We start from the raw sequence: 49,640 nt of genomic DNA on the forward strand, positions 1-49,640 counted from the left end.
TGGTACTGCACTCGACAGGGTGTGGGAGAGTAGGACACCGCCGAACACCCGTTCCGAAAGGGGACCCACTCGTTTGGGTCCCCTTTCGTGTTTTCATGAGAGGATTTTTCTGTGTCCGACGGCAACGGTGAACGTCGGTCCTTCAGGAGTGGAGGATCCACTCCGTGGTCGGGCCGCAAGAACGAGCGCGAGGAACGCGCCGACGACAGCCGCGGCGAGCGCGCACCCCGCGACCGCGACGAGCGTGGACGCGGCGACGACCGCCGGCAGGGTGGCTACGGATCCGCCGGACGTTCGTCCGGACGCGACGACCGTCCGCAGCGCGGTGACGATCGGCGCCCGCACCGGAGCGACGATCGACGCCCCCAGCGCAGCGACGACCGGCGACCCCAACGCAGTGACGACCAGCGCTCCCAGCGTGGCGACGACCGCCGTTCCTTCCAGGGCGGAGACCGCCGGGATCGCGGCCGCGACGACGCTCGTTCCGGTCGCAGCGACCGTCCCTACCGCGAACGTTCCGGAGGCGACGACCGCCCCCGCCGCAGCGATGATCGACCCCGCCACAGCGACGACCGTTCGAGCCGCGGCGACGATCGCGGGCGGCAGTACGGCGACCGTCCCCGTCAGGGTTCGGACCGTCCCCGCGGTGAGCGCAGCTACGGCAACCGCGACGACCGTCGTGGTGGCGACCAGCGCGGCAGTGACCAGCGCGGCAGTGACCAGCGAGGTGGCGGCGACCGGCGAGGCTATTCCGGCGACCGCCGTGGCCCCCAGTCCGGCGACCGTCGTGGCGAGGGAGCACCCCGCCGTCGTGGCGGTGAAGGCGGATTCGGTCCGGGTCGCGGGCGCGAAGGCATCGCACCGCAGCGTCGCGACGCACGTCCGGACGAGCCTGACATCCCCGACGACGTCGAGGCGTCCGAGCTCGACCCGACGATCCGCCGCGATCTGCTGAGCCTGGACAAGTCGAACGCGAACTCCGTCGCCCGGCATCTGGTGATGGCCGGTCGTCTGCTCGACGACGATCCTCGCGCCGCGCTCACCCATGCTCGCGCCGCCCGTCAGCGCGCCGGCCGCATCGCGGTCGTCCGCGAGGCCGCCGGCATCACCGCCTACCACGCCGGGGAGTGGGCGGAGGCGCTGTCCGAACTCCGCGCAGCACGTCGCATGTCCGGTGGTACCGGACTGCTCGCCGTCATGGCCGACTGCGAACGCGGTCTCGGTCGCCCCGAGAAGGCGCTCGAACTGGGCCGGAGCGAGGAAGCTCGCAAGCTGACCGGCGACGAGGCGACAGAGCTGCGGATCGTCCTCGCCGGTGCCCGCATGGATCTCGGTCAGTACGACCAGGCCGTCGTCACCCTGCAGACGCCCGATCTCGACCCCGAGCGGACCGGTACACCGGCTGCCCGTCTCTTCTACGCCTACGCCGACGCTCTCGTCGCCGCCGGGCGGACCGAAGAAGGCCTGCAATGGTTCCTGCACTCCGCAGGCGCCGACATCGAAGGCGTCACCGACGCCGAGGAGCGGGTGGAGGAGCTCACCGGAGAGACGCCGTGACCGACGGCACCGACCTTTCCGGCAGTACGGCTTCCAGCGACAGTCTGCGTCGGATCTACGACGTCCTGCTGCTCGACCTCGACGGCACGGTCTACCGGGGCGCCGAACCCGTCCCGGGTGCCCGCGAGGCGCTGGCCGCCGGTGACGACACCGTTCTGTACGTCACGAACAACGCCAGCCGCCGGCCGTCGGAGGTCGCGCTGCACCTGCGAGAACTCGGCTTCCCGGCCAACGACTCGTCGGTGGTGACGAGCTCGCAGTCCGCTGCGCGTCTGCTGGCCGAGCGGTTCCCGGCCGGTGTGCCGGTGCTCGTCGTCGGCACCGAGGCCCTGGCCGAGGAGGTGGCCGGTGTCGGCCTCACCCCGGTTCGGTCCGCGGACGCGCATCCGGTGGCGGTGGTGCAGGGGCATTCCCCGGACACCGGATGGGCGATCCTGGCGGAGGCGACGCTCGCCGTTCGCGCAGGCGCTCTGTGGGTGGCCACCAACGTCGACTCGACCCTGCCGACCGAGCGCGGACTCGTCCTCGGCAACGGGTCGATGGTCGCGGCGGTGCACAACGCCACCGGCGCGACCCCGATCGTGGCGGGCAAACCCGCAGCTCCATTGCTCGAGGACGCGATCCGTCGCGGCGGTGCCCGTCGTCCCCTCGTCATCGGTGACCGGTTGGACACCGACATCGAAGGCGCCAACGCCGTCGGTGCGGATTCCCTGCTCGTGCTGACCGGGGTCAGCACCGTCGACGATCTGCTGCGGGCTCCGGCCGAGCAGCGCCCGACCTACGTCGCGGCCTCGCTCGCGAGTCTCGATCAGCCGGCCGACCGGCTCCGTGTCGCACCGCACGACTCGTGGGACGTCACTGTCGACGGAGGTGATCTTCACCTCGCCGCCGCGCAGTCGGCGGCCGATCCGATGGAGGCGTTGCGGGGTCTGCTCGACATCGCTTGGGCCAACCCCGGATTCGGGCAGGTCCGTCCGGTGGACGAGCGTGCGCGGTCCGTCGTGGACGCGTGGGCGGCGACGGTCTGATCCGCACCGGAGGGTGTGGCCCGGTCGCATCCATCGACTAGCGTGGACGGCGATGAGCACGCCGATTCCACGTCCGGGCGAACACCTTCCCGGCGCACGCCCCACCGTCGATCCCGCACACGTCCGCGAGGAGGTCGACGCGTTGCTGACGCGTGTCCGTGAGGGCGCATCCGCTCCCGGTGCCGAGAGCACCGATCAGTCCGTGCTGCTCGAGCAGGCCGACCTGCTCGAACGTGCCCACGAGGTCCTCGTGCAGGCCTTGTCGACCGTGGACAAGATCTGACGTGGCACGCCGGGCACGCGTCGACGCGGAACTGGTACGGCGGGGTCTGGCGCGCTCACGCGAGCACGCCAGCGAACTGATCGCCGCAGGTCGGGTGCTGATCGCCGGCACCGTGGCCTCCAAACCGGCGACCGCCGTCGAACCGAACACGCCACTGATCGTCACCGAGGTGAGCGACGAGGTCTCCTGGGCGTCCCGCGGTGCCCACAAACTCCTCGGCGCCCTCGAGGCGTTCACGCCGCAGGGGTTGCAGGTGTCGGGGCGTCGCTGCCTCGACGCCGGCGCGTCGACCGGCGGTTTCACCGATGTCCTGCTGCACGAGGGTGCCGCGGAGGTCGTCGCAGTGGACGTCGGCTACGGCCAACTGATCTGGCGCCTGCAGTCCGACGAGCGTGTCCACGTGATCGATCGAACAAATGTGCGTAGCATCGACGCGGAGACGATCGACGGGCGCGTCGACCTGGTGGTTGCGGACCTGTCGTTCATCTCGCTGAAGTTGGTGTTGCCGGCGTTCGTCGCCTGCGTCGCCCCCGGCGGCGACCTGCTGCCGATGGTCAAACCGCAGTTCGAGGTGGGCAAGGACCGGGTCGGCAGCGGTGGCGTGGTGCGCGATCCGGCGCTGCGCACCGAGGCGGTGCTCGACGTCGCGCGCGAAGCGCAACGCCAGGGTCTGCGCACCCTCGGAGCGGTGGCGAGTCCGCTGCCCGGACCGTCCGGGAACGTCGAGTACTTCCTGTGGCTGCGGGCCGGAGAGCCGGGGCCGGAGGAACTCGACCCTGCGGTGATCGAACTGATCGAGCGTGCGGTGCAGGAAGGACCACAGTGAGCGAAGAGACCGCCGCGGAGGGCGCGGTGCGATCGGGCCGGGAGATCCTGCTGGTCTCCCATTCGGGGCGCGACGAGATCGCCGGCACCGCGCTGCGGGTCGCCAAGATCCTCGGTGAGGCCGGTATCGGTCTGCGCACCCTCGACGACGAGGCGGTGAGCAACGGACTCGGCGTCCTCGCCCTGCCGGGCAGTTTCATCAGCGTCGTCGAACCGGGGCCGGAGGCGGCCGCCGGCTGCGAGATGGTGATCGTCCTCGGCGGCGACGGCAGCTTCCTGCGGGCCGCCGAACTCGCGCAGTACTCGGCGGTGCCCGTCCTCGGGATCAACCTCGGCCGCATCGGTTTCCTCGCCGAGTCCGAGGCCGAACACCTCGAGGAAGCGCTCATGCAGGTGGTGCGCCGCGAGTACCGCGTCGAACAACGCATGACGCTCGACGTGACGGTGCGCATGGACGACGAGGTCCTCGACCGCGGGTGGGCGCTCAACGAGGCGAGTCTCGAGAACAAGTCGCGGCTCGGGGTCCTCGAGGTGGTGCTCGAGGTCGACGGTCGTCCGGTCTCGTCGTTCGGCTGCGACGGTGTCCTCGTCGCCACCCCGACGGGATCGACGGCCTACGCCTTCTCGGCCGGCGGACCGATCGTCTGGCCCGAACTCGAAGCGCTGCTGGTGATCCCGAGCAACGCACACGCTCTGTTCGCGCGCCCGCTGGTGACCAGCCCCGAGTCGATCATCGCCGTCGAGACCCTCGCCGGCGGCCACGACGGGGTGGTCTTCTGCGACGGCCGCCGCATCATCGACGTCCCGGCCGGGGCCCGGCTCGAGGTGGTGCGAGGATGTGATCCGGTCCGCTGGGTGCGGCTCGATTCGGCACCGTTCGCGGATCGGATGGTGCGCAAGTTCGAACTTCCGGTGAAGGGCTGGCGGGGAAGGAAACTCTGAGATGCTCGCAGAGATCCGGATCGACAACCTGGGTGTGATCTCCGAGGCGTACGCGCGCTTCCACGGGGGACTGACGGTGCTCACCGGCGAGACCGGTGCCGGCAAGACGATGGTCGTCACGAGCCTGCATCTGCTCTCCGGGGTGCGCGCCGACCCCTCCCGGGTACGGGTCGGCGCCAACCGCGCCGTGGTCGAAGGACGCTTCGAGATCGAACCGGCGCCCAGCCACATCGAACAGCAGATCGCCGAACTGCTCGAGGCCACCGGCGCCCAGCGCGACGAGGACGGCAGCATCATCGCCGTGCGCACAGTCGGCAGCGACGGCCGCTCCCGCGCCCATCTCGGCGGACGCAGCGTGCCGGTGGGGGTGCTGTCGGAGTTCACCGGGCCGCTGCTGACCGTGCACGGCCAGAACGACCAGTTGCGGCTGCTGCGTCCCGACGAGCAGCGCGCCGCGCTCGACCGGTTCGGGGGCAAGACCGTCGCCGGTCTGCTCGACCGCTACCGCACCCGGCGACGCCGCTGGCTCGAGGTCCGCGCCGAACTGCAGGAACGCACCGAACGGTCGCGCGAGCTCGCGCAGGAGGCCGATCGCCTGCACTTCGGTCTCGACGAGATCGACCGCGTCGCACCCGAACCGGGGGAGGACACCCGCATCGTCGACGAAGTGCGGCGCCTGTCCGACCTAGACTCGCTGCGCGAGGCGGCCACCGTCGCGCACAACGCCCTCGCCGGCGACGACAGCGGCGACGCCGACGCGTACTCGGCGGCACTCGACCTGCTCGGCGAGGCCCGCGCCCGCCTCGAGGGCTGCGACGATCCCGCCCTGCGCGAGCTCGGGCCCCGCCTCGGGGAGGCGATCGCGGTGGTCACCGACGTCACCGGCGACATCTCCGGTTATCTGTCCGACCTGCCGTCCGACCCGAGCGCCCTCGAGACGCTGCTCAACCGGCAGGCGGAACTGAAGAACCTCACCCGCAAGTACGCCGCCGACATCGACGGCGTCCTCGAGTGGGCGCGCGAGGCCCGCGAACGCCTGTCCGGACTGGACGTCTCCGCGGAGGCGATCGACAAACTCGCCGCCGAGGTCGATGCGGAGGCCGCCGCGACCGCGGAGACCGCCACTGCGCTGTCGGCGGCGCGGCACAAGGTCGCCGGCAAACTCGCGAAGGCCGTGAGCAAGGAACTGTCCGGCCTCGCGATGGGACGCGCCGTGCTCGACGTGCACATCGCCGACCGCGCGGCGACCGCGAGCGACACCGCGCCGCTGTCGGTCGGCGATCGGCTCCTTCACGCCGGCGAATCCGGGATCGACGAGGTGGAGTTCCGGCTCGCCCCGCACAGCGACGCCCCGGCCCGCCCGCTCGCCCGCAGCGCGTCCGGCGGCGAGCTCTCCCGCGTCATGCTCGCCCTCGAAGTGGTGCTCGCCGGTTCCGAGCGCGGCGCGACGATGGTCTTCGACGAGGTCGACGCCGGGGTCGGCGGCCGCGCCGCCGTCGAGATCGGCCGGCGACTCGCGCGCCTGTCGCGCACCCACCAGGTCATCGTGGTCACGCACCTGCCGCAGGTCGCGGCGTTCGCCGACACCCATCTCGTCGTCGACAAGGTCGACNCGACGACCGGGCCGGGGTGATCAGCAGCGGGGTGCGCACCCTCAGCGAGGAGGAGAGGGTCACCGAACTGGCCCGCATGCTCGCCGGTCTCGACGACACCGAGACCGGGCGTGCGCACGCCGAGGAACTGCTGGCCGTCGCCCACGCCGAGCGCACCGGCTGACCCGCCGGGGCGCCGGGGTGATGTTCACACGACTACCGGCGCGCCTCCACAACCTCACTCGTATACCGGCGCATCATCTCTTGCATGAAGATGCCGGCGCTGCTGTCCCGTAACAACGAAACGTTGCCCGGAGTGAGTGGCATTGCCCGGGTCGACAGGAACACCGCGAAGCTGCTGCGCCGGATCGGTCCCGGCGACGTGGTCGTCCTCGACACCATCGACCTCGATCGTGTCACCGCCGACGCGCTCGTCGAGGCGGGCGTCACCGCGGTGATCAACGCGTCCCCGTCGATCTCGGGCCGGTACCCGAATCTCGGTCCCGAAGTGATCGTCGCGCACGACATCGTGCTCGTCGACAACGTCGGCACCGAGGTCTTCAAGAAGATCAAGGACGGCGCGAAGGTCCGAGTGCACGAGGGTGGCGTGTACGCGGGGGAGAAGCTGCTCATCGAGGGCGACGAGCAGACCGACATCGAGATCTCCGACCGCATGATCGAGGCGCGGACCGGGCTCGTCGACCACCTCGAGGCGTTCTCGGGCAACACCATCGAGTTCATCCGCTCGGAGAGCCCGCTGCTCATCGACGGCGTCGGCATCCCCGACATCGACCTGGACCTGCGCGACCGGCACGTCGTCGTCGTCTCCGACGGCCCCGGGCACGTGCAGGACCTCAAGGATCTCAAGCCGTTCATCAAGGAGTACTCACCGATCCTGGTGGGCGTCGGCCCCGGCGCGGACGCCCTCTCCAAGGCGGGCTATCGCCCCGACCTCATCGTCGGCGACCCCGACGAGATCGGCACCTCCACCCTCAAATCGGGCGCCGAAGTGGTGCTGCCCGCCGACCCGGACGGCCACGCCCCGGGTCTCGAGCGGATCCAGGATCTCGGCATCGGCGCGATGACCTTCCCCGCCGTCGGCACCCCCACCGACCTGGCGCTGCTGCTCGTCGAGCATCACGGTGCGGCGCTGGTGGTGACCGTCGGCAGCACTGTCTCGCTCGACGAGTTCTTCGACCACGGCCGTCGCGACACCAATCCGTCGGCGGTGATGACCCGTCTGAAGGTCGGGCCGAAACTCGTCGATGCGAAGGCGGTGGCCACCCTCTACCGCAGCCGCGTCTCGGGCGGCGTGATCGCCCTGCTCGTCTTCGCGGCCCTCATCGCCGTGATCGCCGCACTCGCCGTGTCCAATCTCGGTGGCGACGTCGTCGAACTCGCCCGGCAGTGGTGGGACTCCGCCGTCGAGTGGATTCGGGGTCTGCGCGCGTGATCTCGATGCGCCATCACGTCGTCTCCCTGGTGGCGGTATTCCTCGGCCTGGCGGTCGGGATCGTGCTCGGCTCCGGATTGCTGGCCGACAGCGTCGTCTCCGGCCTGCGCGACGACAAGGCCGAGCTGCGCCGCGAGATCCAGGAGGCCGAGGACCACGGCAGCCGGCTCGAGGCACAACTGCTCGCCGCCGACGGGTTCGACTCGACCATCGGCCCGCGGATCGTGCGCGACGAACTCCTCGACCGCACCGTCCTTCTCGTGACCACCCCGGACGCCGCACCCGAGGACGTCGACGCCGTCGTGCGGTCCGTCGGTGATGCCGGCGGCCGGGTCACCGCCCGGATCGCGCTGACCGATTCGTTCGTCGACGCCTCCGGCACCGACCAGCTCCGCACAACCGTCACCAACGTCGTGCCCGCCGGCGTGGAACTGCAGACCGGCGCCGTCGACCCGGGCAGCCTCGCCGGGGATCTGCTCGGCGCGGTGCTGCTCGTCGACCCGGGCACCGGACAACCGCGCAGCACCCCCGAGGAACGCGCCCTCGCCCTGACCACGCTGCGCAGCGGCGGTTTCATCACCTACGAGGACGGTCAGGTCGAACCGGCCCAGAGCGCCCTCGTCGTCACCGGCGACCACAGCGGCAACGCCGAACGCGCCGGCAATCGCGGGTCGCTCATCGCGCGCTTCGCCGGGGTCGTCGACGGCCGCGGCGCCGGCGCGGTGCTCGCCGGCCGCACGGGGGCAGCGGAGGGCAACGGACCGATCGCCGTCGTGCGGGCCGACGCCGCGCTCGCCGCGGGCCTGTCCACGGTCGACAATCTCGACCGCGAATCGGGGCGCCTGACGACGGTTCTGGCGTTGCGCGAGCAGTACGACGGGGGCACCGGCCGGTACGGGACGGGGCCGAGCGCCACCGCCGTCACCGTCGGCTCCCCGGCCCGCTGAGCATCGCCGCCTGTGACGTCGATTGCACCGGGGGTCCGCAATCGCGAGTCGGGTACGCGCCCGCCCACGGAGGTGTTACCGTGAAGTTCCGTGGGTCGGCAGGCCCCAGCTGTATCGCATCAGTCCAAAAGTCCTGCACCTGACGTCACGGGAGCTTCTTTGCCACAGTCACGCCACTCGCGTACCCCTACCAAGCACATCTTCGTCAGCGGGGGCGTCGCGTCCTCGCTCGGCAAGGGGCTCACAGCGTCGAGCCTGGGCACTCTGCTCACCGCACGCGGCATGCGCGTGACGATGCAGAAGCTCGACCCGTACCTCAATGTCGACCCCGGCACGATGAATCCGTTCCAGCACGGTGAGGTCTTCGTCACCGAGGACGGCGCCGAGACCGACCTCGACGTGGGCCACTACGAGCGCTTCCTCGACCGCGACCTGTCCGCCGACGCGAACGTCACCACCGGGCAGGTGTACTCCACGGTCATCGCCAAGGAACGCCGCGGCGAATATCTCGGCGACACCGTGCAGGTCATCCCGCACATCACCGACGAGATCAAGCGCCGCATCCTCGCGATGGCCGCACCCGACTCCGAGGGCCAGACCCCGGACGTGGTGATCACCGAGATCGGCGGCACCGTCGGCGACATCGAGTCCCAGCCCTTCCTCGAGGCCGCCCGCCAGGTGCGCCACGAGGTCGGCCGCGACAACTGCTTCTTCCTGCACGTCTCGCTCGTGCCCTATCTCGGGCCGTCCGGTGAGCTGAAGACCAAGCCGACCCAGCACTCGGTGGCCGCGCTGCGCAACATCGGTATCCAGCCCGACGCGCTCGTGCTGCGCTGCGACCGCGACGTGCCGGCCTCGCTCAAGGCGAAGATCTCGCTGATGTGCGACGTCGACGTCGCCGGCTGCATCTCCTGCCCCGACGCGCCGAGCATCTACGACATCCCGAAGGTGCTGCACAGCGAGGGACTCGACGCCTACGTCGTGCGCCAGCTCGGCCTGCCCTTCCGGGACGTCGACTGGACGGTGTGGGGCAACCTGCTCGAGCGGGTCCACAACCCCCGCGAGACCGTCGAGGTCGCGCTCGTCGGCAAGTACATCGACCTGCCCGACGCCTACCTGTCGGTCACCGAGGCGCTGCGCGCCGGCGGTTTCGCGCACCGCGCGAAGGTCAAGATCCGCTGGGTCGCCTCCGACGAGTGCGAGACCGAGGCCGGTGCCGAGAAGCACCTCGGCGACGTCGACGCCGTCCTGATCCCCGGCGGCTTCGGCATCCGCGGCATCGAGGGCAAGCTCGGCGCCATCCGGTTCGCCCGTACCCGCCGGATCCCGCTGCTCGGCCTGTGCCTGGGCCTGCAGTGCGTCGTCATCGAGGCCGCCCGGTCGGTCGGCATCGAGGACGCCTCGTCCACCGAGTTCGATCCCGACACCACCGCCCCGGTCATCTCCACGATGGCGGACCAGGAACAGGCGGTCGCCGGTGAGGCTGATCTCGGCGGCACCATGCGTCTCGGTGCCTACCCGGCCGCGCTGAAGAAGGGCTCGGTCGTGGCCAGGGCCTACGGCAGCGAGCAGGTCTCCGAACGGCACCGGCACCGCTACGAGGTCAACAACGCCTACCGCGACAAGATCGCCAAGTCCGGTCTGGTGTTCTCCGGCACCTCCCCGGACGGGCGACTCGTCGAGTTCGTCGAGTACCCGGCCGAGCAGCATCCGTTCTTCGTCGCCACCCAGGCGCACCCGGAACTCAAGAGCCGGCCCACCCGCCCGCACCCGCTGTTCTCCGGCCTCGTTGCCGCGGCACTGCAGTACAAGGCGGCCGAGCGACTCCCGGTCGACATCCACGGCGAGAACAACACCTCCGAGGAATCGGTCGGCTCGACCGCGTCGACGTCCACCGCCGGCGACGCCGAGTAGTCGACATGGCGCAGCGACACGACTTCCGCACCCTGGACAGCCGGCGGATCTACACGGGCGCCATCGTGTCGCTGCGCGTCGACGACGTGGCGATGCCCGACGGGCACACCGCCGAACGCGAAGTGGTCGAACACCACGGTGCGGTCGCAGTGGTGGCCGTCGACGAGCAGGACCGGGTGGTGCTCGTGCACCAGTACCGGCACCCGCTCGGCCGGCGACTGTGGGAACTGCCCGCCGGGCTGCTCGACGCACTCGGCGAGGACCCCCTCGACACCGCCCGCCGCGAACTCGCCGAGGAGACCGGCCTGGCCGCCGCCGACTGGGAACTCCTCGTCGACATCGCGCTCTCACCCGGATTCACCGACGAAGCCGTGCGCGTCTTCGCCGCCCGCGGCCTGAGCGAGGTCGACCGGCCCGAACCCGAGCACGAGGAGGCCGATCTCGAGGTCCGCCGCGTCCCGGTCGACGAGGCCGTGGCGATGGTGCTGCGCGGGGAGATCGTCAACGCCACCGCGGTGTCCGGTCTCCTCGCGTTCGCGACCGCCCGCGCGACGGGCACCGCGACCCGCGCACCGGACGCGCCGTGGCCGGACCGGCCCACCACCTTCGCCCGCACGCGCGCGGAGGGGTGAGCAGTGCTGCCCGGTGAGGAGCGTCCCGCCACGCAGGTCGCTCCGCAGCCGTCCCCGACACTCACCGGGCAACTCGACGCCTATCTCGCGCACCTGACCGTCGAACGGGGGGTCGCGGCGAACACCCTCGCCTCCTACCGCCGCGACCTGCTGCGTTACGTCGAACACCTCACCGACATCCACATCGGCGACCTCGCCGACGTGCACGAACACCACATCAGCGACTTCGCCGCGAGCCTGCGCCGCGGAGACCCGGAACGCAACCGCCCGGCGCTGGCAGCGAGCTCGGCCGCCCGCGCCCTGATCGCCGTGCGCGGCCTGCACCGCTTCGCCGCCGCCGAAGGACAGACCCCGGTCGACGTCGCCCGCACCGTCAAACCCCCGGCGCCCGGGCGTCGCCTGCCCAAGGCGCTGACCGTCGACCAGGTCACCGCGATCCTCGACGCCGCCGGCCCCGACGCCGACGGACCCCGCAGCATGCGCGACCGCGCCCTGCTCGAACTGCTGTACTCCACCGGCGCCCGCATCTCCGAGGCCGTCGGGCTCGACGTCGACGACATCGACACCGAATCACGCACCGTGCTGCTGCGCGGCAAGGGCGGCAAACAGCGACTCGTCCCGGTCGGACGCCCGGCGCTCGGCGCGCTCGACGCCTATCTCGTGCGGGGACGACCCGCTCTGGCAACCGGCCGCACCGCCGCGGTCTTCCTCAACGCGCGTGGCGGCCGCCTGTCGCGGCAGAGCGCGTGGAAGGTGCTGCAGACCGCCGCCGAACGCGCCGGAGTCGACGTCGGGGTGTCGCCGCACACGCTGCGGCACTCCTTCGCGACGCACCTGCTCGACGGTGGCGCCGACGTACGCGTGGTACAGGAGTTACTGGGGCATGCTTCTGTGACGACCACGCAGATATACACCCTGGTCACTGCCGGTGCCCTCCGCGAGGTATGGGCGCAGGCGCATCCGCGGGCACGATGACCGACTCCGCGGGGGACGCGTGTCCGTGCGGTGATCCTGCCGACGAAGCGGTAGCGTTCTGGGGACGAGCCGCCGGGTCACCCGACGGGTCGACGAGAAGACATCTGGGTCGCAAGACAGGGGGAGTACCGAACGTGGGCACACCTCGGCCACCCGCCACGTACATGGAGCCGGAGCACCTCCGGTCGAACACCGTCCCGGTCGACGCACACGGCCGCGAGGACACCGACAGAACGTCCACCACCGAGCCGACCACCACCTCCGGAACCGCCGCCGAGCCCGATCTCGGACCGACCGGCCGGCCACGCCGTCCCGTCCCGGAACCGGTGCCGTTGTCCACCCACGGACCGGCCCGCATCATCGCGATGTGCAACCAGAAGGGCGGGGTCGGCAAGACCACCTCGACCATCAACCTCGGGGCGTCCCTCGCCGAGTACGGGCGCCGCGTCCTGCTCGTCGACCTCGATCCGCAGGGCGCACTGTCCGCCGGACTCGGTGTCGCCCACCACGATCTCGATCTCACCGTGCACAACCTGCTCGTCGAACCGCGGGTGTCCACCGACGACGTGCTCGTGCGCACCCACGTGGAGGGCCTCGACCTGCTGCCGAGCAACATCGACCTGTCGGCGGCCGAGATCCAGCTCGTCTCCGAGGTCGGCCGCGAACAGGCCCTGGGCCGCGCCCTGTACCCGATGCTCGACCGCTACGACTACATCCTCGTCGACTGCCAGCCGTCGCTGGGGTTGCTCACCGTCAACGCGCTCGCCTGCGCCGACTCGGTGCTCATCCCCATGGAATGCGAGTTCTTCAGCCTGCGCGGCCTGGCGCTGCTCAACGACACCGTCGCCAAGGTCCGCGACCGGCTCAACCCGAAGCTGACCGTCGCCGGCATCCTCGTCACCATGTTCGACCAGCGCACCCTGCACGGTCGTGAGGTGATGTCGCGGGTCGTGGAGGTCTTCGGCGATCTCGTCTACGACGCCGTCATCAACCGCACCGTCAAGTTCCCCGAGACCAGCGTCGCCGGCGAACCCATCACCCGCTGGGCGCCCACCTCTGCCGGCGCCGAGTCGTACCGCGCCCTCGCGCGGGAAGTGATCCACCGGAGCGGTCGCTGAGCCCCGTGCACGCTCCCGTCCAGGACTCTGCGGACACCGGCACGGCACCCGATGTGGAGGTCGACGCGGTGGTCCTCGAGGAACCCACCGAACCGGACCGGCCGGAGGTCGAGGAGATCACCTCGGGCTTCCATGTGCGCCTGCGCAACTTCGAGGGCCCGTTCGACCTGCTGCTCACCCTCATCTCGCAGCGTCGCCTCGACGTCACCGAGGTGGCTCTCCACGAGGTCACCGACGACTTCATCGCCTACACCCGCAAACTCGGTCCCGAACTCGGCCTCGATCAGACCACCGAGTTCCTGGTCGTCGCCGCGACCCTGCTCGACCTCAAAGCCGCCCGGCTGCTGCCCGCCGGCGAGGTCGACGACCCCGAGGACCTCGCCCTGCTCGAGGCCCGCGACCTGCTGTTCGCGCGTCTGCTGCAGTACCGGGCCTACAAGCAGATCGCCGAACAGTTCGCCGCCCTCGAGGCCGCCGCCCTGCGCCGCTATCCGCGCGCGGTGTCGCTCGAGGAGTGCTACGAGAATCTCGTACCGGAGGTCGTGCTCGGTGTCGACGCGCACCGCTTCGCCGAGATCGCGGCCGCGGCATTCCGGCCGAAACCACCACCGACCGTCGGCCTCGACCACCTGCACACCCCGAAGGTGTCGGTTCCCGAACAGGCCGCCCACATCCTCGGTCTGCTGCGCGCCCGCGGCGCCGGCGTCTGGGTCGGATTCGACGAACTCGTCGCCGACTGCGATCTCGGACTGCTCGTCGTCGCCCGGTTCCTCGCGCTGCTCGAGCTCTACCGCGAACGTGCCGTCACCTTCGAACAACCCGACCCGCTCGGACATCTGCAGGTCGCGTGGACGGGGGAGACCGACGGGGAGGCCATCGATTTCGAGGAGGACTACGGGTGAGCGACGACACCGTCGCGCGGGAGCACGCGGACGACGCTGCGCCCGAGAGTGACGCTGCGCCGGGGAGCACGGACGACACCGCGCGGGAACGTGACGAAGACACTGCTGCGCCGGAACGCGCGTGGGACGGTGAACTTCTCGAGATCGCCGCCGGCGAACTCACTGCGGCACTCGAGGCACTGTTGCTCGTCGTCGACACCCCCGCGCCGACCGAGCAGCTCGCGACCGCCATCGGGGTCACCGCCGACCGCGCCGAGGCCGCGCTGCGGCGTCTCGCACAGGACCTCACCGCGCGCGGATCCGGCATCGACCTGCGGTTCGCCGGCGACGGCTGGCGCTTCTACACGCGCCGCGATTTCGCGCCCTACGTCGAGAAGCTGCTGCAGGGTGGCGCGCGCACCAAGCTCACCCGCGCCGCACTCGAGACGCTCGCCGTGATCGCCTACCGGCAACCGGTCACGCGCAGCCGTGTCCGTGCCGTGCGTGGCGTCAACGTCGACGGGGTGATGCGCACCCTGCTCGCGCGGGATCTGATCGCCGAGGCGGGCACGGATCCGGAGACCGGCGGCACGCTCTACGTCACCACGGAGCTGTTCCTCGAACGCCTCGGCCTGGCATCTCTGCAGGATCTGCCGCCCGTTGCGCCGCTTCTGCCCGATGTCGATGTGATCGACGACATCGCCGACAGTCTCGAGTCGGACCCACGATTTGAGAGAATGGGTAGGAACGCGCGTCCCGAGACTCTCTCGCCCGCGGAGTTCGATCCAGAGAACTGACAGGAACCAAGTGAATACACCCGCTCGCCGTGATGGCACACCGGACCGTAGAAGAAACAATCCCCGTAGCGCGAACACGCGCAACTCCGGGGGATCCCGCTCGGGACGCGCGGAAGCACCGCGTTCCGGAGGACGCACCGAAGCTCCCCGCTCGGGGCGCGCAGGGGCTCCCCGTTCGGGGGAGCGCACCGACTCACCCCGCTCCGATCGCCGGGCCACTCCCGGCCAGTCGGCCGCAGGCCGCAATCCCGCCCAGTCGGCCGGAGGCCGCAATCCCGCCCAGTCGGCCGGAGGCCGCAATCCGGCACAGCCGGCCGCCGGTCGCAAACCGCACCGCAAGGGCACCTCGACCGGTAAGCCCTCCAAGCCTGCCGCCAAGCGCGCCGCGCAGCGCGTCGTTCCGACCGTGAGCAACGCCCGCCCCGCGCGTCACCAGCACCGCGAAGCCGGCCCCGCCCAGCTGCCTGCCGGTGAAGGCGTGCGGCTGCAGAAGGTGCTCGCCCAGGCCGGCGTCGCCTCGCGCCGCGCCGCCGAGGAACTCATCGCCGCGGGTCGCGTCGAGGTCGACGGCAACATCGTCGTCGAGCAGGGCCTGCGCGTGGACCCGGAGAACGCCGTGATCCGGGTCGACGGCGTCCGCGTCGTCATCAACAAGGATCTCGTGCACCTCGTGCTGAACAAGCCCCGCGGCTGGCAGTCCACGATGTCCGACGATCTCGGCCGTCCGTGCGTCGGCGACATCGTCTCCGAACGCGTCGCCGCCGGGCAGCGCCTGTTCCACGTCGGTCGTCTCGACGCCGACACCGAAGGGCTGCTGCTGCTCACCAACGACGGCGAACTGGCCCACCGGCTGATGCACCCGTCCTTCGAGGTGCCCAAGACCTACCTGGCGACCGTCAAGGGTGTGCTCGCCCGCGGTGTCGGCAAGCAGCTCAAGGCAGGCATCGAACTCGAGGACGGACCCGCCTCCGTCGACGAGTTCTCGCTGCTCGAGGTCCACGAGGGCCAGTCGCTCGTGCGGCTCGTGCTGCACGAGGGGCGCAAGCACATCGTGCGACGTCTGCTCGATGCGGTCGGGTTCCCCGTGATCCGGCTCGTGCGCACCAACATCGGTCCCGTGGCGCTCGGCGACCAGCGTCCCGGCACCCTCCGTGTCCTCGGTCGCAACGAGGTCGGGGGCCTGTACCAGGCGGTGAAGCTGTGACCGGCGCTCCGGGCGACGCGTTGGTCGTCGCGATGGACGGGCCGTCCGGCACGGGCAAGTCCACCGTCTCCAAGCGTCTCGCGCAGCATCTCGGTGCCGCCTATCTCGACACCGGCGCGATGTACCGGATCGCGACGCTGCACGCCCTGCGGCGCGGCACCGATCTGACCGATCCGGCCGCGATCGCCGCGGTCACCGCCGGCCTGCCGTGGTCGATCGGCACCGACCCCACCGTCGAGGACATCCGCCTCGACGGGGACGACGTGCGCGAGATCATCCGCGGCGCCGAGGTCACGGCCGCGGTCTCCGCGGTCTCCGCCGTGCCCGAGGTGCGCACCCTGCTCGTCGAGGCCCAGCAGCGGCTCGGCCGCGCCGAGCACCGCGTCGTGATCGAAGGACGCGACATCGGCACCGTCGTCTTCCCCGACGCGGACGTGAAGATCTTCCTCACCGCTTCCGCGGAGGCCCGCGCGCACCGGCGCAACAACCAGAACATCGCCGAGGGTCGCGGCGACGACTACGAGGCGGTCCTCGCCGCGGTGCAGCGCCGCGACCACCTCGACTCCACCCGCGCGGTGTCCCCGCTGCGCGCGGCGGACGACGCGGTCGTCGTGGACACCAGCGACATGAACATCGACGAGGTGATCGCCGCGCTGCTCGCGGTGGTCGCCGAGCAGACTGGAGCGAAGCTGTGAGCGACGACCTGAGCACCGACTACACCGGGTTCGACGGCGACGGCACGTGGTCGGAAGAAGGCGACTGGGACATCGAGTTCGCCGAGGGCGGCGATCTCGAGGAGTTCGTCCCGGTCCCGACCGTCGCCGTGGTCGGCCGACCGAACGTCGGCAAGTCCACCCTGGTCAACCGCATCATCGGCCGACGTGAAGCCGTCGTCGAGGACGTCCCGGGCGTCACCCGCGACCGCGTCTCGTACGAGGCGTCGTGGAACGGCCGCCGGTTCATGGTGCAGGACACCGGCGGATGGGAACCAGACGCGAAGGGCATGCAGCAGTCCGTGGCCCGCCAGGCGGAGGTCGCGATGCGCACCGCCGACGCGATCCTCGTCGTCGTCGACGCCACCGTGGGCGCCACCAGCGTCGACGAGGCCGTCGCGAAGGTGCTGCGCCGGTCCAAGACTCCGGTGCTGCTCGTGGCGAACAAGGTAGACGACGACCGTGTCGAATCCGAAGCCGCGACACTGTGGTCCCTCGGACTCGGCCAGCCCTATTCGGTGTCGGCCACCCACGGCCGCGGCACCGGCGATCTGCTCGACGAGCTGCTCGCCAAGCTGCCGGCCACCCCCCGCGAGGGCACCGGTGGGGAAGGGCCTCGCCGCGTCGCGCTGGTGGGCAAGCCGAACGTCGGCAAGTCGAGCCTGCTCAACAAGCTCGCCGGCGACGAACGGTCGGTGGTGCACGACATCGCCGGCACCACCGTCGACCCGGTGGACTCGATCGTCGAGCTCGGCGGCAAGCCGTGGCGGTTCGTCGACACCGCCGGTCTGCGCAAGCGCGTCAACAGTGCGTCCGGCGCCGAGTTCTACGCCTCCCTGCGCACGCGGGGTGCGATCGACGCGGCCGAGGTGGCGGTGTTGCTCATCGACGCCTCGCAGCCCATCACCGAGCAGGACCAGCGGGTCATCACGATGGTCGTCGAGTCCGGGCGCGCCCTGGTGATCGCCTTCAACAAGTGGGATCTCGTCGACGAGGATCGCCGCTACGAACTCGGCCGCGAGATCGACCGCGACCTGTTGCGGGTGCCGTGGGCGTCGCGGGTGAACATCTCCGCCAAGACCGGTCGCGCCGTGCAGAAGCTCGTCCCGGCCATGGAGACCGCCCTCGAGTCGTGGGACAAGCGCATCTCGACCGGACGCCTGAACTCGTGGCTCAAGGAGGTCGTGGCCGCGACTCCGCCGCCGATGCGCGGCGGTCGCCTGCCCCGGGTGCTGTTCGCCACCCAGGCGGCCACGCGGCCGCCGACCTTCGTGCTGTTCACCACGGGCTTCCTCGAGGCCGGCTACCGCCGCTTCCTCGAGCGTCGCCTGCGGGAGGAGTTCAACTTCGACGGCAGTCCCGTGCGGATCTCGGTGCGCGTGCGGGAGAAGCGCGACCGCCGCAAGTGAGCTCCCGACGCCCGGTCGTGAAAACGCGCTGACCAGCCGATTAGTGTTTCGGTCCGTTCCTGTTGTAATCTCTGAGAGCGCTCGGAGAGAGCGCGGACGGGCTGTGGCGCAGCTTGGTAGCGCACTTGACTGGGGGTCAAGTGGTCGCAGGTTCAAATCCTGTCAGCCCGACAGTGAAAACCCCTTTCGACTTCGGTCGGAAGGGGTTTTCTCGTGTGCGGGGACATGTCGGGTGCTGGTTCCCGTCCGTAGAGGCGCCCACCCCGTCCGTGACGGCGATGACGGAATCGGATCTGGTTCGCCTTCGTCGGATCCTCTAGGTTCGTCCGCGTGTCGGATGGTCCGGCACGTCGTCGAAGGGGGATGAACAGGATGACAAAGCTGGTGAAGACCGCGTTCGTGGCGGCTGCGGCAACAGGACTGGTGCTCGGCGGATCTTCCACCGCCGCAGCGGACGCCGGTTCCGCCGGATACTTCGGCAATCCGCACTGCCTGCTTCGGTCGCTTCTGACCTACGGGACGATCAGTGCGGGCGATGCCGCATTCTTCCTGCCGGGGTGCGCACCCTTCTGAACCCTGAACCCGGCACCACCGACACGACACCCCGGACACCTCACCGGGGTGTCGTCGCATTCGGAACGGTTCGGCGCACCGACCCCGGCGTCATCCCCGTCACCCTCTTGAACGCCCGCGCGAACGCCGCCTCCGATTCGTAACCGGATCGCGCCGCCAGTTCCGCCACCGAGGCGCCCTCACGCAGTGCCGTCAGCGCGGACTCCATCCGCCACCGCGTCACGTACTGCATCGCGGGTTCACCCACGAGATCCGTGAAGTGCGCCGCGAACGCCGACCGGGACATCGCGGCCTCCCGCGCCAGCGACGCTACCGTCCAGGGATGCTCCGGAGCGCGGTGCACCGCCGCCAGCGCGCGACCGATGTGCGGGTCGCGCAGCGCGAGAAGCCAACCGCTGCGATCCACCGCCCCGGAATCCATCCATTCCCGGATCGCGAGGATCACCAGCACATCCGCCAGTCGCGTCAGAACCGCCTCACCGCCGGGTCGCATCCGCGCGGCCTCCTCGGCCATCAGATCGAGCAGGAACCGCACAGCGCCCCCGCGGGAGGCACCGGCGGTGCCGGTACGCAACACCGGCGGCAGCGACCGCATCAGACGGCGGGCCGTCGGATGCCCGAACTCCACGACCCCGCACACCAACACGGTGCGGTCACCGCCACCCCCGTACCGCAGCACCGAGCAGTGCTCGCCGATCATCTCCTGCGGCAGCAGATCCACCCGCCCCGCATGCAGCGGCGCCGGTTCGCTGCGGATCACATGCCCGGCCCCGTGCGGCACCACCGCGAGATCACCGGGCGCGAGGCGCATCGGATTCTCGTCGGCGGGCGGCACGTCGAGCACCGCCTCGCCGGAGACCACCACGTGGAAACTCGCGCAGTCCTCGAAGGCCGGCATCTCCAGCGCCCACGGAGCACTCATCTCCGACCGGCAGTAGAACACGCCGCGCATGCGCAGCAGATGGAGAACCTCCGCGAGCGGCTCTCCAGGCGTCCACGGATAGGTCGTTCCGCGATCCTGGTCGGTCACGCTCCCACGATCGCGCCCACCCGCCCGTACGTCCAGAGGGGCGGGACGAACGGGCAGGAAACCGGGACGGACGGGCATGGAACGTCCACCACGGGGTTCATAGCGTGGACTCGTCAACGAAATCCGCTGCACCACACAGATTGTGAGGACACCATGAAGGTCCTGGTCATCGGGGCGACCGGAGGTTCGGGACGCGCCGCGGTCTCCGCCCTGCTCGAACGCGGACACGACGTCACCGCACTCGTCCGCAACCCCGCCACCGCCGAGTCGTTCGGCGATCGCGTCACGGTCGTGACCGGCGACGCCGTCCGCGACTTCGACGTCGAACGCGCCGTGCACGGGCAGGAGGCCGTCGTGGTCACGCTCGGCATCCACGAGAACCCGGTTCGGGTACGCCTGCGCGGGCCCGCCCGCACACCCCTCGACGTGCGCTCCCGCGGCACCCGCACCGTCGTCGACGCCATGCGACGCCACGGCGCGCGGCGCCTGATCGTCCAGACGTCCTACGGCACGGGCCCGACCCGCGACCGGCTGCCCGCTCGCTACCGCCTGATGTTCCGGGCGCTGCTCGGCCCGCAGATCACCGACACCGAACGTCAGGACGCCCTCGTGCGCTCCACCGACCTCGAGTGGACCATCGTGCAGCCGGTGAACCTCACCGACGGTGACGACGACGAGGCAACGGTTTCCGACGGCGACGTCTCGTCGTGGGCGGTCCCGCGACGTGCGGTCGGGCGCGTGCTGGCCGACCTGATCGACCGACCCGAGTACGCCGGCGCCACAGTGGCGGTCTCCTGACACGGATCGCGCCGAACGCTCCCGGATCCGGTGCGCACCGTCCACGATGAGAAATGCGTCGGCGGACGGTCACTCTCCGTGCGGCACCATCCGTGCCCTGCGGCACCCGCGAAAGGACCACGATGACCACACGATTCAATCCCTATCTCGCATTCCGCGATTCCGCGCGAGAGGCCATGGAGTTCTACAGGTCGGTGTTCGGCGGCGAACTGACGGTGAGCAGATTCGCGGACATGAACGCCTCGCAGGATCCGAGCGAGGACGACAAGGTGATGCACTCGATGCTCACCACCGACCGCGGCTTCGTGCTCATGGCCTCGGACACCCCGAACGGCATGGACTACACGCCCGGCACGAACTTCTCGCTGTCGCTCAGCGGGGACGACGAGAGCGTGCTCCGGGGTTGGTGGGACGCGCTGAGCGAGAGCGGTCGCGTCGACATGCCGCTCGAACGTGCCCCCTGGGGCGACCTGTTCGGCATGTGCACCGACCGCTTCGGCGTGTCGTGGATGGTCAGCATCGGCGACCAGCAGGGCTGAACCCGCGCCGCTCGGCGCCCGTCAGCCGAGGCGGGCGTCGAGCTCGCGCACCAGTTTCGGTGGCGCGGTCTGCCGATAGGACATGTCGAGCAGTTCGGCGACCTCGTCCCAGTCCACCTCCGGACGGGCGAGGTCGTACCCGACCCACCCGGACGGCCCGAAGTACATCGGCACATAGGTGTGGGGTTCCTCGAGCAGCGCGCGGCGCTCCTCCTCGTCGGGCTTGACGATGAGGGAGCGGGGAAACGGTGCGCGGGTGCCCTTCTCGCCGCCTCCGTAGACCGCGAAGGCCGTCCGGGTGGAGAAGAACGGACGGCCGTGCGAGATCTTCTCGGAAGCGCCGGGCAGGGCCAGCGCGAGCGAGCGCACACGAGCGAGCAGGGGATCCGCCTCGTCGAACATCACCGGATGCGGCATGAGCGGAGCGTACCGACCGACTACGACAACGGTCGCGCGATCAACTCTTCCGATTCTTCAGCGCAGCGATACCGGCGTGCAACAGCGGCTCGACACCGCGGCCGAGTTCCTCGAACCCGTCGCCGACCGTCTTGCCCTGACGGAACCGGAAGTAGATGCCCTCGAGGATCACCGCGAGCTTGTAGTAGGCCAGGGCGAGGTGGAACGCCATGTCCGACAGGTCGCGTCCACCGGCGGCCTCGTACCGGGCAAGCAGTTCGTCGTCGCCGAGGAAGCCCGGAGCGCGGGACACCGTCGACACGGGGAACTCCGTGTTCTCCCGCGCCAGCCGCTGGTACACCAGCAGCAACGCCACATCGGTGAGGGGATCGCCGAGCGTGGCCATCTCCCAGTCCAGCACCGCGACAACCTTGTCGTCGTCGTCGACGAGAACGTTGTCGAGCCGGTAGTCGCCGTGCACGATGCCCACCTCGCCGTCGCCCGGCAGATTGTCGACGAGCAGCCGGTGCAGCTCGTCGGCGTCGTCGAGGTCCCGGCTGTGCGAGTTCTCGAGCTGGGTGGTCCAGCGCCGCACCTGCCGCTCGAGGAAGCCCTGGGGGCGGCCGAAGTCCTCGAGTCCCACGGCGGCCGGGTCCACCGCGTGCAGGGCGGCCAGGGTGTCGACCATCCGCTCGGAGATCACGCGTGTGCGCTCGGCGCCGAGCGGTTCGAGTTCCTCCGCGGTGCGATAGGGCGTCCCCACGACCAGATCCATGAGATAGAAGGGCGCGCCGAGCACCGAATCCTCCTCGCACAGCAGATACGAGCGGGGGACCGGTACCGCGGTGCCGGCGAGCGCGGAGATGACGCGGTACTCGCGAGCCATGTCGTGTGCGGTCGCGAGGACGTGTCCGAGTGGGGGACGGCGCAACACCAGCCGCCGGTCGCCGTCGGTCACCTCGTAGGTGAGATTCGAGCGCCCGCCGCTGATCAGGCGCGCGCGGAGGGGACCGGAGAACAGGTCGGGGGCGGAGGTCTGCAGATAGGCATCGAGCGCATCGAGGTCGAGGCCGGCGGGCACGTCGTTCATCGAGCTCCTTTCCGTCGGCTCCCACTATGACCGCGGGTGGGGATCCGTGTCCGGAGAACTCCCACCCCACGCAGATAATCCGGACGGCACGGAAACCATAAATATACAGAATTCCCCTCCTCAGGACCGACGCCACCGACACCGGCCAGGACATGCGCCTACCCGCCGGTGCAGTCGTGACGAACTACTGTCGACCCATGCCCGCTGCTCATCCTCTCGACCGAGACAACGTCCGCGACGCGCTGGACGCGTTCGATTCGCGCCGACTGCCGCTCGACGGCCGCCGGCACGCAGCCGTCGTCGTGGCGGTGCTCGACGACGGGAACGGCAACCCCGTCATGCCCCTCACACGGCGACCGACACGTCTGCGGGCACATCCCGGCCAGTTCGCGTTGCCGGGCGGACGTCTGGACGAGGGGGAGCAGCCCGAGGAGGCCGCCCTGCGCGAGCTGCACGAGGAACTCGGACTCGACCTCGGCCCCGAGGCCGTCCTCGGCCGGCTCGACGACTACATCACCCGCTCCGGTTACGTCATGTCGCCGTTCGTCGTGTGGTCGGACACCGCCGTGAGCGATCTGAAGCCCAGCCCCGACGAGGTCGACGTGCTCTTCGCCGTCACCACCGACGAACTCGACGTCGACCCGCGCTTCGTCACCATCCCCGAATCCGACAAGCCGGTGATCCAGTGGCCCTTCCGCGGTCACCTCGTGCACGCACCGACCGCCGCGGTGGTCTACCAGTTCCGTGAGGTCGTGCTGCGCCGGCGGGCCACCCGCATCGACGGTCTCGAGCAGCCGGTCTTCGCCTGGCGCTGACACCCCGGAATCTCCGGTCGCGCGGCTGTGGAAGGCTGGACTCCGCGCCCGAACGGAACTCCGGCGGGGCATCACGAGAACGACCTCACGAGAACACGGAGCGGCCCCACCATGACCGATGCGACCGGAACCGCCGACGCGCGCGGATCGGACCGCATCCTCACCGTGCCGAACGTCCTCAGCTTCGTCCGGCTGCTGGGTGTACCCGTCTTCCTCTATCTCGTCCTCGTCGCCCACGCCGACGTCTGGGCGCTGATCCTGCTGGCCGCGAGCAGCATCACCGACTGGGCCGACGGCAAACTCGCCAGGCTGCTCGACCAGACCTCCCGCCTCGGAGCCCTTCTCGATCCCGCCGTCGACCGCCTCTACATCGTGGCCACCCTCGTCGCCCTCGTGGCGCGCGACATCGTGCCCTGGTGGATCGCGGTGATCCTCGTCGGCCGCGAACTCGTCCTGGCTCCGACCCTGGCCGTCTACCGGCGCCGGGAACTGTCCCCGCCGGACGTGCTCTACCTCGGCAAGGGCGCCACCTTCCTGCTCATGTGCGCGCTGCCGCTGATGCTCGGGGCCGTCGCCGTGCCCGCCTCGGAGCCGATCACCGGCCCGCTCGGCTGGGCCGCCCTGATCTGGGGGACCGTACTGTACGTGTGGACCGGCCTGCTGTACCTCGGGCAGGCCGTCGTGACGGCACGGATCGTGCCGGCCGGGCGGTGATCCGATGAGCCGCGCGTGGGAACGCATCCGGCGCAATCCGGTGCCCTCGCTCCTGAAGTCGCTCCTCGAGGATCATCTCGACCCCGGCTACGCCGCGTCCGCCGCGGACCGGGCTGCGGGGCGCTCGAGCACCTCTCCGCGCGCGTCGCGTGCGTGGCTCGGCGCCGGAGTTCTCCTCGCCGGCCTCGTGATCGGCATCGCGTACGCGCAGAACGCCGACGTGCAGGCCGGCACCGACAGCACCCGCGCCGAGATCCTCGACTCCCTCCGGGCAGGGGACGAACGCATCGCCGCGCTCACTGCACAGCGGGACGAACTCGGTGCCGCGGTCGACGAACGACGCACCGCCCTGTTCTCCGACGGAGGCGACGGCGCGACCATCCTCGACCGACTCCGCGACGCCGAGACCGCAGCCGCGGCAACACCGGTGCGCGGTCCGGGGATTACGGTCACCCTCACCGAACCCGCCGCGCGACCGAACCTGTCGGATGCGGCGCGACTCGAGGACCGACCCACCGCGCTCGTCCTCGACCGCGACCTGCAGTCGGTCGTCAACGCGCTGTGGGCGGCCGGTGCGGAGGCCGTCGAGGTCGGGGGCGTGCGGGTGGGTCCCGGGGTGACCATCCGGCAGGCCGGGGGAGCGATGCTCGTCGACAACCGGCCCGTATTCTCCCCGTACACGGTCTCGGCGGTGGGATCTCCCTCCCGGCTGCAGACGTCCTTCGTCGTCAGCGACGCCTACCTGCGCATCGCGGGGATACAGCAGCTCTACGGGGTGGGATTCACCCTCGCGGAGGAGGACGATCTCGAGTTTCCGGCCGCCACGGTCCGGAAACTCGGCAGCAGTGGAGAAACGGGGTACAGGTGAAGCGACTCGAACACGGTCACGCGCTCTACGCGGTGCTCGCACTGGCGATCGGGATCGGCGCCGGAATCGTGTTCAGCCCACAGGTACCCGATGTCGTGCAGCCCTACCTGCCCATCGCGGTGGTCGCCGCGCTCGACACGGTCTTCGGCGGTCTGCGCGCCTATCTCGACGACATCTTCGACGCGAAGGTGTTCGTGGTGTCGTTCGTCTTCAACGTCCTCGTCGCCGCACTGATCGTGTGGCTCGGCGACCAGCTCGGCGTGGGCACCCAGTTGTCGACTGCGGTCATCGTCGTCCTCGGCATCCGCATCTTCGGAAACGCTGCCGCCCTACGTCGTCGCCTGTTCGGGGCCTGACCGTGACCGAACCGCAACAACCCGGCCCCGCACCCGACACCGGCACAACGCCCGAAACCGGCACTGCGCGCGCCACCCGATCGCAACGCGTCTTCCTCGTCCTCGCGGCAATTCTCGTCGTCCTGCTCGGCGCCGGCATCGCCACCCAGGTGCGCACGACCGACACCGGCGACGACCTCGACTCGGCGCGCCCTGCGGACCTGCTCGTGCTGCTCGACAACCTCAATCGCCGCGAAGCCGCTCTCCGCCAGGAGATCACCGAACTCGAGCGCACCCTCTCGAGTCTCGAACAGGAAGGCTCGGAAGCGGCACTCGAGGAAGCCCGCACGCGCCTGTACACGCTGTCGGTGCAACTCGGCACCGAACCCGCCACCGGGCCCGGAGTGGTTCTCACCGTCGACGATCCGCGCGAGGGCGTCGGATCGGAGGTGCTGCTCGACATGATCCAGGAGCTGCGCGCGGCGGGTGCCGACACGATGCAGATCGCCGGGGCGAACGGCGAGACCGTGCGCATCGGGGTCGATTCGTGGGTCACCGGACCGGGCGGCGACATCGTCGTCGACGACCGCCGACTCGATGCTCCGTACACCGTCACCGCCATCGGCGACGGACCGACTCTCGCCGCCGCGTTGAACATTCCCGGCGGAGTGGTCGACACGGTCGCCCGTGCGGGCGGATCATTGTCCGTGGAACAGTCTCCGCAGGTGGAGGTGTCCGCCTTGCGGGAGATCGAGCCACGCCAATACTCTCAGCCCGGTAACTGAATCCGACGTTCCGGTCGAACGTCGTCTCCGAAAGGACCAGTCTTGACCGATTTCGCGACACCCGAGGATCTGCGGTACACCCCCGAGCACGAGTGGGTGCGCAGGACGGGCGCGACGACTGTGCGCATCGGGATCACCGACTACGCACAGTCCCAACTCGGCGACGTGGTCTTCGTGCAGCTGCCCGAGGCGGGCGCCGAGATCGCCGCCGGCGAGTCCTTCGGAGAGGTCGAGTCCACCAAGAGCGTGTCGGACGTGTTCGCGCCGCTGACCGCGAAGGTGACCGCCGTCAACACGGAACTCGACGCGAATCCCGAACTGGTGAACAGCAGCCCGTACGAGGACGGCTGGCTCGTCGACGTGGAGATCGGCAGCGAGAGCGACCTCGCCGAGGCGCTCGCGGAGACGCTCGACGCGGAAGGTTACCGCGGGATCACGGAAGGCTGACGGACCCGACAGGTAACGTGACCGCGACTGTCTGCGTCAGTACCCCCGAGCGGGGTACGGTCGGATATGGCGTGTGCCGTGTCGGACCTGAACGGGGCGAACGAATCAGCGACCGTCCGGGATCACCCGGGTGGTCGAACGGATAAGGAGAAACGGTGAGCGAGAACGGCAACGCGGGCTACGAGGAGACTCCTGCAGAGACCACTTCGGTATTTCGCGCCGACTTCCTGAACGAAGTGGAGGGCGCGGGTTCGGCCACCACCGAAGCGCCCGTCTCGGGTGTCGAGGGCCTGCCCGCCGGATCGGCGCTGCTGGTGGTCAAGCGGGGGCCCAATGCAGGATCGCGCTTCCTGCTCGACCAGCCCACCACCTCGGCGGGTCGGCATCCCGACAGCGACATCTTCCTCGACGACGTGACCGTCAGCCGTCGGCACGCCGAGTTCCGCCAGGACGAGGGCGAATTCCAGGTCGTCGACGTGGGAAGCCTCAACGGCACCTACGTCAACCGCGAGCCGGTCGACTCCGCCGTTCTCGCGAACGGCGACGAGGTGCAGATCGGCAAGTTCCGGCTGGTGTTCCTGACCGGTCCGCGAGGTAACCAGGGCGCAGGTAGCTGATGACCGCGGCCCGCCAGCCGGCGCCGGCCGGAATGTCGATCGGGTCGGTGCTCGACCGCCTGCGTCCGGAATTCCCGGACGTGACGATCTCGAAGATCCGATTCCTCGAGGCAGAGGGACTGATCAGCCCGGAACGCACACCCTCGGGCTACCGCCGCTTCTCGATCGCCGACTGCGAGCGTCTGCGGTACGTGCTCACCGCGCAGCGCGATCAGTACCTTCCGCTCAAGGTGATCAAGGAGCAGCTCGAGGCGATCGACCGCGGCGCCGCCACGGTGGGATCGGTCGAGACCCGGATCACCCGGCCGCGTCCGCTGGCGGTGGCCCGCGGCGAGGTCTCGCCGGAGGATCTGCGCACCGACCGCGAGATCCGGGTGAGCCGCGAGGATCTGTGCACCCGTGCCGGGATCGACGCGGCCTTCCTCACCGAGCTGGTGGGGGCGGGCCTGGTCAAGCCGGGCCCGGCCGGTTTCTTCGACGAGGACGCGGTGCTGCTCGCCCGCACGGCGAAGGCGATGGCGGAGTTCGGCCTCGAGGTTCGGCACCTGCGGGCGTTCAAGCTCGCCGCCGACCGCGAGGCCGCGCTCGTCGCGCAGATCGCCGGTCCGATCGCGAAGGGCCGCGACGCCGGGGCACGGCAGCGCGCCGAGGAGATGGTGCGCGAACTGGCCGCACTGTCGTTGACATTGCACACCTGCCTGGTGAAAGCGGCGGTGCAAGGGGCCCTCGACCGTTAGGCGACGAATTCGTCGCCGAGTGCGACCACGGCCCTACGTCGGGTGGTGACCTACGGCACCTGACGGATGCGCTGGAGGACACTAGAATTCCAGGCAGTACCTGTCGGGTGGTCCCACCACCGACGAGCAGCAGGACGGAGGCATCGCGATGAGCGAGATGCGGATAGTAGGGATTCGTATCGAACAGCCGCAGAACCAGCCTGTCCTCCTGCTGCGGGAGGTCGACGGCGATCGGTATCTGCCGATCTGGATCGGGCAGAACGAAGCGACCGCCATCGCCCTCGAACAGCAGGGGGTCGAACCGGCGCGGCCGCTGACCCACGACCTGATCAAGAACCTCCTCGAGGCGTTCGGTCACAACCTCCGCGAGGTGCGCATCGTCGACCTGCGCGAAGGGACGTTCTACGCGGATCTGGTCTTCGACGGAGGGATGCGCGTGTCCTGCCGGCCCTCCGACGGGGTCGCGGTGGCCTTGCGCATCGGCGCGCCGGTCCACGTCGAGGAACCGGTGCTCACCGAGGCAGGACTGGTCATGCCCGACGAACGGGAGGACGAGGTCGAGAAGTTCAAGGAGTTCCTCGACTCCGTCTCGCCCGACGATTTCAAGGCGACGGACGGCTGAGCGCCGTCCGTCCGCACGGCGACGAGCGTTGGCGCGCGCGTCGGCCGTGACGGTAGTAATGTCGAACGTTGCCTTCCGGTCGGCGTGTTGCAGCCCGACGCCCAACACCGGAGCGTACGCTGAGTTGATCCGCCAGGGATGACTCGGTGAGCCTGGGAGCGCTCGATGATCGGATGTGGTCGGGGGGATCCGCCAATCGATCGTTGCGAGGCAGAACTGGGCGCGCGAGAGGGAGTCAGTAGTGCGAGATCGGACGAAGGGACAGCCACTCGGCGTCGATTCCGGCGATCGCTCGAATCCGGCGCCGCGGACGAACGAGACCGACGAGATCCAACCGGGCCTGTTTCCGGACAACTCGGCGCCCGACGAGCTCGTCGGCTACCGCGTGCCCATCGCCTGCCAGATCGCGGGAATCAGCTACCGCCAGCTCGACTACTGGGCCCGCACGAATCTGGTCGTACCGTCCATCCGCGGAGCCGCCGGCTCCGGTAGCCAACGGCTGTACTCGTTCAAGGACATCCTCGTCCTGAAGATCGTCAAGCGCCTGCTCGACACCGGCGTCTCGCTGCAGAACATCCGCGTCGCCGTCGACCATCTCCGCAGCCGCGGGGTGGGCGACCTCGCGAAGATCACCCTGTTCTCCGACGGCACCACCGTCTACGAGTGCACGTCACCCGAAGAGGTCGTCGACCTGCTGCAGGGCGGACAGGGTGTCTTCGGGATCGCGGTGAGCGGCGCGATGCGCGAGCTCACCGGCAGCATCGCCGATTTCCCCGCCGAACGCGCCGACGGCGGTGGCGTCGAGGAACGCCCCGAGGACGAACTGGCGTCGCGTCGCCGCGAACGCATCAACCGCCGCATCGGCTGACCCCACCACTGATGTCGCATCGGCCGACCACATGACCGCTCCACTCCACCGCCTGCGGCACTTTCCGCACCTGCGGTATTTCGACCCCCGCGACGTGAACTAGACTCGAAGACGCGTCGCCATCACGCGGGAGAGACCCGGACACCGAGCCGGGCGCCGAAGGAGCAGCACCTCCCCGTCAATCTCTCAGGCAACCGGGACCGCGTGAGCTCCGACGTCTCTGGAAAGCGGCGGGAGCACCCGCCCGCCCACGGGGAAAGGCTCTGGCCGGCCGAATCTCTCAGGCGCTCGCTCCGCGAGCTCACGACAGAGGGGGAGGAACCACCTCGCGCGACCGCGCGCATGTGGACCTCGCCGACCAGCCCGGGAGCTGCGATGACAGATGCCGTCACCTCGAACTTCGCCGATCGCCACATCGGCCCCGACACCGCCGGCCTGAACCGGATCCTCGACGTCGTCGGAGTCGATTCCCTCGACGCCCTCGCCACCGCCGCGGTGCCGGCCGCCATCCTCGACGACCGTGCAGACAACGTGCCGACCGGCCTCGACGTCCTCGACGCGCCCCGCTCCGAGCACGACGTACTCGCCGAGTTGAAGGCACTCGCGTCGCAGAACACCGTGGCGACGTCGATGATCGGTCACGGCTACTACGACACGCTCACGCCGCCCGTGCTGCTGCGCAACATCATCGAGAACCCCGCCTGGTACACGGCCTACACCCCCTACCAGCCGGAGATCAGCCAGGGACGCCTCGAGGCGCTGCTGAACTTCCAGACCATGGTCGCCGACCTGACCGGCATGGAGATCGCGAACTCGTCGATGCTCGACGAGGCCACCGCCGCCGCCGAGGCGATGACCCTGCTGCGCCGCGCGAACCGTAAGTCCAAGAGCCCGCGCCTGGTCGTCGACGTCGACCTGTTCGCGCAGACCGCCGCGGTGCTGGCGACCCGCGCCGAACCGCTCGGCATCGAGATCGTCACGGTCGACCTCGCTGCCGACGGGCTGCCCGAGGGCGAGTTCTTCGGCGTGATCGTCCAGGTGCCCGGCGCTTCGGGACGCATCATCGACGCCGCTCCGATCATCGCGGCCGCCCACGACCGCGGCGCGCTCGTCGCCGTCGGTGCCGATCTGCTGGCCATGACCTTGATCACCCCGCCCGGGGAGCAGGGCGCCGACGCGTGCTTCGGCACCACCCAGCGGTTCGGTGTGCCGATGGGCTTCGGTGGGCCACACGCCGGCTACCTCGCCGTCGGTAGCGCCCACACCCGCACCCTGCCCGGACGCCTCGTCGGTGTCTCGGTGGACGCGGACGGCAGCCCGGCCTACCGCCTCGCGCTGCAGACCCGTGAGCAGCACATCCGCCGTGAGAAGGCCACCAGCAACATCTGCACCGCCCAGGTGCTCCTCGCCGTGCTCGCGGCCATGTACGCCTCGTACCACGGCGCCGAAGGCCTCACCGGCATCGCCCGCCGCGTCGCCGGGCACGCCCGCCGCCTCGCCGACGGTCTGCGCGCCGGTGGCGTCGAGGTTGTCCACGACGAGTTCTTCGACACCGTCCTCGTGCGCGTCCCGGGGCGCGCCGACGCCGTGCTCGCCGCCGCCCTCGAGGCGGGCATCAACCTGTACCGGGTCGACGACGATCACGTGTCGATCTCGTGCGACGAGGCCACCACCGCGGCGCACGTCGACGCGGTCCTGCGCGCCTTCGGCGTCACCGCCGGGGACGCAGCCGAGGGAACGGCGCTGCCGCAGGCCCTTGCCCGCACCAGCGAGTTCCTGCAGCACGAGGCGTTCACCCGCTACCGCACCGAGACCGCGATGATGCGTTACCTGCGGCGCCTGTCCGACAAGGACCTCGCCCTCGACCGGACGATGATCCCGCTGGGCTCGTGCACGATGAAGCTCAACGCCGCCGCCGAGATGGAGGCCATCACCTGGCCCGAGTTCGCGGGTCTGCATCCCTTCGCTCCGGCGGACCAGACGGCCGGCATCCGCCGTCTCATCGCCGATCTGGAGGACTGGCTCGCCGCGGTGACGGGGTACGACGCCGTGAGCCTGCAGCCCAACGCCGGCAGCCAGGGAGAGTACGCAGGGCTCCTCGCGATCCGTCACTACCACCTCGACCGTGGCGACACCGACCGGGACATCTGCCTGATCCCGTCGAGCGCGCACGGCACCAATGCCGCATCCGCCGTGATGGCGGGCATGCGTGTCGAGGTCGTCGCGTGCCGCCCGAACGGGGATGTCGATCTCGACGACCTGCGCGCCAAGATCGCCGACCACGGTGCGCGACTGGCCGCGATCATGATCACCTATCCGTCCACGCACGGTGTGTACGAGCACGACATCGCCGACATCTGCGGTGCCGTGCACGACGCCGGCGGTCAGGTGTACATCGACGGTGCCAACCTCAACGCTCTCGTGGGTCTGGCGCGGCCGGGCAAGTTCGGGGGCGATGTCAGCCACCTGAACCTGCACAAGACGTTCTGCATCCCGCACGGTGGCGGCGGTCCGGGCGTCGGACCGATCGGTGTCCGTTCGCATCTGGCCCCGTACCTGCCGGGCCATCCGGCGGAGCCGGGACTCGGGGGAGCGGGACCGGTCTCGGCGGCGCCCTACGGATCGGCGTCGATCCTGCCGATCACCTGGGCGTACATCAAGATGATGGGTGCCGAGGGGCTGCGTCGCGCGTCGCTGACGGCGATCGCGTCGGCCAACTACATCGCGCGTCGTCTCGACGAGTACTTCCCGGTGCTGTACACGGGGGAGACCGGCATGGTCGCCCACGAATGCATCCTCGATCTGCGTCCGCTGACGAAGGCGACGGGGGTGACGGTCGACGACGTCGCGAAGCGTCTGGCCGACTACGGCTTCCACGCGCCGACGATGAGCTTCCCGGTGGCCGGCACTCTCATGATCGAGCCCACCGAGAGCGAGGACATCGCCGAACTCGACGCGTTCATCGACGCGATGATCTCGATCCGCGGTGAGATCGACCGGGTCGGGGCAGGGGAGTGGCCGGTGGACGACAATCCGCTGCGCGGCGCTCCGCACACCGCGGAATGCCTGGTGGGCGAGTGGGACCACCCGTACTCGCGGGAGATCGCGGTGTTCCCGATGGGTAAGAGCAGGGCCAAGGTGTGGCCGGCGGTGCGGCGTATCGACGGCGCACACGGCGACCGGAACCTGGTGTGCTCGTGCCCGCCCTTGGAGGCGTACAGCGGCTGATGCCGGGGATGGCCGACGGACACGTCCGTCGGCCATCTTCATCGGTGGAATAACTCCGAGCGATACGGAAACCTTAAAAGTCCAGAATCACTCCCCAACAACAACCAAACACACCAGCCAAGAGGATAAAGCCGTCAGTTCGCGGCGGTCAGCTCGAGGACGGAAATCTCCGGTGGGGTGCCGACCCGCACGGGCGGTCCCCACGCGCCGGTGCCCTGGGACGTGTAGATCTGCGTGTCGCCGAAGCGGTCGAGTCCGGTGACGGTGGGGTTGGCGAGGGAGACGAACGGCCGCAGCGGCCACATCTGTCCGCCGTGGGTGTGCCCGGACAGCTGCAGGTCGACTCCGAGTTCGTGGGCCTCGTCGACGTGCCGGGGCTGGTGGGCGGCGAGGATCACCGGGGTACCGTCCGCGATGCCGTCGAGCGCGGCGGGCATGTCGGGGTGGTGGGGTTCGGTCGCGGTGTAATCGTGGACGCCGGCGAGCGCGACGACATCGCCGTCGCGCTCGAGGACGACGTGCTCGTTGCGCAGGGCGCGTACACCGAGCGTCTCCCAATGGTCGAGCCATGATTCGGCGTCGTCGGAGTAGTACTCGTGGTTGCCGCTGACGCCGTACACCCCGAGCGGGGCCTGCAGCTGCCGGAGCGGTTCGAGGTCGGAGCCGACGAGTTCCACGGTGCCGTCGGCGAGGTCGCCGCCGAGCACGATCAGGTCGGGTTGCTGTTCGGCGACGAGGTCGACGACGCGTTGCACGAAGTCGGCGCCGCGGGCGGGTCCGACGTGCAGGTCGGTGACGAGCGCGATGCGGGCGCCGTCGAAGCCGGCAGGCAGGTCCTGCAACGCGACGGGCACGGTGACGATCCGTGGCCGATCGGCTTCGACCGTGCCGTATCCGACCGCGGCGACCGCGGCGACGACGAGCACGGCGGTCGCGATGCGCAGACCCCGTCGCGGGGTCTCGGCGGTGCCGTCGTCGGTGGTCGGCCGGGGGCGCCCGCGCCGGGCGAGGCGGGCGGCGAGCAGCCCGACTCCGACGAGCAGGAGCCCGAGCATCAGGTACAGCACCACCGCCATCCAGCTCCAGCCGAGGAACCCGATGGGGCGGGCCCAGGCGGGGTCGAGCGCCGTGCCCACCCCGGAGGCGACGAGCGTGAGCACGAACATTGCCGCCAGGACGAGGTCGGCGGCGAGGGCGGCAGGACGCGGCAGGCCGGGTGCCCGGACGAGTCGTCGATGCAGCAGGTAGGTGAGGAGGGCGAGGAAGACCCCCATGACGAGAAGTCGGAGCACGGTCAGGACGTCAGCTTTCGGAGGAGGTCGGTGAGGTCGGCCGGGTCGGTGGGGTCGACGACGGTGAGGTTGCCGTCGGTGGCCTCGGCGGCCTGCTCGAGGACGGGGTCGGTGCGGTCGCCGAGGACGACGACGTCGATCCGCACGGGGGTGTCGGGGGACGAGAGTTCGTCGATCGCCGCGCGCAGGTCGCGGGCGGCCGCCTCGTCGGGGTCGTCGCTGTCGACGACGACGAGAACGGAGTTGGGTCGGCCGGGGTCGTAGTTGTCGACGGCGTCGCGGTAGGCGGCGGTGAGGGTGGCGTAGACGGGTTCGCGGTCGACGAGGTCGATGTCGTCGAGGATCGAGGACATCGCCGCGCGCTTGGCGTCGGTGAGGCCGTCGCGGATGACGGCGACACGGTGCCCGCTGGGGGTGTCGGCGAAGACGTACATGCCCATCACCGAGTTGATGGAGGCGCGGCGCATGGCCTCGCGCAGGGCACCCGCGGTGGCGGTGAGGCGGGTGCCGTCGCCGGCGGGGGTGCCCATGGAGGTGGAGGTGTCGACGACCATCGTGACCTTGCGCGGGGACACCGGGGCGAGACGCAGTGCGACGAGGACGTCGTCGACGGTGGGGTCGGCGGGGGCGAGGACGGTGTCGACGCGGGGCAGCGGCAGTTCCCCGGCGGGTTCGGGGACGGTGTCGCCGGTACGGAAGCCGTGTGCGGTGAGGACGCCGGCCTGTTCGGGGCGACGCGCGTAGTCGGTGAACTCCGCGGCGGCGCGGGCGAGGGTCTCGTCGACCCAGGGGGCGTCGACGACGGCGGTGGGGAAGTCGACGACGGGTGCGACGCCGATCGGCAGGTGGCCGGTGAGGCCGCGGACCTGCCCGTCGGTGAGGGCACGGTGCAGTTGCTGTTCGACGACCGGCACGGCGTGGATCGGGGCCTCGGTGTCGGGGTGGGCGCCGAGCGCCGCGAGGGTGTCGGCGGTGGTGCCGACCGCGCCGAGGGTGTCGGCGCCGAGCGCGAGGGTGCTCACGGCGGTGATGGCGGCGGGGGTGGCGGCCTGTTCGAGGGTGACCGGTCCGGCGCCGATGCCGGTGGTGGCGGCGGTGACGGCTTCGAGGGCGAGGGTGGTGGCGTGGGTCTCGGTGCCGGTGGGCAGGGCGAGGCCGAGGGTGCCCCAGATGTCGAGTCCGCTCTCGCGCATGGCGGCGGGGTCGTTCTGGAGTCGGGGCAGGTCCTGCCAGCGGAGGGTGGCGGTGGTGAGGGCGCGGCCGAGGTCGGTGGGGACGGCGAGCACGACCGGGGAGGTGGCGAGGGAGCGGGGGGTGCCGTCGACGGCGTCGGTGGCGCGGGCGCTCATGCGGGTGTCGAGGGGCACCCACAGGGCGGGCTCGGGGCCGAGCGCCGGATCCCAGGTGCCGGTGGTGAGGGTGTCGGCGGCGGCGAGGCTGTCGACGGCGGTGATCTCGGCGGTGACGCAGTGGTCGCGGATGACGCGGACGCCGCCGTCGGTCCACTGTTCGGCGAGTTCGGTGAGGGCGGGGGCGATGAGGGGGTCGGCGGCGATGTGCAGGACGGTGTCGCCTTCGACGCAGGTTTCGGCGGCGGCGGTGGCCTGGTCGTCGATGTTGTCGCGGAGGCGGAACCAGCCGAGGACGGCGAGCAGGGCGAGTACTACGCCTACGGCGACCACGATGACGCTCGTGCTGATTCCTCGTCGTCCGCTGCCGCGATGTCGCCCGCCCACGTCGTGTCCGCCTCGTTTCGTTCGTCGATCCGATGGTCGAGTCTAGTGAGAGGCGGGATGTGACCTGGCTCCGCCGCGCGGTGCGGGGACGGGCAGGGCCCCGATCCGGTGTGGATCGGGGCCCTGTGGTGTCGGTGTGCGGGTCAGGCGTACTTGGCCTTGTTCTCGCGGCGACGGCGGTGCAGGATCGGCTCGGTGTAGCCGCTGGGCTGCGTGGTGCCTTCGAGGATGAGTTCCTTGGCGGCCTGGAAGGCGATGTTGTCGTCGAAGTTCGGGGCGAGCGGCCGGTAGCCGGGGTCGCCTTCGTTCTGCCGGTCGACGACGGGTGCCATGCGCTCGAGGGAGGCGATGACCTCATCGGCGGTGACGACGTCGTGGCGGATCCAGTTGGCGAGGAGCTGGCTGGAGATGCGCAGGGTGGCGCGGTCCTCCATGAGGGCGACGTCGTGGATGTCGGGGACCTTGGAGCAGCCGACGCCGGCGTCGATCCAGCGCACGACGTAGCCGAGGATGGACTGGCAGTTGTTGTCGAGTTCCTCGCGCTTCTCCTCGTCGGTCCAGTTCGGGTTCTCGGCGAGGGGGATGGTGAGGATGTCGTCGACGGTGGCGCGGCTGGTGCCCTTGAGCTCGTTCTGGACGGCGAAGACGTCGACCTCGTGGTAGTGGGTGGCGTGCAGGGTGGCGCCGGTGGGCGAGGGCACCCAGGCGGTGTTGGCGCCGGCCTTGGGCTGGCCGATCTTCTGCTCGACCATGTCGCGCATGAGGTCGGTCATGGCCCACATGCCCTTGCCGATCTGGGCCTTGCCCTGCAGGCCGCAGGCGAGGCCGGTGTCGACGTTCCAGTCCTCGTAGGCGGCGATCCAGCGCTGCTGCTTCATCGCGGCCTTGCGGACGACGGGGCCGGCCTCCATGGAGGTGTGGATCTCGTCGCCGGTGCGGTCGAGGAAGCCGGTGTTGATGAACACCACGCGGTCGGAGGCGGCCTTGATGCAGGCGGCGAGGTTGACGGTGGTGCGTCGTTCCTCGTCCATGATGCCGACCTTGAGGGTGTTGGTGGGCAGGGAGAGGACCTCTTCGACGCGGCCGAACAGTTCGGTGGTGAAGGCGGATTCCTCGGGGCCGTGCTGCTTGGGCTTGACGATGTAGATCGAGCCGGTGCGGCTGTTGGCGAGCGGGCCGTGGTCCTCGTCGATGTGCAGGCCGTGGATGGCGCACAGGCTGGTGACGAGTGCGTCGAGGATGCCTTCGGGGACCTCGTTGCCGTCGCGGTCGAGGACGGCGGGGTTGGTCATGAGGTGCCCGACGTTGCGGACGAACAGCAGGGAGCGGCCGTGCAGTTCGAGGTCGCTGCCGTCGAGGGCGGTGTAGACGCGGTTCGGGTTGAGCGTGCGGGTGAGGGTCTTGCCGCCCTTGTCGAAGGATTCGGACAGGTCGCCGCGGTTGAGGCCGAGCCAGTTGCGGTAGCCGATGACCTTGTCGTCGGCGTCGACGGCGGCGACGGAGTCCTCGAAGTCCATGATGGTGGTGACGGCGGATTCGAGGACGACGTCCTTGACGCCGGCGGCGTCGGTGCTGCCGATGGGGGACTCGGGGTCGATCTGGATGTCGATATGCAGGCCGTTGTTGCGCAGCAGCACCGAGGACGGGGTGGTCTTGTCGCCGAGGTAGCCGACGAGCTTGTCGGGCTGGGCGAGGCCGGTGACGGTGCCGTCGCCGAGGGTGACCTTCAGCTCGGTGCCGTCGATGCTGTAGCCGGTGGAGTCGGCGTGCGAACCCTGCGCGAGGGGTGCGGCCTTGTCGAGGAAGTCGCGGGCCCAGGCGATGACCTTGTCGCCGCGGACCTTGTTGTAGCCGGTGCCCTTCTCGGCGCCGCCTTCTTCGGAGATGACGTCGGTGCCGTAGAGCGCGTCGTAGAGCGATCCCCAGCGCGCGTTGGAGGCGTTGAGCGCGAAGCGGGCGTTGAGGACGGGCACGACGAGCTGCGGGCCGGCGGTCTCGGCGATCTCGGAGTCGACGTTCTCGGTGCCGATGGTGAACGGCTCGGGGGCGGGGACGAGGTAGCCGATCTCTTCGAGGAAGGCCTTGTAGGCGACCGGGTCGTGGGGCTGTCCGGCGCGGTCGCGGTGCCAGCCGTCGATCCGGGCCTGGAGTTCGTCACGCTTGGCGAGCAGTGCCCGGTTCTTGGGGGCGAGGTCGTGGACGATCTTGTCGGCACCTGCCCAGAAGGTGTCGGCGTCGACCCCGCTGCCGGGGATGGCCTCGTTGTTGACGAAGTCGTAGAGAACCTGCGCGATCTGGAGTCCGCCGACCTGCACGCGTTCTGTCATCACCCTCACTCTTTCCGGTTGCTGTGCGGCCGGAAACGTCCCGGCCGCACGGAATCGTCGATTATGTTACCCGCCAGTAGTATCGGGCGCAGTGGTTCTGTGCGCCTGCAGGGCGGTACATCGATTCACCAGCTCTTCTCTCAGAGCTGCGGCGCGACGGGTGAGCGCCGACTGCTCGCGGACGTACTGTGCGCGTCCGGCGGCAGTCTCGATCCTGATGGGCGAGTAGCCGTAGTCCTCGAGATCATACGGGCTCGCCCGCATGTCCAATTCACGGGCTGCAGACGCGTGTCGCAGGCACCGCACCGTCAGCTCCGAATCCGTCAACGGCAGCAGCTTGTAGGCCCACTTGTACAGATCCATGCCGGCGTGCAGACAGCCGGGTTGTTCGGTGCGTACCTGCTGGTCGCGGGTCAGTTCGGTGGCGTTGCGCGGGACGGCGTCGGGGGTGAAGAACCGGAACGCGTCGTAATGGGTGCAGCGGAGCTGCATTGATTCCACCACCGCGTCGGTTCCGGTGTGGCCGAGCCGCAACGGCACCGACGAGTGCCGCACCCCGTCGTCCCCCGCCCGGTACACCATCGCCCACTCGTGCAATCCGAAGCAGCCGAGCTGCGGCGGCCGGGAGGCCGTCGCGGTGAGCAGCCCCGCGACGAAGTCGACGGTGTCGGCGCGCCGGTCGAGCATCTCCCGGCCCACCCGCACTCCGGGCTGCCCGTCGATCACGACTCGCTCGTAGCCGGGATGGTCGCGGTAGTCGCGCACCGCGGCGGCACCGAGCAGCACGGTGCCGTAACCGGGATGCCAGCGCCGCAACTGGCTCGGCCGCAGGCTGTAGTAGGTGAACAGGAAGTCGTGCACCGGATGGGTGCGGCCGGCGGCGCGTCGTTCGAGATGCCCGGCGAGCAACTCGTCCACGACGGCGTGGTGGGCGTCGCGCCGCGCGGTCCACTCGTTCTCGGTGAGGATCGCCGGGCGGTCGGTCACGGACAGGGAGCGGGTCATCGTTCTCGTTCGGTCGATCGGGGTGCGGTGGTGCGGGGGCGGTTGCCCAGCGGATCCGCGACCCGGTGGGTGGCGTCGCGGACCGTCCCGACGAACTCTTCCACGAGGTCCTCGAGCGTGACGATGCCCCGCAGCGTTGCGGTGGTGTCGGTCACCCCGGCCAGATGCGCGTTGCTGCGCCGCAGCGCGGCCAGCGCCTCGTCGAGACCGTCGCCGATCCCGATGGTCGGCAGCGCCCGGATCACCGCGGCGGGAATGACGGTCTCGGGACCGGTGGACTGTTCCCGCACGAGATCGAGCACGTCCTTGATGTGCACGTAGCCGGTGATCGTCCCGTCGGGTCGACGCGTGGGATACCGGGAGAAGCCGGTGGTGGTGACCGCCTGCTCGACGTCGCCGAGGGTCGGGCCCGCGCCGGTGTGCGGGACGGTGCGCACCCGCGCGAGCGGGATCATCACGTCGGCGACGGTGCGGTTGCCGGTGGCCAGGGCCCGGGTGAGGCGCTTGTGTTCCTCCTCGTCGAGCAGTCCCTCGGAGCGGGATTCGCCGATCATCTCGGTCAGCTCCACGGCGGAGACGGAGGTGTCGAGTTCGTCCTTCGGGTCGATGCGCGCCGCGCGCAGGGTGGCGTTGGCGCACAGGTTGTAGAAGGCGATGACCGGCCGGGCGGGTCGCATGAACAGCAGGTGGATCGGCACGAGCAGCATCGCCGCGCGTTCCGGTCCGGCGATGGCGATGTTCTTCGGCACCATCTCGCCGAGCAGGATGTGCAGCACCACCACGATGGTCAGCCCGATGGTGAACGCGATGGGGTGCAGCAGTGCGTCGGACACCCGGGCCGCGTGCAGCGGCACCTCGATCAGGTGCGCGATGGCCGGTTCGGCGACGCGGCCGAGCAGGATCGAGCAGATCGTGATGCCGAGCTGGGAGCCGGCGAGCATGAGCGAGAGGTGTTCGCCGGCGTGGATGACGGTGCGGGCGCGGGTCTTGCCCTGGGCGAGCAGCGTCTCGAGGCGGTCGCGGCGGACGGTGATGAGGGAGAACTCGGCGCCGACGAAGAAGGCGTTGCCGGCGAGCAGCAGCACGGCGAGGACGATTCCGAACCAGTCGCTCATCGCTGCTCACCACCCTCGTCGGCGGCCGGGGCGTCGTCCCTGTCACCGTTGTCGCCGTCGGGGTTCTCGGGGTCGGGGGCGGCGCCGGGGACGAGCAGCACCCGGTCGATGCGGTGCCCGTCCATCTCGAGGATGCGCGCGTACCAGGTGAGGTCGCGTTCGCCGCGGCGCAGCGGCAGCTGGATCTCGTCGTCGACCTCGGGGATGCGGCCGAGTTCGGTGAGGATCAGCCCGGCGAGGGTCTCGTAGTCGCCGTCGGGGGCGCGGTAGCCGGTGAGCTGGGCGAGCTCGTCGGTGCGCAGCAGACCCGTGCACGACCAGCCGTCCCCGTCGCGGTGGGCGTCGAGTTCGGTCTCGTCGTGTTCGTCGCGGACGTCGCCGACGATCTCCTCGACGAGGTCCTCCATGGTGATCAGTCCGGCGGTGCCGCCGTATTCGTCGACGACGAGCGCGACCTGCATGCCGTCCGAGCGCACCCGTTCCATGACGGTGTCGCCGTCGAGGCTGGACGGCACGGTGGGCACGCGGCGGGCGAGAGCGCCGACGGCGGTGGTGCCGCGCGCCGGGCCGGGCACGGTGAACGCGTGCTTGACGTGCACGACGCCGAGCGGGGCGTCGAGGTCGCCGTCGACGATCGGGAAGCGGGAGTAGCCGGTGCGGGCGGACAACTCGATGAGGTCGAGGACGGTGGCGTTGCGGTCGAGGCTCTCGACGGTGCTGCGCGGGGTCATGAGGTCCTCGGCGGTGCGGTCCCCGAACTGCAGGGAGCGGTAGACCAGGCGGGCGGTGTGCTCGTCGAGGGTGCCGCTGCGGGCCGAGGCGCGCACCAGCGAACCGAGTTCCTGCGGGGAGCGCGCCGAGCGCAGTTCCTCGGCGGGTTCGATACCGAGGCGCCGCACGATGTGGTTGGCGGCGCCGTTGAGTCCGAGGATGGCCCAGCGGAACAGCAGCGAGAACGCCAGCTGGAGGCCGGCGGTGGCGCGGGCGGTGCCCATGGGCCGGGCGATGGCGATGTTCTTGGGGACCAGTTCGCCGAAGACCATGGAGAAGGAGGTGGCGATGAGCAGCGCGAGGACCAGCGAGACGGTCGCGGCGACGGAGGTGCTCAGGCCGATCGCGTCGAACAGCGGGGTGAAGAACTGCGCGAGGATGGGTTCGGCGAGATAGCCGGTGATCAGTGTGGTGATGGTGATGCCGAGCTGGGCGCCGGACAGCTGGAACGACAGGGTGCGGTGCGCGTGCTGGACCTGCCGGGCGCGCCGGTCGCCGTCGTGGGCGTGCGCGTCGACGGCGCTGCGTTCGAGGGCGGTCAGGGAGAACTCGGCGGCGACGAACAGGGCGGTGCCTGCGGTGAGCGCCACGAAGCCGAGGAGGGCGGCGATATCGAGCAGGACGGACATCAGGGGCGGTCCTGCCGGGCGGGGTGGTGGCCGGGGTGGTGACCCGGCCCGCTAGAGGATCCTTCCGGCCCGGAGTCGCACTCCGTGCAGGGGGAGCTGGTGTCGGGCGGTGGGCTGGTGGTGGGTGCCGCGGGCACCGGTGTCCTCTCGTCGGGTCCGGTCGCGGACGGTGTCCGCCTGCCGGAAGTGGTTTCGACGGGTACCGATTCTACTGAGCGGGGTTGCCGTGTGTCGCGGTGCAGGCGACGACGCGGCGCCTACGGTGGGGATCGAGCAGGTGTCCCGGTGGAACGAAGGAGCGTGGATGAGCGGCGGCGAGGGTCCGGAACACGGCGGCAGCGGCGAGCGGGTGCCGAGCCGGTGGGAGGAGATCGTGGCGGAGAATCCGGCGCATTCGTCGTGGTACGTCGAACGGTTCCGCACCATGGTCGCCCAGGGGCAGGACACCGTCGGGGAGGCCCGGTTGATCGATGCGATGGTGCCGCGTGGGGCACGGATCCTCGACGCCGGGTGCGGACCGGGTCGGCTCGGCGGCTATCTGCACCGGGCCGGGCACCGTGTGGTGGGGGTGGATGTCGATCCGGTGCTGATCGCGGCGGCGGAGGAGGATCATCCGGGGCCGCGGTGGCTGGTCGGGGATCTGGCCGAGCTGGATCTACCGGCCCGCGGTGTCGACGCGGAGTTCGATGTGATCGTGTGCGCGGGCAACGTGATGACCTTCGTGGCGCCGTCGACCCGGGTGGCGGTGCTGCGCAATTTCGCGGCGCATCTGGCGCCGCAGGGCCGGGTGGTGATCGGTTTCGGGGCGGGCCGCGAGTATCCGTTCGAGGAGTTCTTCGCCGATGCGCAGCAGGCGGGGCTGGCGGTGCAGGTGCGGTTGTCGACCTGGGATCTGCGGTCGTTCAGCGACGATGCGGAGTTTCTGGTGGCGGTGCTGGGGCGGGCGTAGCCGCGGCCTCGGCGGGGGTGTCGGCGGCCTGGGCACGGGAGAGCGCCACGGTGGTCACGAGCATCACGACGACGGCGGCGCCGACGAGGATCCGTCCGGGCCCGTCGGTGCGCAGGTGCTCACCGAGCACGGTCATGCCGAGCACGATCGCGGCGAGCGGTTCCCCGACGGTCAGGGCGGGCAGGGAGGCGGTGAGCGAGCCGGCCTGGAAGGCGCGTTGCTGCAGGTAGATCGCGGCGGCGCCGGCCGCGACGAGCGTCCAGGTCTGCCATGAGGCGAGCAGGGGGCCGATGCCGTCTTCGGCGAGGTCGGTGACGTGTTTGGTGAACGCGCTGGTCACGCCGTAGAGGATGCCGGCGGCGATCCCGAACGACAGCGCCCGCAATCGCGGCGAGAGCAGGGCGACGACGGCGGCGGCGGCAGTGACGGCGAGCACCGCCCCGAGCGGCAGCGCCCACCGGACGGCGGCGGCGTCACCGGTGCCCTCGGTGGGGTTGCCGACGAGCAGGAAGATCGCCAGCGCCGCGCACAATGCGCCGGCGAGCAGCCAGGTGGTGCGGGTGACGCGGCGGCCGGTGGTGGCGGCGGCGAGCGGCAACGCGAACAGCAGCGACGCGACGAGCAGGGGCTGGACGAGCAGCACCGACCCGAACACGAGCGCGATCACCTGCAGCACGTAGCTGCCGCCGTCGCCGAGGATCCCCGCCCACCAGCGGGGGCTGCGCAGCAGCGAGCCGACGAGCGAGTCGGTGTCGGGCACGGCAGCGGCCGAACTCTGTTGCGCGACACTGCCGACCGCGATGAGCGCGGCGGCGGCGAGCGCGCACAGGACGGCGACTGCCGTGCCCGTCATCGGGTCAGGCCTGCACTTCGGAGCGGTCCCCGCTCCACAGGGTGTGGAACTTGCCGGGGCGGTCGGTGCGCTCGTAGGTGTGGGCACCGAAGAAGTCGCGCTGGCCCTGGGTGAGGGCGGCGGGCAGCCGGTCGGCGCGCAGCCCGTCGTAGTAGGACAGCGACGACGCGAACGCCGGGACGGGGATGCCGAGCTGGGTGGCGGTGACCACCACGCGGCGCCAGCTGTCGATGCCGATCTCGATGGCGTCGCGGAAGTACGGCGCGAGGATCAGGCTCGGCAGCGCCGGGTCGGCGTCGTAGGCCTCCTTGATGCGGTTGAGGAACTGGGCGCGGATGATGCAGCCGCCGCGCCAGATCGTCGCGAGCGCGGCGCGGTCGACGTTCCAGCCGTATTCGGCGCTGCCGGCGGCGATCTGGTCGAAGCCCTGCGCGTAGGCGACGATCTTCGACGCGTACAGGGCGGCGCGGATGTCCTCGGTGAACTGCGCGGCGTCGGTGGGGGCGGCACCGAGGTTGCCGGCGGCGAGGCCGCGGGCGGCGGCACGCTGGTCGCGGGAGCCGGACAGGGCGCGGGCGAAGACCGCTTCGGCGATGCCGGTGACGGGCACGCCGAGGTCGAGGGCGGCCTTGACGGTCCAGCGGCCGGTGCCCTTCTGTTCGGCGGCGTCGACGATGACGTCGACGAGGGGTTTGCCGGTGGCGGCGTCGGTCTGGCGCAGCACCTCGGCGGTGATCTCGATGAGGTAGGACTCGAGGGTGCCGGTGTTCCAGTCGGCGAAGACGTCGGCGGTCTGTCCGGCGTCGTAGCCGAGGGCGTCGCGCAGCAGGTGGTAGGCCTCGCCGATGAGCTGCATGTCGGCGTATTCGATGCCGTTGTGCACCATCTTCACGAAGTGGCCGGCGCCGTCGGGGCCGATGTGGGTGCAGCAGGGGGTGCCGTCGACCTGCGCGGCGACCTTCTCGAGCAGCGGGCCGAGCGCCTCGTACGATTCGGCGGGGCCGCCGGGCATGATCGACGGGCCGTTGAGGGCGCCTTCCTCGCCGCCGGAGATGCCGGCGCCGACGAAGTGCAGGCCACGGGCGCGCAGGGCGGCTTCGCGGCGGATGGTGTCGGTGTAGAGGGCGTTGCCGCCGTCGATGATGATGTCGCCGGGTTCCATCGCGTCGGCGAGCTCGTCGATGACCGCGTCGGTGGCGTCGCCGGCCTTGACCATGATCAGGACGCGGCGCGGCTTCTCGAGGGCGGCGACGAAGTCGTCGATGGTTTCGGTGCGGACGAAGGTGCCGTCGCTGCCGTGCTCGGCGAGCAGCGCGTCGGTCTTGGCGATGCTGCGGTTGTGGAGGGCGACGGTGTAGCCGTTGCGGGCGAAGTTGCGGGCGATGTTCGAGCCCATCACGGCCAGTCCGGTCACGCCGATCTGGGCCTGCGGTGTTTCGGTGCGTTCGACGGTCATGGTCTACAGCTTCCCCCGAAACGGGGGCCGATCGAAATCGGGGCGGGCCGAACGGTGCGGCGTGTCGCGGCTCAGAGGCCGAGCAGCAGGGACAGTTCGGTGAGCCAGGGCACCGCCACGGCGATGGTGGGCACGACGAGGATGGCGGCGGCGGCGGTGTAGGCGGCGGCGGAGATCCCGAGGTTGGGGCCCGGTCCGGTGAGGCGCTGCACGCGCAGCACGGTGCTCGGTCCACCGACGGCGAGGGCGCCGGTGGGGGTGTGGGCGCCGGCGCAGGCGACAAGGGCGCGGGCCAGCGGGGCGGGGCCGGTCTTGCGGACGGCGGAGTCGTCGGCGAGCAGTTCGACGAGCAGTTTCACCGAGCCGAGCGCCGAGCCGGAGCGCACGACGCGGGGGAACGCTTCGTAGACGGCGGTGAACGCCTCGAGGATGAGGTCGTGGCGGGCCCGCAGGTGGGAGTGTTCGTGGCGCAGGATCGCGCGTAGTTCGTCGTCGCCGAGGTTGTCGAGGGTGCCTTCGCTGAGCACCACCCGGTGCCGCAGGCCGGGTAGGCAGTAGGCGATGGGGTCGGCGGTGTCGAGGATCCGCACGTGCGGGTGGTGGCGGACGGCGGCGCCGCTCTCGCGGCGGTCGAGCAGGTCGACGAGCATGCGGTGGCGGGAGCGGCGGCGGCGGGTGCGTACCGCGACGCGCAGCATGGAGAAGGTCAGGCGGGCCCCGATGAACACGGTTAGGGCGAACACGATGACGTAGGTCAGCCACAGGGGCAGACCGAGGGCGTCGATCTCTTCGAGGGGCCCGGTGGTGGGTCGGCCGTCGGCGCCGGGTGCGAGGAGGCGGGCGGCGATGGCCAGGCCGCAGGAGAACGCGGAGAGCACCGCCGCCAGCGCCACGGACTGCCACAGCACGAGGGCGGCCCGGGGGTTGCGGTGCGGCCAGGTGGCGCGGGCGAGCAGCCCCGGCACCGGACCGGCGAGGAGAAGCGCTGTGGTTCCGAAGAACAGCGCCGTGGTCGCGTTCATGACATCGAGTGTGTCAGCCGGCCCGCTCGGTGTCGTGGCCGGTGTTGTCGTCGCCGTGTTGCGCTTCGAGTTTCGCCAGCGCCGCGCGCAGGGCGGCGGCTTCGTNGTCGGCGCCGACGCGGCCGACGAAGTGGACGAGGGCGGCGGCGCGGCCGGCGGTCTCGTCGGCCTGGTCGAGGGCGTCGACCATGAGGCTGGCGACGAGTTCGTCGCGGCCGTGCACCGGCAGGTAGCGGTGGGCGCGGTCGTCGCGTTGTTGGATGACGAGGTTCTTCTTGGCGAGGCGCTGCAGGACCGTCATGACGGTGGTGTACGCGAGGTTGCGTCGAGCCGAGAGGGCTTCGTGGACCTGCCGGACGGTCTGTGGTTCGGGGGTGGACCACAGGTGATCCATCACTGCGCGTTCGAGTTCGCCGAGTGCTGCCATGGGTCGATTCTACGGATTTCTCCGACGAATGTGCGTACTACCCCTAGTCGTAGGGTCTGACCTGCGGTGAGACCCTCGTCACCGGCGGTGGGGACCTCCGGCGGCGCCGTAGACGTGGCGGGTGCCGATGGGCACGATCAGCGGCCGGTCGGACACCGGATCGTCGATGACCGAGGCGTCGAGATCGAACACCTCGCGCAGCAGTTCCACGGAGATCACCTCCGCGGGCACCCCGGAGGCGACGACGCGGCCGTCCTTCATCACCACCAGATGGTCGCTGTAGCGCACGGCGAGGTTCAGGTCGTGCAGCACCATCACCACGGTGCGGCCGAGTTCACTGTGCAGCCGGTCGACGAGGTCGAGGACCTCCACCGAGTGCGCCAGGTCGAGATAGGTGGTCGGTTCGTCGAGCAGCAGGATGTCGGTGCCCTGCGCGAGCGCCATGGAGATCCAGGCGCGTTGCCGTTGCCCGCCGGACAGTTCGTCGATGGGACGGTCGGCGAGGTCGGCGATGCCGGTGCGGTCGAGGGCGATCGCGACCTCGTCCTCGTCGTCGGAGGACCACTGCCGGAACCACGACTGGTGCGGGTGCCGGCCGCGGGAGACCAGATCGGCGACGGTGAGCCCTTCGGGCGCGACGGGGGCCTGCGGCAGCATGCCGAGCACCCGGGCGACCTCGCGGGTGCGCATGGTGGTGATGTCGTGCCCGTCGAGCAGCACGGTGCCGGTGCGAGGCTTGAGCAGCCGGCTCAGCGCGCGCAGCAGGGTGGACTTGCCGCAGCCGTTGGGGCCGATGACGGTGGTGACGACCCCGGTGGGGATGGACAGGTCCAGGTCGTCGACGATGAGCCGTTCGCCGTAGCCGAGGCTGATGTGTTCGGCGACCAGCCGCGGCGCCGCATGCTCGATCGGGCCGGGGGCCGGGGCGGGGGCGGGGGGCAGATGGGTGTCGGTCATCGGGAGACCTTTCGGTTGGAACGCACCAGCAGGTACAGCAGGAAGGGACCGCCGAGCGCGGAGGTGACCAGGCCGACCGGCAGCGGCACCGGCAGGATGGTGCGGGCGATCAGGTCGGCGGCGACGACGAACAATGCCCCGGTCAGGGCGGAGGCGATGATCGGGCTGCCCGCCGAGCCGACGAGGCGCAGGGCGATCTGCGGGGCGGCGAGGGCGACGAAGCCGATCGGTCCGGCGGCGGCGGTGGCGACGGCGGCGAGCGCGCACGCCGCGACGAGCAGCAGCGCCTGCTGGGTCTGCAGCTTCACGCCGAGGGAGCGGGCGGTGTCGTCGCCGAGGCGCAGCGCCCCGACGGTGAACGAGGCGGTCGCGGCCCAGCCGCCGACGAGCAGCAGCGCGATCGCGGCGGGCACCACCTGACTCCACGAGACACCGTTGAGCGAGCCGGTCAGCCACACCTGGGCGCGGCTGACGTCGTTGATGTCGGCGGAGACGAGCATCCACTGGGTCAGGGCGATGAGCATGGCGTTGATGCCGATGCCGATGAGCACGAGCCGGAAGCCGTCGGCGCCGCGCCGCCAGGCCAGCAGATAGATGACCGTGGCGGTGAGCAGCGCGCCGAGCAGCGCCGACATCGGCAATCCGAGGGTGGCGAGCAGTCCGACGATGGAACCGCCGCTGGTGACGACGATCAGGGCCACGGCGGCAGCGGAGGCGCCGGCGGTGATGCCGAGGATGTCGGGGCTGGCCAGGGCGTTGCGGGACACCGATTGGGTGATGGCGCCGGAGACGGCGAGGGCGGCGCCGACGACCACGGCGGCGACACCGCGCGGCAGCCGCAGGTCGAAGACGATGAACCGGTCGAGGCGTTCGCCGCCGCCGAGGAGAACCTCGACGACCTGCAGGGGACTCAGCGGGTAGTCGCCGCGTCCGAGGGAGATCGACAGCAGCACCGCGGTGGCGACGACGATCAGCGCGCACACGATGACCATGCGGGCGCGCCAGACGACGGAGACGGAGCCGAGCCGGAAGGCGGGCCGGCCCGGCACGCGGGTGGCGACCTGCACGGGTGAGCGGCGCGTGCCCGTCGTCTGCTCGTCCTTGTCGAGGGACGGGGTGGGGGTGTCGTTCACAGGGCCACCAGCTTCCGGCGACGGACGAGGGCGATGAAGAAGGGGGCACCGATGAGGGCGAGCACGATCCCGACCTGCAGTTCGCCGGGGCGCACCACGATGCGGCCGACGACGTCGGCGAGGACGAGCAGCGCCCCGCCGAGCAACCCGGCGTAGGGCACGAGCCAGCGATAGTCGGGGCCGGTGACCGCACGGGCGATGTGCGGGACGATCAGCCCGACGAACGCGATCGGTCCACACGCGGCGGTGGCGGCGCCGGTGAGCACGGTGATCGCGGCGATGCCGATCACCCGGGTGGTGACGACATTGGTGCCGAGCGAGCGCGCGACGTCCTCGCCGAGGCTGAGCAGGTTCAGTGCCGGAGTGGAGGCGAGCGCGACGAGCAACCCGACGACGATGAACGGCAACACCTGCCAGAAGACGTCCATGCCACGGCCGGCGACGGAACCGACCACCCAGAAGCGGTAGCCGTCGAGGCTGGTCTGGTCGAGCAGCACGATGGTCTGGATCATCGCCTGCAGGAAGAACGCCACCGCCGCGCCCGCCAAAGCGAGACTGAGCGGACTCGAGCCGCCGTTGCCGATGGACGCGAACCCGAACACCACGATGCTGGCGAGCGCGGACCCGGCGAAGGCGAACCACAGATACTGCGCCGGGGTGGAGAGCCCGAACAGGTAGATCGACAGCACCACCAGGAACGCGGCGCCGGCGTTGATGCCGAGCAGACCGGCGTCGGCGAGCGGGTTGCGGGTGTGCCCCTGGATCAGTGCGCCGGCGACGCCGAGCGCGGTGCCGACCAGCAGCGCGAGCAGGGTGCGGGGGATGCGCAGCGAATGCACGATGACGTCGGTTTCGGAGCCGTCGTTGACGACGAGGGCGTGGAAGACCTCCGCGAAAGTCATCGGGCGGGCGCCGACGGCGATGCTGGCGAGCGCGCCGAGTACCAGCAGCACGAGCAGCGCGGCCAGGCCGAGCAGGCGCCGGCGGCGCAGGGCGGCGACGCTGCCGTCGGTGGGGCGCGGGGTGAAGTCGTCGTGGCGGGCGTGGCGTTCGGTGACGATCTCGGTGCCGCGGCGCAGCAGGGCACGGCGGGTGCCGGCCGGTCCGGTGGTGGCGCGGTCGCGCAGCACGAGCCCGGTCCACTGCAGACCCAGGCTCTGCCCGGTGCGGCCGGCGCGGTAGCCGTGGTTCCACCACAGCAGCCCGGCGGCGGCGGTCAGGGCGGCGCCGCCGAAG

Annotated in this window: 46 protein-coding genes, 1 tRNA gene, 2 pseudogenes and 1 riboswitch; of the genes and pseudogenes, 33 read left to right on the forward strand and 16 right to left on the reverse strand. The window is 70.4% G+C overall.

Annotation, left to right across the window (positions count from 1 at the left end):
* Positions 1-579 precede the first annotated feature (579 nt).
* From ACLBYD_RS09645 to ACLBYD_RS09735, 19 genes and pseudogenes are all read left to right on the forward strand, one after another.
* A pseudogene (locus ACLBYD_RS09645) lies at positions 580-1,557 on the forward strand (hypothetical protein); the annotation flags it as partial.
* Positions 1,554-2,585, forward strand: coding sequence for an HAD-IIA family hydrolase (locus ACLBYD_RS09650; protein WP_447816236.1), 1,032 nt, complete (start codon positions 1,554-1,556; stop codon positions 2,583-2,585). The pseudogene ACLBYD_RS09645 and the gene ACLBYD_RS09650, both read left to right, overlap by 4 nt.
* Positions 2,586-2,637: 52 nt before the next feature.
* On the forward strand, positions 2,638-2,868 hold the full coding sequence (locus ACLBYD_RS09655; protein ID WP_447816237.1) for a hypothetical protein: 231 nt from the start codon (positions 2,638-2,640) through the stop codon (positions 2,866-2,868).
* Between the two features lies 1 nt (position 2,869).
* Complete coding sequence (locus ACLBYD_RS09660) at positions 2,870-3,694, forward strand: TlyA family RNA methyltransferase (RefSeq protein WP_447816238.1); 825 nt, start codon at positions 2,870-2,872, stop codon at positions 3,692-3,694.
* Complete coding sequence (locus ACLBYD_RS09665) at positions 3,691-4,635, forward strand: NAD kinase (RefSeq protein WP_447816239.1); 945 nt, start codon at positions 3,691-3,693, stop codon at positions 4,633-4,635. Before ACLBYD_RS09660 ends, ACLBYD_RS09665 begins: the two co-directional genes overlap by 4 nt.
* A gap of 1 nt (position 4,636) precedes the next feature.
* Positions 4,637-6,411: pseudogene (gene recN, locus ACLBYD_RS09670) on the forward strand (DNA repair protein RecN).
* Between the two features lie 84 nt (positions 6,412-6,495).
* Positions 6,496-7,680, forward strand: a complete 1,185-nt coding sequence (gene steA, locus ACLBYD_RS09675) for a putative cytokinetic ring protein SteA (RefSeq protein ID WP_447816240.1) — start codon at positions 6,496-6,498, stop codon at positions 7,678-7,680.
* Positions 7,677-8,627, forward strand: coding sequence for a copper transporter (locus ACLBYD_RS09680; protein WP_447816241.1), 951 nt, complete (start codon positions 7,677-7,679; stop codon positions 8,625-8,627). The genes steA and ACLBYD_RS09680 overlap by 4 nt, the downstream gene beginning before the upstream one ends.
* A 159-nt stretch (positions 8,628-8,786) precedes the next feature.
* On the forward strand, positions 8,787-10,541 hold the full coding sequence (locus tag ACLBYD_RS09685; protein WP_447816242.1) for a CTP synthase: 1,755 nt from the start codon (positions 8,787-8,789) through the stop codon (positions 10,539-10,541).
* Between the two features lie 5 nt (positions 10,542-10,546).
* Entirely contained in the window at positions 10,547-11,173 is a 627-nt protein-coding gene (locus tag ACLBYD_RS09690) for an NUDIX domain-containing protein (protein ID WP_447816243.1), read from the forward strand.
* Positions 11,174-11,176: 3 nt separating this feature from the next.
* On the forward strand, positions 11,177-12,148 hold the full coding sequence (gene xerD / locus ACLBYD_RS09695) for a site-specific tyrosine recombinase XerD (RefSeq protein WP_447816244.1): 972 nt from the start codon (positions 11,177-11,179) through the stop codon (positions 12,146-12,148).
* 134 nt (positions 12,149-12,282) lie between these two features.
* On the forward strand, positions 12,283-13,266 hold the full coding sequence (locus tag ACLBYD_RS09700) for a ParA family protein (protein ID WP_413768611.1): 984 nt from the start codon (positions 12,283-12,285) through the stop codon (positions 13,264-13,266).
* A gap of 5 nt (positions 13,267-13,271) precedes the next feature.
* Positions 13,272-14,168: a segregation and condensation protein A gene (locus ACLBYD_RS09705; protein ID WP_447816245.1), complete on the forward strand. Its 897-nt coding sequence runs from the start codon at positions 13,272-13,274 to the stop codon at positions 14,166-14,168.
* On the forward strand, positions 14,165-14,944 hold the full coding sequence (gene scpB / locus ACLBYD_RS09710; protein ID WP_447816246.1) for an SMC-Scp complex subunit ScpB: 780 nt from the start codon (positions 14,165-14,167) through the stop codon (positions 14,942-14,944). The genes ACLBYD_RS09705 and scpB overlap by 4 nt, the downstream gene beginning before the upstream one ends.
* 10 nt (positions 14,945-14,954) lie before the next feature.
* A complete protein-coding gene (locus ACLBYD_RS09715; RefSeq protein WP_447816247.1) occupies positions 14,955-16,148 on the forward strand; it encodes a pseudouridine synthase in 1,194 nt (397 codons plus the stop codon).
* Positions 16,149-16,180: 32 nt separating this feature from the next.
* Positions 16,181-16,843, forward strand: a complete 663-nt coding sequence (gene cmk, locus ACLBYD_RS09720; RefSeq protein WP_120284343.1) for a (d)CMP kinase — start codon at positions 16,181-16,183, stop codon at positions 16,841-16,843.
* Positions 16,840-18,270: a ribosome biogenesis GTPase Der gene (der, locus tag ACLBYD_RS09725; RefSeq protein ID WP_019289613.1), complete on the forward strand. Its 1,431-nt coding sequence runs from the start codon at positions 16,840-16,842 to the stop codon at positions 18,268-18,270. The genes cmk and der overlap by 4 nt, the downstream gene beginning before the upstream one ends.
* A gap of 97 nt (positions 18,271-18,367) precedes the next feature.
* Positions 18,368-18,441: transfer RNA gene (locus ACLBYD_RS09730), tRNA-Pro, on the forward strand.
* Positions 18,442-18,642: 201 nt separating this feature from the next.
* Positions 18,643-18,843 carry a hypothetical protein gene (locus ACLBYD_RS09735; protein ID WP_447816248.1) on the forward strand — a complete coding sequence of 67 codons (201 nt, stop codon included), beginning with the start codon at positions 18,643-18,645 and terminating at the stop codon, positions 18,841-18,843.
* A 40-nt stretch (positions 18,844-18,883) separates the two neighbouring features.
* Here the strand turns inward: ACLBYD_RS09735 and ACLBYD_RS09740 are convergent, their stop codons facing one another.
* Entirely contained in the window at positions 18,884-19,873 is a 990-nt protein-coding gene (locus ACLBYD_RS09740) for an AraC family transcriptional regulator (protein ID WP_447816249.1), read from the reverse strand.
* A gap of 153 nt (positions 19,874-20,026) precedes the next feature.
* Between ACLBYD_RS09740 and ACLBYD_RS09745 the strand changes: the two genes are divergently transcribed.
* On the forward strand, positions 20,027-20,671 hold the full coding sequence (locus tag ACLBYD_RS09745; RefSeq protein ID WP_447816250.1) for an NAD(P)-dependent oxidoreductase: 645 nt from the start codon (positions 20,027-20,029) through the stop codon (positions 20,669-20,671).
* A 122-nt stretch (positions 20,672-20,793) separates the two neighbouring features.
* Entirely contained in the window at positions 20,794-21,210 is a 417-nt protein-coding gene (locus ACLBYD_RS09750) for a VOC family protein (protein ID WP_006552737.1), read from the forward strand.
* 21 nt (positions 21,211-21,231) lie between these two features.
* On the opposite strand, the gene ACLBYD_RS09755 is transcribed toward ACLBYD_RS09750, so the two are convergent.
* Both ACLBYD_RS09755 and ACLBYD_RS09760 read right to left on the reverse strand, forming a co-directional pair.
* The gene (locus tag ACLBYD_RS09755; RefSeq protein ID WP_024101105.1) at positions 21,232-21,627 is read right to left on the reverse strand and encodes an MmcQ/YjbR family DNA-binding protein; all 396 of its coding nucleotides are present in this window, start codon (positions 21,625-21,627) and stop codon (positions 21,232-21,234) included.
* Positions 21,628-21,667: 40 nt separating this feature from the next.
* Entirely contained in the window at positions 21,668-22,696 is a 1,029-nt protein-coding gene (locus ACLBYD_RS09760) for a phosphotransferase family protein (protein WP_447816251.1), read from the reverse strand.
* Positions 22,697-22,893: 197 nt separating this feature from the next.
* Here ACLBYD_RS09760 and ACLBYD_RS09765 point away from each other — a divergent pair, with 197 nt between their 5' ends.
* The 11 genes from ACLBYD_RS09765 (at position 22,894) to gcvP (ending at position 32,732) form a co-directional block, all read left to right on the forward strand.
* Positions 22,894-23,511, forward strand: coding sequence for an NUDIX hydrolase (locus ACLBYD_RS09765; protein ID WP_447816253.1), 618 nt, complete (start codon positions 22,894-22,896; stop codon positions 23,509-23,511).
* Positions 23,512-23,622: 111 nt separating this feature from the next.
* Entirely contained in the window at positions 23,623-24,225 is a 603-nt protein-coding gene (locus ACLBYD_RS09770; protein WP_447816254.1) for a CDP-alcohol phosphatidyltransferase family protein, read from the forward strand.
* 4 nt (positions 24,226-24,229) lie between these two features.
* On the forward strand, positions 24,230-25,093 hold the full coding sequence (locus tag ACLBYD_RS09775) for a DUF881 domain-containing protein (protein WP_447816256.1): 864 nt from the start codon (positions 24,230-24,232) through the stop codon (positions 25,091-25,093).
* Positions 25,090-25,449: a small basic family protein gene (locus ACLBYD_RS09780; protein ID WP_006552743.1), complete on the forward strand. Its 360-nt coding sequence runs from the start codon at positions 25,090-25,092 to the stop codon at positions 25,447-25,449. The genes ACLBYD_RS09775 and ACLBYD_RS09780 overlap by 4 nt, the downstream gene beginning before the upstream one ends.
* Positions 25,450-25,451: 2 nt before the next feature.
* On the forward strand, positions 25,452-26,213 hold the full coding sequence (locus ACLBYD_RS09785) for a DUF881 domain-containing protein (RefSeq protein WP_447816257.1): 762 nt from the start codon (positions 25,452-25,454) through the stop codon (positions 26,211-26,213).
* A gap of 42 nt (positions 26,214-26,255) precedes the next feature.
* Positions 26,256-26,660 (forward strand): glycine cleavage system protein GcvH, encoded by a 405-nt coding sequence (gene gcvH, locus ACLBYD_RS09790; protein ID WP_447816259.1) that lies wholly within the window; start codon positions 26,256-26,258, stop codon positions 26,658-26,660.
* Positions 26,661-26,815: 155 nt separating this feature from the next.
* Positions 26,816-27,277 (forward strand): glycogen accumulation regulator GarA, encoded by a 462-nt coding sequence (gene garA, locus ACLBYD_RS09795; RefSeq protein WP_006552746.1) that lies wholly within the window; start codon positions 26,816-26,818, stop codon positions 27,275-27,277.
* The gene (gene ftsR / locus ACLBYD_RS09800) at positions 27,277-28,014 is read left to right on the forward strand and encodes a transcriptional regulator FtsR (RefSeq protein ID WP_060653017.1); all 738 of its coding nucleotides are present in this window, start codon (positions 27,277-27,279) and stop codon (positions 28,012-28,014) included. The genes garA and ftsR overlap by 1 nt, the downstream gene beginning before the upstream one ends.
* 148 nt (positions 28,015-28,162) lie before the next feature.
* Positions 28,163-28,636 (forward strand): bifunctional nuclease family protein, encoded by a 474-nt coding sequence (locus tag ACLBYD_RS09805; protein ID WP_059384135.1) that lies wholly within the window; start codon positions 28,163-28,165, stop codon positions 28,634-28,636.
* Positions 28,637-28,877: 241 nt separating this feature from the next.
* A complete protein-coding gene (locus ACLBYD_RS09810) occupies positions 28,878-29,504 on the forward strand; it encodes a MerR family transcriptional regulator (protein ID WP_006552749.1) in 627 nt (208 codons plus the stop codon).
* A gap of 117 nt (positions 29,505-29,621) precedes the next feature.
* A riboswitch (glycine riboswitch) is annotated at positions 29,622-29,717 on the forward strand.
* Between the two features lie 162 nt (positions 29,718-29,879).
* Entirely contained in the window at positions 29,880-32,732 is a 2,853-nt protein-coding gene (gene gcvP, locus ACLBYD_RS09815; RefSeq protein ID WP_447816261.1) for an aminomethyl-transferring glycine dehydrogenase, read from the forward strand.
* Positions 32,733-32,866: 134 nt separating this feature from the next.
* Here gcvP and ACLBYD_RS09820 read toward each other — a convergent pair whose 3' ends face one another.
* The 6 genes from ACLBYD_RS09820 to ACLBYD_RS09845 all read right to left on the reverse strand — a co-directional run bounded on the left by ACLBYD_RS09820 (position 32,867) and on the right by ACLBYD_RS09845 (position 41,607).
* Positions 32,867-34,024: a metallophosphoesterase gene (locus ACLBYD_RS09820; protein WP_447816262.1), complete on the reverse strand. Its 1,158-nt coding sequence runs from the start codon at positions 34,022-34,024 to the stop codon at positions 32,867-32,869.
* Between the two features lie 2 nt (positions 34,025-34,026).
* A complete protein-coding gene (locus ACLBYD_RS09825; protein WP_447816263.1) occupies positions 34,027-35,760 on the reverse strand; it encodes a substrate-binding domain-containing protein in 1,734 nt (577 codons plus the stop codon).
* 143 nt (positions 35,761-35,903) lie between these two features.
* Positions 35,904-38,087: a malate synthase G gene (locus ACLBYD_RS09830; RefSeq protein ID WP_447816264.1), complete on the reverse strand. Its 2,184-nt coding sequence runs from the start codon at positions 38,085-38,087 to the stop codon at positions 35,904-35,906.
* Positions 38,088-38,153: 66 nt separating this feature from the next.
* Positions 38,154-39,092, reverse strand: coding sequence for a 3-methyladenine DNA glycosylase (locus ACLBYD_RS09835; RefSeq protein WP_447816266.1), 939 nt, complete (start codon positions 39,090-39,092; stop codon positions 38,154-38,156).
* Positions 39,089-40,207, reverse strand: coding sequence for a hemolysin family protein (locus ACLBYD_RS09840; protein WP_447816267.1), 1,119 nt, complete (start codon positions 40,205-40,207; stop codon positions 39,089-39,091). The genes ACLBYD_RS09835 and ACLBYD_RS09840 overlap by 4 nt, the downstream gene beginning before the upstream one ends.
* Positions 40,204-41,607, reverse strand: coding sequence for a hemolysin family protein (locus ACLBYD_RS09845; protein WP_447816269.1), 1,404 nt, complete (start codon positions 41,605-41,607; stop codon positions 40,204-40,206). The genes ACLBYD_RS09840 and ACLBYD_RS09845 overlap by 4 nt, the downstream gene beginning before the upstream one ends.
* A gap of 304 nt (positions 41,608-41,911) precedes the next feature.
* On the opposite strand from ACLBYD_RS09845, the gene ACLBYD_RS09850 reads away from it, so the two are divergent.
* Positions 41,912-42,556, forward strand: a complete 645-nt coding sequence (locus ACLBYD_RS09850; RefSeq protein WP_447816270.1) for a class I SAM-dependent methyltransferase — start codon at positions 41,912-41,914, stop codon at positions 42,554-42,556.
* On the opposite strand, the gene ACLBYD_RS09855 is transcribed toward ACLBYD_RS09850, so the two are convergent.
* The 7 genes from ACLBYD_RS09855 to ACLBYD_RS09885 all read right to left on the reverse strand — a co-directional run.
* Positions 42,510-43,409, reverse strand: a complete 900-nt coding sequence (locus ACLBYD_RS09855; RefSeq protein ID WP_447816272.1) for a DMT family transporter — start codon at positions 43,407-43,409, stop codon at positions 42,510-42,512. The two genes, ACLBYD_RS09850 and ACLBYD_RS09855, sit on opposite strands and share 47 nt — an antisense overlap.
* 4 nt (positions 43,410-43,413) lie before the next feature.
* Positions 43,414-44,865, reverse strand: a complete 1,452-nt coding sequence (gene gndA, locus ACLBYD_RS09860) for an NADP-dependent phosphogluconate dehydrogenase (protein WP_447816274.1) — start codon at positions 44,863-44,865, stop codon at positions 43,414-43,416.
* 71 nt (positions 44,866-44,936) lie between these two features.
* On the reverse strand, positions 44,937-45,887 hold the full coding sequence (locus ACLBYD_RS09865; RefSeq protein ID WP_006552761.1) for a M56 family metallopeptidase: 951 nt from the start codon (positions 45,885-45,887) through the stop codon (positions 44,937-44,939).
* A 13-nt stretch (positions 45,888-45,900) separates the two neighbouring features.
* On the reverse strand, positions 45,901-46,314 hold the full coding sequence (locus ACLBYD_RS09870) for a BlaI/MecI/CopY family transcriptional regulator (RefSeq protein WP_447816276.1): 414 nt from the start codon (positions 46,312-46,314) through the stop codon (positions 45,901-45,903).
* 78 nt (positions 46,315-46,392) lie between these two features.
* Positions 46,393-47,271 (reverse strand): ABC transporter ATP-binding protein, encoded by an 879-nt coding sequence (locus tag ACLBYD_RS09875; RefSeq protein ID WP_447816278.1) that lies wholly within the window; start codon positions 47,269-47,271, stop codon positions 46,393-46,395.
* A complete protein-coding gene (locus tag ACLBYD_RS09880; RefSeq protein ID WP_447816280.1) occupies positions 47,268-48,404 on the reverse strand; it encodes a FecCD family ABC transporter permease in 1,137 nt (378 codons plus the stop codon). The genes ACLBYD_RS09875 and ACLBYD_RS09880 overlap by 4 nt, the downstream gene beginning before the upstream one ends.
* A partial coding sequence (locus ACLBYD_RS09885; RefSeq protein ID WP_447816282.1) for a FecCD family ABC transporter permease occupies positions 48,401-49,640 on the reverse strand: 1,240 nt, incomplete at its 5' end. The genes ACLBYD_RS09880 and ACLBYD_RS09885, both read right to left, overlap by 4 nt.

It is taken from the genome of Rhodococcus sp. C26F (assembly GCF_053345925.1).

Bases quoted from the DNA above. Each gene is read 5' to 3' on its own strand.
- ACLBYD_RS09655 (WP_447816237.1), top strand. From the start codon at position 2,638: ATGAGCACGCCGATTCCACGTCCGGGCGAACACCTTCCCGGCGCACGC.
- steA (WP_447816240.1), top strand. From the start codon at position 6,496: ATGAAGATGCCGGCGCTGCTGTCCCGTAACAACGAAACGTTGCCCGGA.
- ACLBYD_RS09690 (WP_447816243.1), top strand. From the start codon at position 10,547: ATGGCGCAGCGACACGACTTCCGCACCCTGGACAGCCGGCGGATCTAC.
- cmk (WP_120284343.1), top strand. From the start codon at position 16,181: ATGGACGGGCCGTCCGGCACGGGCAAGTCCACCGTCTCCAAGCGTCTC.
- ACLBYD_RS09735 (WP_447816248.1), top strand. From the start codon at position 18,643: ATGACAAAGCTGGTGAAGACCGCGTTCGTGGCGGCTGCGGCAACAGGA.
- ACLBYD_RS09745 (WP_447816250.1), top strand. From the start codon at position 20,027: ATGAAGGTCCTGGTCATCGGGGCGACCGGAGGTTCGGGACGCGCCGCG.
- ACLBYD_RS09750 (WP_006552737.1), top strand. From the start codon at position 20,794: ATGACCACACGATTCAATCCCTATCTCGCATTCCGCGATTCCGCGCGA.
- ACLBYD_RS09755 (WP_024101105.1), bottom strand. From the start codon at position 21,627: ATGCCGCATCCGGTGATGTTCGACGAGGCGGATCCCCTGCTCGCTCGT.
- ACLBYD_RS09760 (WP_447816251.1), bottom strand. From the start codon at position 22,696: ATGAACGACGTGCCCGCCGGCCTCGACCTCGATGCGCTCGATGCCTAT.
- ACLBYD_RS09765 (WP_447816253.1), top strand. From the start codon at position 22,894: ATGCCCGCTGCTCATCCTCTCGACCGAGACAACGTCCGCGACGCGCTG.
- ACLBYD_RS09770 (WP_447816254.1), top strand. From the start codon at position 23,623: ATGACCGATGCGACCGGAACCGCCGACGCGCGCGGATCGGACCGCATC.
- ACLBYD_RS09775 (WP_447816256.1), top strand. From the start codon at position 24,230: ATGAGCCGCGCGTGGGAACGCATCCGGCGCAATCCGGTGCCCTCGCTC.
- ftsR (WP_060653017.1), top strand. From the start codon at position 27,277: ATGACCGCGGCCCGCCAGCCGGCGCCGGCCGGAATGTCGATCGGGTCG.
- ACLBYD_RS09805 (WP_059384135.1), top strand. From the start codon at position 28,163: ATGAGCGAGATGCGGATAGTAGGGATTCGTATCGAACAGCCGCAGAAC.
- gcvP (WP_447816261.1), top strand. From the start codon at position 29,880: ATGACAGATGCCGTCACCTCGAACTTCGCCGATCGCCACATCGGCCCC.
- ACLBYD_RS09830 (WP_447816264.1), bottom strand. From the start codon at position 38,087: ATGACAGAACGCGTGCAGGTCGGCGGACTCCAGATCGCGCAGGTTCTC.
- ACLBYD_RS09835 (WP_447816266.1), bottom strand. From the start codon at position 39,092: ATGACCCGCTCCCTGTCCGTGACCGACCGCCCGGCGATCCTCACCGAG.
- ACLBYD_RS09840 (WP_447816267.1), bottom strand. From the start codon at position 40,207: ATGAGCGACTGGTTCGGAATCGTCCTCGCCGTGCTGCTGCTCGCCGGC.
- ACLBYD_RS09845 (WP_447816269.1), bottom strand. From the start codon at position 41,607: ATGTCCGTCCTGCTCGATATCGCCGCCCTCCTCGGCTTCGTGGCGCTC.
- ACLBYD_RS09850 (WP_447816270.1), top strand. From the start codon at position 41,912: ATGAGCGGCGGCGAGGGTCCGGAACACGGCGGCAGCGGCGAGCGGGTG.
- ACLBYD_RS09855 (WP_447816272.1), bottom strand. From the start codon at position 43,409: ATGACGGGCACGGCAGTCGCCGTCCTGTGCGCGCTCGCCGCCGCCGCG.
- gndA (WP_447816274.1), bottom strand. From the start codon at position 44,865: ATGACCGTCGAACGCACCGAAACACCGCAGGCCCAGATCGGCGTGACC.
- ACLBYD_RS09865 (WP_006552761.1), bottom strand. From the start codon at position 45,887: ATGAACGCGACCACGGCGCTGTTCTTCGGAACCACAGCGCTTCTCCTC.
- ACLBYD_RS09875 (WP_447816278.1), bottom strand. From the start codon at position 47,271: ATGACCGACACCCATCTGCCCCCCGCCCCCGCCCCGGCCCCCGGCCCG.